Annotated in this window: 49 protein-coding genes and 1 tRNA gene (1 of these 50 running past the window's edge); 25 read left to right on the forward strand and 25 right to left on the reverse strand. The window is 69.8% G+C overall.

Annotated elements, in window-relative coordinates; translation table 11 throughout:
* Positions 1 to 290 precede the first annotated feature (290 nt).
* From EIZ45_RS40315 to dnaE, 4 genes are all read right to left on the reverse strand, one after another.
* The gene (locus EIZ45_RS40315) at positions 291 to 1,481 is read right to left on the reverse strand and encodes a low temperature requirement protein A (protein ID WP_037820765.1); all 1,191 of its coding nucleotides are present in this window, start codon (positions 1,479 to 1,481) and stop codon (positions 291 to 293) included.
* A 101-nt stretch (positions 1,482 to 1,582) separates the two neighbouring features.
* Positions 1,583 to 2,392, reverse strand: a complete 810-nt coding sequence (locus EIZ45_RS40320) for a MerR family transcriptional regulator (protein ID WP_205670324.1) — start codon at positions 2,390 to 2,392, stop codon at positions 1,583 to 1,585.
* 499 nt (positions 2,393 to 2,891) lie between these two features.
* Complete coding sequence (locus EIZ45_RS40325) at positions 2,892 to 4,361, reverse strand: MFS transporter (RefSeq protein WP_134670240.1); 1,470 nt, start codon at positions 4,359 to 4,361, stop codon at positions 2,892 to 2,894.
* Positions 4,361 to 7,951 (reverse strand): DNA polymerase III subunit alpha, encoded by a 3,591-nt coding sequence (gene dnaE, locus EIZ45_RS40330; RefSeq protein ID WP_134670238.1) that lies wholly within the window; start codon positions 7,949 to 7,951, stop codon positions 4,361 to 4,363. Before dnaE ends, EIZ45_RS40325 begins: the two co-directional genes overlap by 1 nt.
* A 391-nt stretch (positions 7,952 to 8,342) precedes the next feature.
* Here dnaE and EIZ45_RS40335 point away from each other — a divergent pair, with 391 nt between their 5' ends.
* The 4 genes from EIZ45_RS40335 to EIZ45_RS40350 all read left to right on the forward strand — a co-directional run bounded on the left by EIZ45_RS40335 (position 8,343) and on the right by EIZ45_RS40350 (position 13,272).
* Entirely contained in the window at positions 8,343 to 9,020 is a 678-nt protein-coding gene (locus EIZ45_RS40335) for a FadR/GntR family transcriptional regulator (RefSeq protein ID WP_043835998.1), read from the forward strand.
* Entirely contained in the window at positions 9,017 to 10,453 is a 1,437-nt protein-coding gene (locus EIZ45_RS40340) for an amino acid permease (RefSeq protein ID WP_037820504.1), read from the forward strand. Before EIZ45_RS40335 ends, EIZ45_RS40340 begins: the two co-directional genes overlap by 4 nt.
* On the forward strand, positions 10,450 to 11,394 hold the full coding sequence (locus EIZ45_RS40345) for an asparaginase (protein WP_134670236.1): 945 nt from the start codon (positions 10,450 to 10,452) through the stop codon (positions 11,392 to 11,394). Before EIZ45_RS40340 ends, EIZ45_RS40345 begins: the two co-directional genes overlap by 4 nt.
* 252 nt (positions 11,395 to 11,646) lie before the next feature.
* Positions 11,647 to 13,272, forward strand: coding sequence for a CocE/NonD family hydrolase (locus EIZ45_RS40350; protein ID WP_134670234.1), 1,626 nt, complete (start codon positions 11,647 to 11,649; stop codon positions 13,270 to 13,272).
* Here EIZ45_RS40350 and EIZ45_RS40355 read toward each other — a convergent pair.
* Complete coding sequence (locus tag EIZ45_RS40355; RefSeq protein WP_134670232.1) at positions 13,262 to 14,023, reverse strand: metallophosphoesterase; 762 nt, start codon at positions 14,021 to 14,023, stop codon at positions 13,262 to 13,264. The two genes, EIZ45_RS40350 and EIZ45_RS40355, sit on opposite strands and share 11 nt — an antisense overlap.
* Before the next feature lie 4 nt (positions 14,024 to 14,027).
* Positions 14,028 to 14,642 (reverse strand): GntR family transcriptional regulator, encoded by a 615-nt coding sequence (locus EIZ45_RS40360; protein WP_134670230.1) that lies wholly within the window; start codon positions 14,640 to 14,642, stop codon positions 14,028 to 14,030.
* Positions 14,643 to 14,687: 45 nt separating this feature from the next.
* Between EIZ45_RS40360 and EIZ45_RS40365 the strand changes: the two genes are divergently transcribed.
* Complete coding sequence (locus EIZ45_RS40365; RefSeq protein WP_134670228.1) at positions 14,688 to 15,872, forward strand: aminotransferase class V-fold PLP-dependent enzyme; 1,185 nt, start codon at positions 14,688 to 14,690, stop codon at positions 15,870 to 15,872.
* Between the two features lie 281 nt (positions 15,873 to 16,153).
* On the opposite strand, the gene EIZ45_RS40370 is transcribed toward EIZ45_RS40365, so the two are convergent.
* From EIZ45_RS40370 to EIZ45_RS40380, 3 genes are all read right to left on the reverse strand, one after another.
* A tRNA-Val gene (locus EIZ45_RS40370) sits at positions 16,154 to 16,225 on the reverse strand.
* 44 nt (positions 16,226 to 16,269) lie between these two features.
* Positions 16,270 to 16,734, reverse strand: coding sequence for a peroxiredoxin (locus EIZ45_RS40375; protein ID WP_020657595.1), 465 nt, complete (start codon positions 16,732 to 16,734; stop codon positions 16,270 to 16,272).
* Between the two features lie 55 nt (positions 16,735 to 16,789).
* Positions 16,790 to 17,224 carry a DUF3052 domain-containing protein gene (locus EIZ45_RS40380; RefSeq protein WP_009074710.1) on the reverse strand — a complete coding sequence of 145 codons (435 nt, stop codon included), beginning with the start codon at positions 17,222 to 17,224 and terminating at the stop codon, positions 16,790 to 16,792.
* A 398-nt stretch (positions 17,225 to 17,622) separates the two neighbouring features.
* Between EIZ45_RS40380 and aceE the strand changes: the two genes are divergently transcribed.
* From aceE to EIZ45_RS40395, 3 genes are all read left to right on the forward strand, one after another.
* Positions 17,623 to 20,418 (forward strand): pyruvate dehydrogenase (acetyl-transferring), homodimeric type, encoded by a 2,796-nt coding sequence (aceE, locus tag EIZ45_RS40385; protein WP_043835979.1) that lies wholly within the window; start codon positions 17,623 to 17,625, stop codon positions 20,416 to 20,418.
* 104 nt (positions 20,419 to 20,522) lie between these two features.
* Complete coding sequence (locus EIZ45_RS40390; protein WP_037820496.1) at positions 20,523 to 21,734, forward strand: alpha-hydroxy acid oxidase; 1,212 nt, start codon at positions 20,523 to 20,525, stop codon at positions 21,732 to 21,734.
* A 153-nt stretch (positions 21,735 to 21,887) separates the two neighbouring features.
* Positions 21,888 to 22,133 carry a hypothetical protein gene (locus EIZ45_RS40395; protein ID WP_037820494.1) on the forward strand — a complete coding sequence of 82 codons (246 nt, stop codon included), beginning with the start codon at positions 21,888 to 21,890 and terminating at the stop codon, positions 22,131 to 22,133.
* 2 nt (positions 22,134 to 22,135) lie between these two features.
* Here the strand turns inward: EIZ45_RS40395 and EIZ45_RS40400 are convergent, their stop codons facing one another.
* The 4 genes from EIZ45_RS40400 to EIZ45_RS40415 form a co-directional block, all read right to left on the reverse strand.
* Complete coding sequence (locus tag EIZ45_RS40400; RefSeq protein ID WP_043835982.1) at positions 22,136 to 22,774, reverse strand: nicotinamide mononucleotide transporter family protein; 639 nt, start codon at positions 22,772 to 22,774, stop codon at positions 22,136 to 22,138.
* 416 nt (positions 22,775 to 23,190) lie between these two features.
* Complete coding sequence (locus tag EIZ45_RS40405; RefSeq protein WP_134669558.1) at positions 23,191 to 24,054, reverse strand: hypothetical protein; 864 nt, start codon at positions 24,052 to 24,054, stop codon at positions 23,191 to 23,193.
* A gap of 727 nt (positions 24,055 to 24,781) precedes the next feature.
* The gene (locus EIZ45_RS40410) at positions 24,782 to 25,996 is read right to left on the reverse strand and encodes an ABC transporter permease (RefSeq protein WP_106961431.1); all 1,215 of its coding nucleotides are present in this window, start codon (positions 25,994 to 25,996) and stop codon (positions 24,782 to 24,784) included.
* Positions 25,993 to 26,910, reverse strand: coding sequence for an ABC transporter ATP-binding protein (locus tag EIZ45_RS40415; protein ID WP_043835984.1), 918 nt, complete (start codon positions 26,908 to 26,910; stop codon positions 25,993 to 25,995). The genes EIZ45_RS40410 and EIZ45_RS40415 overlap by 4 nt, the downstream gene beginning before the upstream one ends.
* Positions 26,911 to 27,065: 155 nt before the next feature.
* On the opposite strand from EIZ45_RS40415, the gene EIZ45_RS40420 reads away from it, so the two are divergent.
* The 5 genes from EIZ45_RS40420 (at position 27,066) to EIZ45_RS40440 (ending at position 32,258) form a co-directional block, all read left to right on the forward strand.
* Positions 27,066 to 28,277, forward strand: coding sequence for a CdaR family transcriptional regulator (locus EIZ45_RS40420; protein ID WP_134669560.1), 1,212 nt, complete (start codon positions 27,066 to 27,068; stop codon positions 28,275 to 28,277).
* 471 nt (positions 28,278 to 28,748) lie between these two features.
* Positions 28,749 to 29,660, forward strand: coding sequence for an ACP S-malonyltransferase (locus tag EIZ45_RS40425; protein WP_078870821.1), 912 nt, complete (start codon positions 28,749 to 28,751; stop codon positions 29,658 to 29,660).
* The gene (locus tag EIZ45_RS40430) at positions 29,657 to 30,640 is read left to right on the forward strand and encodes a beta-ketoacyl-ACP synthase III (protein ID WP_037820483.1); all 984 of its coding nucleotides are present in this window, start codon (positions 29,657 to 29,659) and stop codon (positions 30,638 to 30,640) included. Before EIZ45_RS40425 ends, EIZ45_RS40430 begins: the two co-directional genes overlap by 4 nt.
* A gap of 70 nt (positions 30,641 to 30,710) precedes the next feature.
* The gene (locus EIZ45_RS40435; RefSeq protein WP_037820481.1) at positions 30,711 to 30,956 is read left to right on the forward strand and encodes an acyl carrier protein; all 246 of its coding nucleotides are present in this window, start codon (positions 30,711 to 30,713) and stop codon (positions 30,954 to 30,956) included.
* Positions 30,957 to 31,007: 51 nt separating this feature from the next.
* Positions 31,008 to 32,258, forward strand: coding sequence for a beta-ketoacyl synthase (locus EIZ45_RS40440; RefSeq protein ID WP_037820479.1), 1,251 nt, complete (start codon positions 31,008 to 31,010; stop codon positions 32,256 to 32,258).
* Between the two features lie 66 nt (positions 32,259 to 32,324).
* Here the strand turns inward: EIZ45_RS40440 and EIZ45_RS40445 are convergent, their stop codons facing one another.
* Complete coding sequence (locus EIZ45_RS40445; RefSeq protein ID WP_037820478.1) at positions 32,325 to 32,924, reverse strand: hypothetical protein; 600 nt, start codon at positions 32,922 to 32,924, stop codon at positions 32,325 to 32,327.
* 23 nt (positions 32,925 to 32,947) lie between these two features.
* Positions 32,948 to 33,451, reverse strand: a complete 504-nt coding sequence (locus tag EIZ45_RS40450; RefSeq protein WP_093576929.1) for a DUF3145 domain-containing protein — start codon at positions 33,449 to 33,451, stop codon at positions 32,948 to 32,950.
* 2,281 nt (positions 33,452 to 35,732) lie between these two features.
* On the opposite strand from EIZ45_RS40450, the gene EIZ45_RS47750 reads away from it, so the two are divergent.
* Positions 35,733 to 36,332 (forward strand): hypothetical protein, encoded by a 600-nt coding sequence (locus EIZ45_RS47750; RefSeq protein ID WP_370318238.1) that lies wholly within the window; start codon positions 35,733 to 35,735, stop codon positions 36,330 to 36,332.
* Between the two features lie 324 nt (positions 36,333 to 36,656).
* Here EIZ45_RS47750 and EIZ45_RS40460 read toward each other — a convergent pair whose 3' ends face one another.
* Together EIZ45_RS40460 and EIZ45_RS40465 are read right to left on the reverse strand one after the other, a co-directional pair.
* Positions 36,657 to 37,226: a TetR/AcrR family transcriptional regulator gene (locus EIZ45_RS40460; protein WP_134669565.1), complete on the reverse strand. Its 570-nt coding sequence runs from the start codon at positions 37,224 to 37,226 to the stop codon at positions 36,657 to 36,659.
* Positions 37,227 to 37,255: 29 nt separating this feature from the next.
* Positions 37,256 to 38,650, reverse strand: coding sequence for an NAD(P)/FAD-dependent oxidoreductase (locus tag EIZ45_RS40465; protein ID WP_167756693.1), 1,395 nt, complete (start codon positions 38,648 to 38,650; stop codon positions 37,256 to 37,258).
* Positions 38,651 to 38,795: 145 nt separating this feature from the next.
* On the opposite strand from EIZ45_RS40465, the gene EIZ45_RS40470 reads away from it, so the two are divergent.
* On the forward strand, positions 38,796 to 39,500 hold the full coding sequence (locus EIZ45_RS40470) for a histone-like nucleoid-structuring protein Lsr2 (RefSeq protein WP_134669567.1): 705 nt from the start codon (positions 38,796 to 38,798) through the stop codon (positions 39,498 to 39,500).
* A 78-nt stretch (positions 39,501 to 39,578) separates the two neighbouring features.
* Here EIZ45_RS40470 and EIZ45_RS40475 read toward each other — a convergent pair whose 3' ends face one another.
* Genes EIZ45_RS40475 through EIZ45_RS40485 form a run of 3 tightly spaced genes read right to left on the reverse strand, consistent with a single transcriptional unit; the run spans position 39,579 to position 41,437 of the window.
* Positions 39,579 to 40,307, reverse strand: a complete 729-nt coding sequence (locus EIZ45_RS40475; RefSeq protein ID WP_037820464.1) for a lipoate--protein ligase family protein — start codon at positions 40,305 to 40,307, stop codon at positions 39,579 to 39,581.
* A gap of 45 nt (positions 40,308 to 40,352) precedes the next feature.
* Positions 40,353 to 40,754 carry a VOC family protein gene (locus tag EIZ45_RS40480; protein ID WP_134669569.1) on the reverse strand — a complete coding sequence of 134 codons (402 nt, stop codon included), beginning with the start codon at positions 40,752 to 40,754 and terminating at the stop codon, positions 40,353 to 40,355.
* Positions 40,755 to 40,759: 5 nt separating this feature from the next.
* Positions 40,760 to 41,437 carry a TetR family transcriptional regulator gene (locus EIZ45_RS40485; RefSeq protein ID WP_037820460.1) on the reverse strand — a complete coding sequence of 226 codons (678 nt, stop codon included), beginning with the start codon at positions 41,435 to 41,437 and terminating at the stop codon, positions 40,760 to 40,762.
* 92 nt (positions 41,438 to 41,529) lie between these two features.
* On the opposite strand from EIZ45_RS40485, the gene EIZ45_RS40490 reads away from it, so the two are divergent.
* From EIZ45_RS40490 to EIZ45_RS40525, 8 genes are all read left to right on the forward strand, one after another.
* Complete coding sequence (locus EIZ45_RS40490) at positions 41,530 to 42,618, forward strand: ferredoxin reductase (protein ID WP_134669571.1); 1,089 nt, start codon at positions 41,530 to 41,532, stop codon at positions 42,616 to 42,618.
* Positions 42,619 to 42,635: 17 nt separating this feature from the next.
* Positions 42,636 to 43,745: an acyl-CoA desaturase gene (locus tag EIZ45_RS40495; protein WP_037820458.1), complete on the forward strand. Its 1,110-nt coding sequence runs from the start codon at positions 42,636 to 42,638 to the stop codon at positions 43,743 to 43,745.
* Between the two features lie 8 nt (positions 43,746 to 43,753).
* The gene (locus EIZ45_RS40500; RefSeq protein WP_037820457.1) at positions 43,754 to 43,972 is read left to right on the forward strand and encodes a hypothetical protein; all 219 of its coding nucleotides are present in this window, start codon (positions 43,754 to 43,756) and stop codon (positions 43,970 to 43,972) included.
* Between the two features lie 511 nt (positions 43,973 to 44,483).
* On the forward strand, positions 44,484 to 45,875 hold the full coding sequence (locus EIZ45_RS47540) for a sensor histidine kinase (protein ID WP_134669573.1): 1,392 nt from the start codon (positions 44,484 to 44,486) through the stop codon (positions 45,873 to 45,875).
* Positions 45,876 to 45,899: 24 nt separating this feature from the next.
* Positions 45,900 to 46,544: a response regulator transcription factor gene (locus tag EIZ45_RS40510; RefSeq protein WP_043834330.1), complete on the forward strand. Its 645-nt coding sequence runs from the start codon at positions 45,900 to 45,902 to the stop codon at positions 46,542 to 46,544.
* A gap of 16 nt (positions 46,545 to 46,560) precedes the next feature.
* Positions 46,561 to 46,971, forward strand: coding sequence for a YjbQ family protein (locus tag EIZ45_RS40515; RefSeq protein ID WP_134669575.1), 411 nt, complete (start codon positions 46,561 to 46,563; stop codon positions 46,969 to 46,971).
* Between the two features lie 30 nt (positions 46,972 to 47,001).
* Entirely contained in the window at positions 47,002 to 47,703 is a 702-nt protein-coding gene (locus EIZ45_RS40520) for a haloacid dehalogenase-like hydrolase (RefSeq protein ID WP_167754388.1), read from the forward strand.
* A 234-nt stretch (positions 47,704 to 47,937) separates the two neighbouring features.
* A complete protein-coding gene (locus EIZ45_RS40525; protein ID WP_106961370.1) occupies positions 47,938 to 50,109 on the forward strand; it encodes a bifunctional lysylphosphatidylglycerol flippase/synthetase MprF in 2,172 nt (723 codons plus the stop codon).
* Here EIZ45_RS40525 and EIZ45_RS40530 read toward each other — a convergent pair.
* Together EIZ45_RS40530 and EIZ45_RS40535 are read right to left on the reverse strand one after the other, a co-directional pair.
* Entirely contained in the window at positions 50,049 to 51,026 is a 978-nt protein-coding gene (locus tag EIZ45_RS40530; RefSeq protein ID WP_134669579.1) for a hypothetical protein, read from the reverse strand. The genes EIZ45_RS40525 and EIZ45_RS40530 overlap by 61 nt on opposite strands.
* A 5-nt stretch (positions 51,027 to 51,031) precedes the next feature.
* Positions 51,032 to 52,780, reverse strand: coding sequence for a proline--tRNA ligase (locus tag EIZ45_RS40535; protein WP_134669581.1), 1,749 nt, complete (start codon positions 52,778 to 52,780; stop codon positions 51,032 to 51,034).
* Between the two features lie 124 nt (positions 52,781 to 52,904).
* Between EIZ45_RS40535 and EIZ45_RS40540 the strand changes: the two genes are divergently transcribed.
* Positions 52,905 to 53,261, forward strand: a complete 357-nt coding sequence (locus EIZ45_RS40540) for a VOC family protein (RefSeq protein WP_043834320.1) — start codon at positions 52,905 to 52,907, stop codon at positions 53,259 to 53,261.
* A 306-nt stretch (positions 53,262 to 53,567) separates the two neighbouring features.
* Here the strand turns inward: EIZ45_RS40540 and EIZ45_RS40545 are convergent, their stop codons facing one another.
* The gene (locus EIZ45_RS40545) at positions 53,568 to 54,533 is read right to left on the reverse strand and encodes a GNAT family N-acetyltransferase (protein WP_134669583.1); all 966 of its coding nucleotides are present in this window, start codon (positions 54,531 to 54,533) and stop codon (positions 53,568 to 53,570) included.
* A 65-nt stretch (positions 54,534 to 54,598) separates the two neighbouring features.
* On the opposite strand from EIZ45_RS40545, the gene yaaA reads away from it, so the two are divergent.
* Positions 54,599 to 55,342, forward strand: coding sequence for a peroxide stress protein YaaA (gene yaaA / locus EIZ45_RS40550; RefSeq protein ID WP_043830327.1), 744 nt, complete (start codon positions 54,599 to 54,601; stop codon positions 55,340 to 55,342).
* A 144-nt stretch (positions 55,343 to 55,486) separates the two neighbouring features.
* Here the strand turns inward: yaaA and EIZ45_RS40555 are convergent, their stop codons facing one another.
* Positions 55,487 to 56,575, reverse strand: coding sequence for an FAD-binding oxidoreductase (locus tag EIZ45_RS40555; protein WP_134669586.1), 1,089 nt, complete (start codon positions 56,573 to 56,575; stop codon positions 55,487 to 55,489).
* Positions 56,576 to 56,579: 4 nt separating this feature from the next.
* Positions 56,580 to 57,671, reverse strand: partial view of an NAD(P)/FAD-dependent oxidoreductase gene (locus EIZ45_RS40560; protein ID WP_043830332.1) — the 3' portion only. It continues 456 nt past the right edge of the window; 1,092 of the gene's 1,548 nt are visible here — the last part of the coding sequence; its start codon lies beyond the right edge, outside the window — the gene reads right to left on this strand; the stop codon is at positions 56,580 to 56,582.

Raw genomic sequence — 57,671 nt, forward strand, 5'->3', positions numbered from 1 at the left:
TCAACCAGGCCAAGCTCGATGCGTTATTTCAAGCTTTTGTTTTTCCGGAGTCCAACTCTACACCCTGGGAAGCTCAAGGCTTCGTCGGGGGCTGGTTCAGCTCCGGAGGTTTGGGACCACCCACTCTACCACTACTGTGGGAGCTTGGTTCGTGTTCCCGGCGGCCGCCCGGTCTCCCTGGCGACGAAGAGAACATTACACGCCCCGAAACAGCCCTCGAACAGGGGGGTCCCTTTTTTCGCGCCAAGCCGCTGACCTGCGTCGATCCGGCGGTCGCGGCCGGAAGCCGGTCAGCCGGGCTCGCGCTCGCCGTGCGTCGCGATCACCGTGACGCCGACGAGGATCGCCGCGAGGGCCGCCGTCACGTGGATCGGAGCCGGGCCGAACGACGCGGCGAGCACGAGCACTGCGGCCGCCGGGAAGCCGATCGCGATCGGGCGGCATTCGTTCGTCGGGCCGATGTGCAGCAGCCACACGCTCAGCAGGAAGACCGCGACGGGGATCGTCACGGCCAGCGCGGTCACGATGCCGCTGACGTGCACCTGCCCGCTGTCGAAGCCGACCGCCAGTTCCAGCCCGGCGCCGACCGCCGCGGCCGAACCGAAGATCAGGTAGTGGCCGTACCCCCAGCTCAACGCGGTCCACCGCGAGTTGCCGCGTTCGAGGCGGGCGTGCCCCGGCTGGTCGAAATACAGCCACCACATCGAGAACACCAGGACCAGGCCGGCGACGGCCAGCGACACCAGCTCGCCCGTGTGTTCCCCCTCCGCGATCCCCTCCTTCACCGCGTTGGTGGCGCTGAGCACGGTTTCGCCGAGCACGATCAGCGTGAAAAGCCCGTACCGCTCGGCGATGTGGTGCGAGTGCCACGGCGTGGTCGTCCGCGCCTCCGCCACCGCGGGCACCGCAAGTTCCAGGACCAGCACCACGAAGAAGCCGACGAACCCCGCAGTGCCGGGCAATGCCAGCCGGGCAATCCACAGGATCTGGCAGAACGTGATGCCTGCCGCGTAGAAGTACGCGGTCGTGCGGATTTCCGGTGACTGCCGTGCCGCGCGAAGCCACTGCGTGACCGCGGCCAACCGCATCAGGACGTACCCGATGACCACGATTGTGAAGTCGCCCTCGAAGGCTTTGTCCACGCCGGCCGCGACGGTGAGGCCGCCGCCGATCTGGACGAGAGTGGCCAGCCGATAGGGCACGTCGTCGGTGTCGAACGCCGACGCGAACCAGCTGAAGTTCAGCCAGCCCCACCAGATCGCGAAGAACACCATCCCGAAGCTGAGCACCCCGTGCCCGACGTGCCCCTCGGTAAGCGCGTGGTGCAGCTGCGCGGCAGCCTGGCCGACGGCGACCACGAAACACAGGTCGAACAGCAGCTCCAACGGCGTCGACGCGCGGTGCCCCTCGCTGGTGTCGCGTGGTCGCATCGGCCGGTACCACACCCGGATCCGGTTGCCCGGCACTGATTCGTGGGCCATGTGCGCTCCCCTTTCCGCAGAACGCGGCCATCCCAACATGATCGACGGCGCGGCGCGAGCGCGACATCCCGAGCAGCCGGAACCGGGTGAAACCGGACGCCTCAGCGCAGCCGGACCGCCAGTTCGAAGACCGGATCGTCGAGGGCGGCCTGTCCGGGATCGCGGAGGAAGATCTGCCGCGGCTTCCAGTCGGCCCGCACGTCCCGGTCGGTCAGCCAGCGGTGCAGCGATTCGGCCCCGAGCGCGGTATTCATGTTCGCCTTCGGCACGGTGACGTACGCCTCGCGGCCCGCGTCGTCGCTGCTGAGCGTCATGTCCGGGAAGGCGATGTCCCCGCCGTCGGGGTCGATCGGACAGCAGAATTCGACCAGGCCGTCGCTGTCATCGCTGATTTCCCCGTGGTAGCGCAGGAAAGGCCTTCCGGCATCACCGGACGGGCGCGGGACCGCCGGGCCGCCGAAGAACGCGAACAGCGGGGCGGCGAATGCGCCGATCCGGTCGGCGGTCAGGTGCTCGGAGGCGACGAGCAGCGTGCGGGCGGGCATTTCGCGAACGGACACGTCGTACATCGGGGTTTCCTTCCCGGCCAGTCGGTCGAGGAAGAATCCGGCGAGTTCCCGCTTGGCGCGCCACTCCCGCTCCTGCTCGTCCCAGTACGCGCGGACCTCGGCCGCCGCCGCTTCCGGCGGCAGGTCGAGGACGGTCCGGATCCGCGGCAGCGGCATCCCGATCCGGCGCAGCTGGACGACGCGGCGCGCCCGCTCGAGCTGGTCCGGGGAGTACCAGCGGTAGCCGGTGTCCGGGTCGACGCGGGCGGGCGGCAGCAGGTTCATCTCGTCGTACAGCCGCAGCGCTTTGGGCGAAAGGCGGGCCAGGCGTGCGAACGCGCCGATGGTCAGCAGGTCCGGCATGGGTGTTCTCCCTCGTTCGGAACACCCTGAGCGTGGGGCCGGCCCCGAGGGGAAGGTCAAGCGCGCGGCGGCCCCGGCGTTCCGGAGCCTCGCGGAACCGAGGGAAGGCCGGGGAGGAAGAAAGGCGGGCGGGCCCGGTTCCCCCTCGCCCGGGCCCGCCCCGTTGCCTTCGCACGCACTCGGCCTGCCACTCCGGGCAGTGTCCCGGCGATTCGCCGTACGGTCCCCCGCGGACGCCGACGAATTTCGTACCGGGATGCGACTCCGGGTGTCCATTCCCCGGAACTTCGGACTCCCGGGCCGTCCGGCCGATCGACCCATCCCCGGTCGATCGAGCGAATTGCCACTGTCGGTAGCCAAAGTGCCGTTCTGAAGGCTCCATAAGGTCTACTCGGTTGCTCTGAGTAGCACTAGGGGCGAAGGTCACCTGTCACCCGGATGGAGTATCACCTGGTGGCGGTAAGTAGCTCACCGAATAGGCAGGATCAGCGTTGCGTGGTCACGTTCGGTGAATATTCGCCGCGGACTGCGCCGCTTGCTGGTCCTCCGTCAGGATGGCACGCCGCCGGCGGGCGCGGAGTTCCAGGGTCGCGAAAGCCAGCGCGACCAGGGTGAGCCCGCCCGCGCAGCACATCGCCGCGGTGAGCGCGGTCTGGTGCCCGGCGGTCGCGACCACCGATTCGAACACCGACGCCAGCACGGCCGTGCCGATCGCGGTGCCGATCCGCTGACCGGTTTGCAGCGCTCCCCCGGCGACGCCGGCCAGCCGGTTCGGCACGCATTCGAGCGTGAGCGTCGTGTTCGGCGAGATCACCATCCCGCCGCCAATCCCGCCGATCAGCAACGGTCCGGCCACCGCGAATCCAGCGGCCGACGGCGGCACCAGCTGCACGACCAATCCCACCGAAAGCAGCGAGAGCGCGACGATGCTCAGGCCCATGACGGTCAGCTTCCGGCCGAACCGGGCCACGAGCCGTCCGGCAACGGCCGCCGTCACAGCCGAGCTCAGCGCGAACGGCGTGACAGCCAGCCCCGACTGCAGCGGCGTGTAGCCGAGGCCCTGCTGGAAGAAGAGCGCGAACACCAGCCAGATCCCGGCGAACCCGCAGAAGTACAGCGCCCCGACCGCCGCACCGCTCGCGTAGCCCGGGGTGCCGGTGAAGAGCCGGATGTCCAGCAACGGCGGCCGGTTCTTGCGCACGACGCGCCTTTCCCACCACACGAAGGCCACGCCGAAGACAATCGCCACCCCGAACAGCCACCAGAACCGGCCGAACCCGCCCCGTTCGGATTGCACGAGCGGCAGCAGCACGCCGAGTACCGCGACGGCCAGCAGCACGATCCCGGCGTAGTCGATTTCCGTGCGCAGCCGGAGTTTTCGCCGGTCTGTGCGCGGCAGCAGCTTCATCGCGAGCCCGAACGCGATCGCGCCGATCGGCACGTTCACGTAGAACACCCACCGCCAGCCGTCCGGGTCGCCGAACAGCGCGAGAATCACGCCGCCGAGCACCGGCCCGACCGCGGTGGAGATGCCGACGACCGCGCCGAACATGCCGAACGCCCGCCCGCGCTCGGCGCCGTGGAACAGATCCTGGATCAGGCCGCTGTTCTGCGGCGTCAGCATGCCCGCGGCGCAGCCCTGGGCCAGCCGGGCGGCGACGAGGGTCGCCGGGTCGGGGGCCGCGCCGGCGAGCGCGCTCGTCGCGACGAACGCGGCCAGCGCGATGAGGAACATCCGGCGGCGGCCCAGCGCGTCGCCGAGCCGGCCGCCAGTGACCAGGACCAGGCCGAAGGCGAGCGCGTAGCCCGAGACCACCCACTGGATGGTGCCCGCGCCAGTGTTCAGGTCGCGCTGGATCGAGGGCAGAGCCGTGTTGACGATGCTGACGTCCAGCAGCGTCATGAACCCGGCGGCGAGGGTGACCGCGAGCGCCCGCCAGCGGCGGGGATCCGGCTCCGCCCCGGTCATCAGGTGTTGGCGGTGATCCCAGGGATGCCCTTGAGCTCACCGATGAGCATCGAACTGACCTTCACCGGGTAATCGTAGAGCGCGAAGACCGTCTGGTTCTTGCCGACGAGCTTGAGGTGCACCGGCGTATCGCCCTTGTGCGCCAGCAGCGTCGACTTCAGCTCGCTGACCACGGCCTGGTCGATCTTCTCCGCGGCGGCCAGCAGCACCAGCGGCGGTTCCTCGTCGCCGTTGCCGATCTCGGACAGGTCCAGCGGCACGAGCCCGCCGCCGAACACCGACATCTTGTCCTCGCGCCAGTTGACCCGGCCCTTCACCAGCACCGCGTTGTCCTCGACCAGGTCGGCGGCGAACATCGAGTACGCCTTAGCGAAGAACAGCACCTCGAGCGCGGCGTCCATGTCCTCGACGGTGCAGATCGCCCAGGGCTCGCCCTTCTTGTTGACCCGGCGTTCGAGCGAGGTGAGCAGGCCGGAGATGACGACCTCGCCCTCCTTCGGCGGGTCGGCGAGCAGCGCGGCGATCGGCTTCGGCGCGTGTTTGCGCAGGATGCGCTCGGCCCCGTCGAGCGGGTGCGCCGACACGTACAGGCCCAGCATCTCGCGTTCATAGGCGAGGAGCTGCTTGCGCGGGTACTCCTCCTCGCCGAACTTGAGGTGCGCGAGCGGCGAGGACGACGGCGCTGCCTCGGCCGCGTCTCCGTCGTCGGCTCCGAACGAGCCGAAGAGGTCGAACTGGCCCATCGCTTCCTGGCGCTTGAGCGGGACGACGGCTTCCACCGCGTCCTCGTGCACCTGGATCATCGACAGCCGCGTGTGCCCCATCGAATCGAACGCGCCCGCCTTGATCAGCGATTCGATCACCCGCTTGTTGCAGGCCACCAGCTCCGACTTGTCCAGGAACTCGGTGAACGAGGAGTACTTTCCCTTCTCCTCGCGCGTCTTGATGATCGACTCCACCACGTTCGCGCCCACGTTGCGCACCGCGCCCAGACCGAACCGGATGTCGTTCCCGACGGCCGCGAACCGCAACGCCGACTCGTTCACGTCCGGCGGCAGCACCTTGATCCCCAGCCGACGGCACTCCGACAGATAGATCGCCGACTTGTCCTTGTTGTCGCCGACCGACGTGAGCAGCGCGGCCATGTACTCCGCGGTGTAGTTCGCCTTGAGGTAGGCGGTCCAGTACGCGATCAGGCCGTACGCGGCGGCGTGCGACTTGTTGAACGCGTACCCGGCGAACGGGAGAATCGTGTCCCACAGCGCCTTGACCGCTTCCGGCGAGAAGCCGCCCTCGACCAGCGGGCTGGACTTCATGCCCTCTTCGAAGCCCTCGTACTCCTTCTCGAGGACTTCCTTCTTCTTCTTGCCCATCGCGCGGCGGAGCGTGTCCGCTCGGCCCATCGTGTAGCCCGCGACCTTCTGGGCGATCTGCATGATCTGCTCTTGGTAGACGATCAGGCCGTAGGTCTCGGACAAGATCTCCCGCAGCGGTTCCTCCAGCTGCGGGTGGATCGGCTTGATCTGCTGCCGGTTGTTCTTGCGGTCGGCGTAGTCGTTGTGCGCGTTCATGCCCATCGGGCCGGGCCGGTACAGCGCGAGCACCGCGATGATGTCCTCGAACCCGGTCGGCTGCATGCGCCGCAGCAGGTCGCGCATCGCGCCGCCGTCGAGCTGGAAGACGCCGAGCGTGTCGCCCCGGCCGAGGAGCTTGTACGCCTCGGGGTCGTCGAAGCCGAGCCGGTCGAGGTCGATCTCCTCGCCGCGGTTGGCCTTGATGTTCTCCAGCGCGTCGCCGATGACGGTGAGGTTGCGCAGGCCGAGGAAGTCCATCTTCAGCAGGCCGATGGCCTCGCAGGAGGGATAGTCCCAGCCGGTGATGATCGACCCGTCGTCGCGCTGCCACACCGGGATCGCGTCGGTGAGCGGCTCGCTCGACATGATGACCGCGCAGGCATGCACGCCCGCGTTGCGGATCAGGCCTTCGAGGCCGCGGGCGGTGTCGAAGATCGTCTTGCACTCTTCGTCGGTCTCGACCAGCGTGCGGACCTCGGCGGCCTCGGCGTAGCGCTCGTGCTTCGAGTCGACGATGCCCGACAGCGGGATGTCCTTCGCCATGATCGGCGGCGGCAGCGCCTTCGAAATCCGGTCCGCGATCGAGTAGCCCGGCTGGCCGAAGTGCACGCGGGCGGAGTCCTTGATCGCCGCCTTGGTCTTAATCGTGCCGAAGGTGATGACCTGCGCGACCCGGTCCGAGCCGTACTTGTCGGTGGCGTACCGGATCATCTCGCCGCGGCGGCGGTCGTCGAAGTCGATGTCGATATCGGGCATCGACATGCGCTCCGGGTTCAGGAACCGCTCGAACAGCAGCTTCTGCGGGATCGGGTCGAGGTTCGTGATGCCGAGCGCGTACGCGACGAGCGCGCCGGCGGCGGACCCTCGGCCGGGGCCGACGAGGATGCCGACCTCCCGCGCGTGCTGGATGAGGTCGGCGGTGATGAGGAAGTAGGACGGGAAGCCCTTGCCCTCGATGACGCCGAGTTCGTAGTCGCAGCGTTCCTCGTACCCGTCCGGGATGCCTTCGGGGAACCGCCACTTGAGGCCCTCGGCCACCTGGTGGCGCAGCCAGGAGGCGTCGGTGTGTCCTTCGGGGACGTCGAAGACCGGCATCCGGTCCTTGTGCGTGTACACGTCCTCGTACGACTCGACCCGCTCCGCGATCAACAACGTGTTGTCCGCCGCCCCCGGAACCTCCCGGTCCCAGTACTCCCGCATCTCCTCCGCGGACTTCAGGAAATAACCGTCGCCGTCGAACTTGAACCGCGTCGGGTCGTTCAGCGTCTTCCCGGCCTGCACGCACAGCAGCGCCGAGTGCGTGTCCGCCTGGTCCTTCGTCACGTAGTGCGAGTCGTTGGTGGCCAGCGGGGGCAGGTCCAGCAGCTTCCCGATCTCCAGCAAACCCTCCCGCACCGACCGCTCGATCGGCAGCCCGTGGTCCATCAACTCCAGGAAAAAATTCCCCGCCCCGAAAATGTCCTTGTAGTCCGAGGCCGCCTGGATCGCCGCCTCCCGCTGCCCCAGCCGCAGCCGGGTCTGCACCTCGCCCGACGGGCAGCCCGTCGTCGCGATGATCCCGGACGCGTTCTCCGCGATCAGCTCCCGGTCCATCCGCGGCTTGCGGTAATACCCCTGGATCGACGCCAGCGACGACAGCTTGAACAGATTCCGCAACCCCGTCGCGTTCCCCGCCACCATCGTCATGTGCGTGTACGCACCGCCACCCGAGACGTCGCCGCCCTCGCCGAACTCGTCCGACCCCCGCTGCGACGCCTGCCCCCAGAACACCGGCTTCTTGTGAAACCGCGACTCCGGCGCGATGTACGCCTCGATCCCGATGATCGGCTTGATCCCGTGCTTCTTCGACGTCTGATAAAACTCGTCCCCGCCGTACATGTTCCCGTGGTCGGTCATCCCGACCGCCGGCATGTTCAGCCGGGCCGCCTCCGCGAAAAGGGGTCCGATCTTCGCCGCACCGTCCAGCATGGAGTACTCGGTGTGGACGTGCAGGTGGACGAAAGAATCGTTCGACACCAGCGAAAACCTCCCCTAGGCAGACGGCTTCCCGGCTCCGGTCGACGCGGCGGGCCCGGGCTGTCCACCCTAGTCCGCCGCGGTCTGAGCGCTCCGTCTGGATCCTCTCTCTTCCGTAGGCCGGGCGCGGCTCCGACGCGCCGGGCGCGTTCGGCGTGGTGATCGCCGGTGCGCCTCTCAGTACCCGGACACGGTCGCACCCGGCACCGACAAAACCGTCGCCTCGGACAGCCGGGCCGCCCAGAGTCACCCGGGAGCGTGAACCAGCCCACAACCGCCGAGCAAGGGGCCATGGCTCTGCTTGACAGCGGCCGGGCCGGAACCGACGATCCGTCGCGTGAACCTGTCTGACAGCCGGGCAGCCGGACCGCTCCCCCGGCGCGTCAGCGCGATGGAGGCCGTCCTCGGCCATCTGCGGCAGGCGATCGAGCACGGCGAGTACGCGATCGGCGACCAGCTGCCGTCGGAGGCCGCGCTGAGCAGGGAGTTCGAGGTCAGCCGCTCGGTCGTGCGCGAGGCGCTGCGCGGGCTGCAGGCGCTCGGGCTGACCGTGTCGCGCACCGGCCGAGGCACGTTCGTCACCGCGAGCGGCCCGCCGGAGAACCCTACGTTCGGCGACTACTCGGCCCGCGACCTGGTCGAAGTGCGCAGGCACGTCGAGGTCCCGGTGGCCGCGTACGCCGCGCGCCGCCGCGATGCCGACCAGCTCGCCCGGCTCGCCGATCTCGTCGACCGGATGGACGCCGAGACCGCGGACGCCGCCTGGGTGGCGCTCGACTCACAGTTTCACGTCACGATCGCACGGGCATCTGGCAATCCGGTGTTCGCGAAGGTGATCGAGGAGATCCGCGACGCACTGGCCCGCCAGTCGGCGTTCCTGAACCAGCTCGGCGGACGGCGCACCCAGTCGAACGTCGAGCACCGGCGCATCGTCACGGCGATCGCCGAAGGCGAGGAAGACGCGGCGGCGGCCGCGATGACCGAGCATCTCGATCACGTCGAGAAGACCCTGACCACGATCGTCCGACCGGCGCGCGCCGGCGAAGCAGAAACAGGTACCACCGCGTGAGTGAAGAAACCCTGCCCGCCACTGCCGAGGCGGGTCCCGCCGACGCGGGCGACGCCGGATACAACAAGGCGCTGAAATCCCGGCACATCAACATGATCGCCATCGGCGGCGCGATCGGCACCGGCCTGTTCCTCGGCGCGGGCGGACGGCTCGCGCAAGCCGGTCCGGCGCTCGCGATCGTGTACGCGGTGTGCGGGCTCTTCGCGTTCTTCGTGGTGCGCTCGCTCGGCGAACTGATCCTGCACCGCCCGTCGTCCGGCGCGTTCGTGTCCTACGCGCGCGAGTTCATGGGCGAGAAGGGCGCGTACGTCGCGGGCTGGATGCACTTCCTGAACTGGTCGACCACCGGCATCGCGGACATCACCGCCATCGCGCTGTACGCGCACTTCTGGTCGTTCTTCACGCCGATCCCGCAGTGGGTGCTCGCGCTGATCGCGCTGGCGGTCGTGCTGTCGCTGAACCTCGTGTCGGTGAAGCTGTTCGGCGAGATGGAATTCTGGTTCTCGATCGTCAAGGTCGCCGCGCTGGTGCTGTTCCTGATCGTCGGCATCGTCCTGCTGGTGACGCAGCATCCGATCGACGGCCACATCCCCGGCCCGCAGCTGATCTCCGACCACGGCGGCGTGTTCCCGGCGGGCATCGTGCCGATGATCCTGATCGTGCAGGGCGTCGTGTTCGCCTACGCCTCGTGCGAGCTGGTCGGCGTCGCGGCGGGCGAAACGGAGAACCCGAAGAAGATCGTGCCCAAGGCGATCAACTCGATCATGTGGCGGATCGCGCTGTTCTACGTCGGCTCGGTCGTGCTGCTGGCGATGCTGCTGCCGTGGGACGCCTACTCGGCCGACCAGAGCCCGTTCGTCACCGTGCTGGCGAAACTGGGCGTGCCCGGCGCGGACAGCATCATGAACCTGGTCGTGCTGACCGCCGCGCTGTCGAGCCTCAACTCCGGCCTGTACTCGACCGGGCGGATCCTGCGCTCGATGTCGCTGGCCGGGTCCGCGCCGAAGTTCACCGGCGTGATGAACCGCAACCAGGTGCCCTACGGCGGGATCCTGCTGACGTCGTCGGTGTGCGTGGTCGGCGTCGGGCTGAACTACGTGGTGCCGAAGGACGCGTTCGAGATCGTGCTGAACTTCGCCGCCGTCGGCATCCTCGGCACCTGGGCGATCATCGTGCTCAGCCACCTGCTGTTCGTGCGGAAGGCCAAGCGCGGCGAGGTGACCCGGCCGCACTTCCGGCTGCCGTTCTCGCCCTACACCGAAATCGCGACGCTCGCCTTCCTCGCCGCGGTCGTCGTGCTGATGGGCTTCGACAAGACCGGCCGGATCACCCTGATGGCGCTGCCGGTGATCGTCGTCGCGCTCGTCGCCGGCTGGTTCGTCGTGCGCAAGCGGATCGACATGAGCGCGTTCGACAAGGCAGAGGCGTCGTGATCCCGCAGGAACGCGAACCGCGGCACGTCCCGCTGGTCCACCTTCTGCGCGACGGCATGGTCGAGGGCGTCCACCACGGTTCCGTCGTCGTGCTCTCTCCCGACGGTTCGACGTTGTTCGAGGCGGGCGACCCGGACGTCGCGATGTACCCGCGCTCGACCGCGAAGCCGTTGCAGGCCGCCGCGATGGCCCGGCTCGGACTGCGCCTCGATCCGGCCGGTTTCGCGATCGCCGCGGCCAGCCACTCCGGCGAACCGCGGCATCTCGAGGCAGCCGCCGCCGTGCTGGAAAGCCGCGGCTTCACCGAAACCGATCTGGGCAACCCCGCTGACCTGCCCTACGACCCGGTCGAGCGGGACGCCTGGATCGCTGCTGGACGGCAGCCGTCGCGACTCGCGCACAACTGCTCCGGCAAGCACGCCGCGATGCTGGCCGTCTGCCAAGAGCAGCGGTGGGACGTCGACGGTTACCTCGATCCGGCACACCCGTTGCAGCGTGCGATCCGGGAAACCGTCGAGGAACTGACCGGGCAAACCGTGCCCCGCGTAGCCACGGACGGCTGCGGTGCGCCACTGTTCGCGCTCTCTCTGCGAGGTTTGGCGAAGGCTGCTTCGCGGATCGCGACCGCGCCGGAGGGTTCGCCGGAATCGTTGGTGGCCAACGGGATTCGGCAGCATCCGGATCTGGTGGCCGGGAGCCGACGCGACGTCACCCGGCTGATGCGGGCCGTGCCGGGACTGATCGCGAAGGACGGTTTCGAGGCCGTGCAGCTCGCCGCGTTGCCGGACGGAACCGCAGTGGCACTGAAGATCGCGGACGGCGGCGACCGAGCCCGTCCCGCGGTACTCGCCGCGGCGTTGGCACGAGCAGGCGTCGATCCGGAACTGCTCGCCCCCTTCAGCAACCCCGCCCTCCAGGTGACGGACGCACTCGCCGCCTAGGTACGTGAGGGGAACCCTCATTGACTCTGATTCCCTCAGGGTTCCCTTCACGACCAGCCACCGGTCCGGCCCCGCGCCCCGCCGGGATGCCGCCCCAACCGCAGCCAGCGCGCCCACCGCATCGAGGCACCCAGTCCCTCCCCCGCACCCCGATACGAAGCCTCCCGTCAGCACACTCGGGATTCGGGGTGCCCCACGTACCCCACTTCTCACCAAGAGCGGAACGGTAGCGACTCGCGTACGTTCGATTACGTGCTGAACCGAATCGTCGACCGACTGCTCGGTCTCCCCGCCGCCGAGGGTCCGGCCCCGACCGCAGCCAAGGGCCTCCGCGTCCCGATGCACGACGGCGTGCACCTCCTAGCCGACCGCTACACCCCGGCGGGCCTGACGACCGGCCCGGTAGTCCTGATCCGCACCCCCTACGGCCGCACCGGCCCCCTCGCCAAGCTCTTCGGCGAAACCTTCGCGCGCCACGGCCTGCAAACCGTCCTGCAAAGCACCCGCGGCACCTTCGGCTCCGAAGGAGAATTCCGCCCGTTCCACCTCGAACGCGAGGACGGGATCGCCACCGCCGAATGGCTGCGCGCCCAACCCTGGTGCGACGGGCGGATCGCGATGGCGGGCGCGAGCTACCTCGGCCACACGCAATGGGCAGTCGGCCCGTATCTCGACCCGCCGCTGGAAGCCATGTGCCTCGGGATCACCGCGTCGGAATTCGTCAGCACGTTCTATCCGGGCGGGGTGCTCGCGGCGGACAACATGGTGTCCTGGTCGGCGATGATCGGGAAGCAGGAGGAGCGGTTCGCCGCGCTGCCGAACCCGTTGCAGACGCGGCGCACGCGCAGTGCGATGGCGTACTTGCCGATCGCGGGCGCGGACGTGGCGGCGATCGGCAAGCCGGTGCAGTTCCTCCAGGACGTCACCGAGCACGCCGACCCGGACGACGATTTCTGGCAGATGTCCGACCACAGCGCCGAAGTCGCGAAACTCGACGTGCCGGTCAGCATGGTCACCGGCTGGTACGACCTGTTCATCCGCGCGCAGATGCGGGACTTCCGCACGCTGCAGGACGCCGGACGGTCGCCGCGGATCACCGTCGGCCCGTGGTCGCACGGCGAACCGGCCAGCTTCCGCGTGCTGATCCAGGACCAGCTCGGCTTCCTGCGCGCGCACCTCGCCGACGACCGCACCCAGTTGCAGCGCTCCCCCGTGCGGATCTTCCTGCAGAAGGCGTCGACCTGGCTCGATTTCGACCACTGGCCGCCGGCTTCCGAGCCCACGCACGCACACCTGCGCCCGGTCGGCGGTCTCGGCGAAACGGTGCCCGGCGAGGCCCTGCCCACGCCCTTCACCTACGACCCGGCGGACCCGACCCCGGCCGTCGGCGGGCCGTTGCTGATGGGAAAGTCCAAGCAGCGCGACAATTCCGAGATCGAGGCGCGCGACGACGTGCTGGTGTTCACCGGCGAACCGCTGGTGCACGACGTCGACGTGATCGGCGATGTGTCCGCCACCGTGTTCGTGCGGACCGAATTGGCCGACGCCGACGTGTACGTGCGGCTGTGCGACGTCGATCCCAGCGGCATCTCGCGCAACGTCACCGACGGGATCCTGCGGCTGCGTCCCGGCCTGCCGGAAGCCGACTCCGACGGAGTGGTGCGGGCCGAGGTGGAGCTCGACCCGACCGCATACCGCTTCCGTCGCGGGCACCGCTTGCGGGTTCAGGTCGCGGGCGGCGCGTTCCCCCGGTTCGCGCGCAATCACGGTACGGGAGAACAGGTTTCCTCCGCGGTGCGCGGCACGCCGAACCGGTTCGAGGTGTTCCACGACGAGACCCGGCCCTCGCGGGTCACGCTGCCGGTCTTTACTCGGTGACCGTGCGCTGATGCGTCGTCAGCCTGCCGTCGTCGTGCAGCACGTGCAGCAGCAGCGACGGCGGGCTGTCGAAGTCCAGCGGCCCGCCTTCGTCCCAGCCGCGGCCTGCGCCGGGTTCCACCGGCAGCAGTGAACCGGACACCACGCCCGGCGCGATCCGCACCGGCACGCCCGCGAACTCCGTTGCCGCGCCGGTGTGCACGTGCCCGCACAGCAGCGCCACGACGCCGGGATGCCGCTTCAGCACGGCAGCGAGACGGTCTTCGCCGGTCTGGCGGATCGCGTCCACCAGCGGCACCCCGACGTCGAGCGGCGGGTGGTGGAACGCGACGAACGACGGACCGTCGTGCCCGGCGAGCGTGTCGTCCAGCCAGACGAGCGTCTCGTCGGCGAGGTAGCCCGCGCCCTTGCCCGGGATCGTCGAATCGCACGACACGAGCAGGACGTCGGCCACCTTGGTCGCGGAGTTCACCGGCGCGTCGCCAGCCGGCTCTCCCAGCAGCGCCTCGCGAAACCGCGCGCGGACGTCGTGGTTGCCGGGGCAGACCACCACGGGCACCGGAAGGTCCAGCAGTTCGGCCGCGCGACGGTATTCCTCGGGCAGGCCGTGATCGGCGATGTCACCGGTGGCGAACACGGCATCGACCGGCGCTTCGAGGTTTCGCAGGTACTGCGTCACCGCGGCGGCCCGTGCGTCGGCGCGCTCGCTGCCGTCGAGGTGGATGTCGGAAAGATGCGCGAAAACCCGCACCGGATCAGCTCCCTTGCAAGTAGGTCAACGCTTTCACCCAGTTCCGGACCAGCAGCGCGGACGCGCCGGGCAAATCGTTCGCCCGCAAGGCCGCCGCGATCTCGCGGTGTTCGGCCACGCTCTCCGCCACTCGGTCCCGCCCGCCGAAGTATGCCGTCTCGTAGCGTTTGAGCAACGGCTTTGTCTGCTCGATCAAGCGCAGCAGATGGGGGTTGCCGCAGCGGGACGTGAGCAGGGCGTGCCAGCGGTCGTCGGCTGCCGGGAGATCGCAGGAATCGGCTATCTCGTCGGAAATCCGGTCGAGCGCGTCCGGCAGCGAGGCGAGTTCCAGCGGCGACGTCCAGCGCAGGGCGAGCGCTTCCAGTTCGGCGATCAGCGGGTACAGCCGGCGCGCTTCCTGCGGATCGAGTGGCGCGACGAGGAATCCGCGCCCCGGCGCGACGACGAGCAGCCCGCGGTCGGCCAGTCCGATCAGCGCCTCGCGCAACGGCGTGCGGGAGACGCCCAGCTCGTTCGCCAGGTGGACCTCGTTGATCCGGGTCTCGGCGGGAAACCGTCCGTCGAGGACGCGCGCGGTGATCTCCTCGATGAGTTCGCCGCGCAGGAGTCTCTTGCCCATGCGGCGAGTATTGCACACAGTTCACTCGTACTGTATTCAGTTCATATGGCCAGCTCTTTCGATGTCGCCCGCGCACGGTCCGAAACCCCAGGGTGCGTCGGAGTCACGCACTTCAACAACGCCGGCTCCGCCCTCCCGCCCGCACGCGTCACCGACACCGTGATCGACTACCTGCGCACCGAATCCCTGCTCGGCGGCTACGAAGCGGTCGAACAGGCCAAGGACCGCATCGACGGCGTGTACGCCTCGATCGCGCGGCTGCTCAACGCCGCCCCGGAAGACATCGCGCTCAGCGACAACGCCACCCGCTCGTGGCAGGCGATCTTCTACGCGCTGCCGTTCGGGCCGGGCGACCGGATCCTCACCGCGAGCGCCGAATACGCCAGCAACGCCATCGCCTACCTCCAGATCGCGCGCCGCACCGGAGCGACCGTCGAGGTCGTGGGCGACGACGAAACCGGCCAGCTCGACGTCGCCGACCTGCGCCGCCGCATCGACTCCGACGTCAAGCTCATCGCGGTGACCCACGTGCCCACCCAGGGCGGCCTGGTGAACCCCGCCGAGGAAATCGGCGCCGTCGCACGCGAGGCGGGCATCCCGTTCCTGCTCGACGCGTGCCAGTCGGCCGGACAACTGAACCTCGACGTCGAACGCATCGGCTGCGACGCCCTGACCACCACCGGCCGCAAGTACCTGCGCGGCCCGCGCGGCACCGGGTTCCTGTACGTGCACCCGCGACTGCGCGACCGTCTCGAGCCGGCGATGCTCGACCTGCACTCGGCCAAGTGGACCTCCCCCACCGAGTACGTCGTCGACCCGACCGCCAAGCGATTCGAGGTATGGGAACGCGATTACGCCGCGGTCCTCGGCCTCGGCGCGGCCGTGGACTACGCGCTGGAATGGGGCCTGCCCGCGATCGAAGAACGCGTCACCGCCCTGGCCGCGACCCTGCGCTCCCGCCTGGCCGAACTGGACCGCGTCACCGTGCACGACGCGGGCGCGCGCAAATGCGGGCTCGTGACCTTCAGCGTCGACGGACTGCCCGCGGACGAGATCAAGGACCGGCTGAACGCGGCGAAAATCAACACGAGCGTGGCGCGCCCGCCATCGGCGCAGTACGACTTCACCGCCCGCCAATTGCCGGATCTGGTGCGCGCGTCGGTGCACTACTACAACACCGACGAGGAGATCGACCGGCTGATCGGAGAGGTCTCCGCACTCGCGCGGTGAGATCACCCGGTTGGCGCAGTATCCAGCGCCGCCGAAGCCGCCTCTTGTCTCGCGTACACCCGCGGAGTGCGCTGCGGCCGGGCCTGTCGAGGGGGCAGGCCCGACGGGGCAAGGGGAGGAACGAGAAGGCCTCTTGGGCCGGGAACGATGGGGGATCCCGGTTCAAGGGGCCTTTTCTTGCGTCCGCGGACACCGCACCGGATGCACACCGGTCCAGGCGGCGAAAACAAGCCGACCCCATCCGGTGAAAACTCCACCGGATGGGGTCGGCTCGAGAACGGTGGGCGCAGCAGGGATCGAACCTGCGACCGCTCGGGTGTAAACCGAGTGCTCTCCCGCTGAGCTATGCGCCCGCGCGCCGGAACGGGGAATCCCCGCCCCGGCGAGCGAAAAGAATTCAGGCGGTCAGTTCCTCGACCGCCTTCTTCCACCCGGCCTGGTCGCGCGCCTCGCCCGGCGCGTTGACCTCGGCGAAGCGGACCACGCCTTCGGTGTCGATCAGGAAGGTGCCGCGGACGGCGAGCCCTGCCTGGTCGTTGAACACGCCGTACTTCTGCGCCACCTCGCCGTGCGGCCAGAAGTCCGACAGCAGGGGGAACTGGTAGCCCTCGACCTCGGCCCACGCCTTGAGCGAGAACGGCGTGTCGACCGAGACGCCCAGCACCTGGACGCCCTTGCCGTCGTAGTCGCCGAACTCGTCGCGCAGCTGGCACAGTTCGCCGGTGCAGATCCCGCTGAAAGCGAACGGGTAGAACACCAGCAGGACCGGCTTGTCGCCCTTGAACTGCGACAGCGTGACCGGCTGCTTGTTGTAGTCGTTGAGCGTGAAGTCAGGGGCCTGCGAACCGACCTCGACGGCCATACCGGCGATTCCTCTCCAGAGCGAACACGAGCGTGCCGCCCACCCTATCGCGGCCTCAGCGCTGCTTGGCCTTCGAGGACTTCGGCGACACCAGCCGGGTGCCCAGCCAGCCGGGGCCCACGCTGATGTTGGCCGTCTGGGCGAGCCCGACCTGGGGCACCGCCTCGGCGATGTCGCTGGGCTCGACGTGCCCGGGCTGCCCGGTCTTCGGGGTCAGCACCCAGATCACGCCGTTCTCGTCCAGCGGGCCTCGCGCGTCGACCAGCGCGTCCCCGAGGTCTCCGTCGTTGTCGCGCCACCACAGCAGCACAACGTCGATGACCTCCTGCGCGTCTTCGTCGAGGAGCTCACCGCCGATGGTTTCCTCGATCGCCGCGCGGACGTCGTCGTCGACGTCCTCGTCCCAGCCGATCTCCTGGACCACCATGTCCGGCTTGATGCCAAGGCTCTCGGCGACGCCGGCGTTGCCTGCGTCTCCCGCGGCGACCACTGCTTCCACTCCTCCAACTACGACGGAGCGCGGCGGTAGGTCCGCCGCACTCGGATACACGGTTGTCGAACAGCGAACACTGACGCGGCGCTGCGCGCAACCGTCCACACCGGATCTTTGGCAAGTCGTGTCTGCAGCGTAGGGGCTTGCCGCCTCCCCGCCCGACTCCGGGTGGCACTCAGTACCCACCGCTGCGAAGCCCTCCCCGGGAGCCTCCTTTAGGGTGGAGGAGAGAAAACGCGCGCGCGATACACCGTGCGCGGGGAGTGGCGACACTCGGGCGGCCGATGTTACCGGGCAGTACAGGTGACGGGAACCCCAACCGGGACGACCATGGACGTCGGCGAGCACTCCCGCCCACCAGCTACAACGGCTACAACCAGCTACAAGGAGACCCCTTGGCCCCGCAGAACGACGGCGCCTCCGGCAAGGAGACCCCGGCTCGCGTACGCGTCATCCGTGACGGACTCGCGGCGCACCTTCCCGACATCGACCCGGAAGAGACCAGCGAATGGCTGGACTCCTTCGACGAGGCGCTGGCGCGAGGGGGCCAGCAGCGGGCCAGGTACCTGATGCTGCGCATCCTCGAGCGCGCCCGGGAGCGCAACGTCGGCGTCCCGGCGCTCACGTCGACCGACTACGTGAACACGATCCCCACCGAGAACGAGCCGTGGTTCCCGGGCGACGAGGAGATCGAGCGCCGCTACCGCCGCTACATCCGCTGGAACGCGGCGATCATGGTGCACCGCGCGCAGCGGCCGGGCGTCGGCGTCGGCGGCCACATCTCCACCTACGCCTCGTCGGCGGCGCTGTACGAGGTCGGCTTCAACCACTTCTTCCGCGGCAAGGACCACTCCGGCGGCGGCGACCAGGTCTTCTTCCAGGGCCACGCCTCCCCCGGCATGTACGCCCGCGCGTTCCTCGAGGGCCGCCTTTCCGAGCAGCAGCTCGACGGGTTCCGCCAGGAGTACAGCCACGCGGGCGAGGGCGGCGGCCTCCCGTCGTACCCGCACCCGCGGCTGATGCCGGAGTTCTGGGAGAACCCGACGGTGTCGATGGGCCTCGGCCCGATGAACGCGATCTACCAGGCGCGGTTCAACCGCTACCTGCACGACCGCGGCATCAAGGACACCTCCGACCAGCACGTCTGGGCGTTCCTCGGCGACGGCGAGATGGACGAGGCCGAATCGCGCGGCCTGATCCACGTGGCCGCGGGCGAGGGCCTGGACAACCTGACCTTCGTGATCAACTGCAACCTGCAGCGGCTCGACGGCCCGGTGCGCGGCAACGGCAAGATCATCCAGGAGCTGGAGTCCTACTTCCGCGGCGCCGGCTGGAACGTGATCAAGGTCATCTGGGGCCGCGAGTGGGACGCGCTGCTCTCGGCCGACCGCGACGGCGCGCTGGTCAACCTGATGAACGTCACGCCGGACGGCGACTACCAGACGTACAAGGCCAACGACGGCGCCTTCGTCCGCGAGCACTTCTTCGGCCGCGACCCGCGGACGAAGGAACTGGTCAAGGACCTGTCCGACGCCGATGTCTGGAACCTCAAGCGCGGCGGGCACGACTACCGCAAGGTGTACGCGGCGTACAAGGCGGCCATGGAGCACCACGGCCAGCCGACGGTGATCCTGGCCCACACGATCAAGGGCTACGGCCTCGGCCCGTCGTTCGAGGGCCGCAACGCCACGCACCAGATGAAGAAGCTCACCCTCGACGACCTGAAGCTGTTCCGGGACGCGCAGCGGATCCCGATCAGCGACGAGGAGCTCGAGAAGAACCCGAAGCTGCCGCCGTACTTCCACCCCGGCCCGGATTCGCCGGAGATCGAGTACATGCGCGGCCGCCGCAAGGCGCTGGGCGGGTACCTGCCGGAGCGCCGCCCGAAGACCGCCAAGGCGCTCGTGCTGCCCGGCGACAAGGTCTACGAGGGCGTCCGCAAGGGCTCGGGCAAGCAGGAGGTCGCCACCACGATGGCGATCGTCCGGCTCATCCGCGAGCTGGCGAAGGACTCGGAGATCGGCAAGCGGATCGTCCCGATCATCCCGGACGAGGCGCGCACGTTCGGCCTCGACTCGATGTTCCCGACCGCCAAGATCTACAACCCGCACGGCCAGACCTACACCTCGGTCGACGCGAGCCTGATGCTGGCGTACAAGGAGTCCGAGAAGGGCCAGCTGCTGCACGAGGGCATCAACGAGGCGGGTTCCACCGCGTCGTTCACCGCCGTCGGCACGTCGTACGCGACGCACGGCGAGCCGATGATCCCGATCTACATCTTCTACTCGATGTTCGGGTTCCAGCGCACCGGCGACGGCCTGTACGCGGCGGCGGACCAGATGGCCCGCGGTTTCGTGCTGGGAGCCACCGCCGGCCGCACCACGCTGACCGGTGAGGGTCTGCAGCACGCGGACGGGCACTCGCTGCTGCTGGCGGCGACGAACCCGGCCGTGGTGGCGTACGACCCGGCGTACTCGTTCGAGATCGCCCACATCGTCAAGGACGGCCTGCGCCGGATGTACGGCGAGACCGGCCCGGACGGCAACGGCGAGAACGTCTTCTACTACATCACCATCTACAACGAGCCGTACCAGCAGCCGGCCGAGCCGGAGAACCTGGACGTCGACGGCGTCCTGAAGGGCCTCTACCGGTACGCCGACGCCCCTGAGGGCGACGGTCCGGAGGTCCAGGTGCTGGTCTCCGGCGTCACGATGCCGGACGCGCTCAAGGCGCAGAAGATGCTGGCCGAGGAGTGGGGCGTGCGGGCCGCGGTGTGGTCGGCGACGTCGTGGGGCGAACTGCGCCGCGAAGCGGTCGAGATCGACCACGAGAACCTGCTGCACCCGGACGCGACGCCGCGGGTTCCGTACGTCACGCAGAAGCTGGCCGAGGTCTCCGGCCCGGTCGTGGCGGTGTCGGACTGGATGCGCGCGGTGCCGGACATGATCCGCCCGTGGGTGCCCACCGACATGCTCACGCTCGGCACCGACGGGTTCGGCTTCTCCGACACCCGCCCGGCCGCGCGGCGCAAGTTCCTGGTGGACGCCGAGTCGATCACCGTCGGCGCGCTGTCCGCGCTCGCCAAGCGCGGCGAGTTCGACCAGGCGAAGGTCGCCGAGGCGGCGCGCCGCTACCGGCTCGACGACGTGGCGGCCGCCGGGCCGCAGACGTCCGACTCCGGCAACGCGTGACCGTTGTTTGACTCAGAGGCCCCTCCAGGACGGTGTCTTGGAGGGGCCTCTGCCTTAGGGTAGACATCGGATGTATCCGGATGTCTGACGAAAGGTGGTCGAGCGTGACCCAGCGTCGCCTGCCCCGGCCCAGCGAGCTCAAAGAGATCCTGCGGCCGAAGCCGATCGTGCTCAACCCGACCGACCGGCGCCTGGCCGGCGCGCACACGATCGCCGACCTGCGGATGATCGCGCGCAAACGGACCCCGCGCGCGGCGTTCGACTACACCGACGGCGCGGCCGAGCTCGAGGACAGCCTGCGCCGCGCCCGGCAGGCCTACCGCCGGGTGGAATTCCAGCCCAACGTGCTGCGCGGCGTGTCCGATGTGGACACCAGCAGGGAGATCCTCGGCAAGCGCTCGGCGCTGCCGTTCGCGTTCGCGCCCACCGGGTTCACGCGGATGATGCAGACCGAGGGCGAGCGCGCGGTGGCCAGGGTGGCGCAGCGCAACAACATGCCGATGGCGCTTTCGACGATGGGCACCACGTCGATCGAGGATCTCGCGGCCGCCGCGCCGGACGCGCGCAAGTGGTTCCAGCTGTACGTGTGGCGCGACCACGGCGCGGGCGAAGATCTGATGAATCGCGCGTGGGAGAGCGGATACGACACGCTCCTGCTGACCGTCGACACCCCGGTCGCGGGCCAGCGGCTGCGCGACGTCCGCAACGGGCTCACCATCCCGCCCGCGATCACGCTGAAGACGTTCGTGGACGGCGCGATGCACCCGGCCTGGTGGTTCAACATGCTGACCACCGAGCCGCTGAACTTCGCGTCGCTCAACCGGTTCGGCGGCACCGTCGCGGAACTGCTGGACAAGCTTTTCGACCCGACGCTGAACTTCGACGACCTCGACTGGGTGCGCCAGACCTGGCCGGGCAAGCTCGTGATCAAGGGCGTGCAGAACGTCGACGACGCCCGCGAGGTGGTGAAACACGGCGCGGACGCGGTCCTGCTGTCCAACCACGGCGGCCGTCAGCTCGACCGGGCCCCGACGCCGATCGAACTGCTGCCGGCGACGCTGGACGCGGTCCAGGACAGCGCCGAGGTCTGGGTCGACACCGGCATCCTGTCCGGCGGCGACATCGTGGCCGCGCTCGCCCGCGGCGCGAACGCGGTGCTGATCGGCCGCGCGTTCCTGTACGGCCTGATGGCGGGCGGCGAACGCGGCGTGCAGCGCTGCGTGGACATCCTGCGCACCGAGATGATCCGCACGATGCAGCTGCTCGGGGTCCGGCGGGTGGACGACCTGCGCCCCACCCACGCCACGCTCCGCTGAGCCCGATGTCCGTGAAGGACTCCTTGAGGGAATCTGATTCCCTCAAGGAGTCCTTCACGGACGTATAGCCCGGGTTGGTGCGGTCGGCGTAATCGCGTATCCAGTGACGGACATCACGTCTCCTGCCTTCGGAAGATCCGAGGGGGAAAGACCATGTCCGTCACGCTGAACCGCCGCGCGCTGGCGATGCTCCGCGCGATCGCCGCCGGCCGAGCCGAACTCACCCGCAGCTGCGAACCGGATCTGAGGGTCGACGGCCTGCCCTGCTGCGACCAGACGACCGCGCACGATCTCGTCCGGGAAGGCCTGGTCCGCCCGGTGTCCGCGCTGGGCGGACCGGTCGGGCAGTGGACGCGGGCCGAGCTGACCCCGGACGGGCAGCTCGCGCTCGGCGCCTGACCTCAGCGCGCCGCGGCGACGGCTTTCCCGCCGGACACCGCGCTGCGCGCCGAGCGGTTCCAGGTGACCCAGCCGTGGACGACCAGCGCGGCGAAGACAATGTAGATCGCGGCCGAGAAGTACAGGCCGGAGCTGATCTGCAGCGGCACGCCGATCGCGTCGACCACCAGCCACACGCCCCAGAACTCCACGAGCCCGACGCCTTGCGCGGCGAACGCGACGAGCGTCCCGACGAAGATCGCGGCGTCCGGCCAGGGCGCCCACGAGGCGTCGAGTGCCTGGAGCGTCAGCGCCATCGCGACCGTGCCCAGCCCGAACGCGCCGAGCATCACGGCCCGCTCGGTCCAGCGGCCCTTGCGCACGACGACGCCGTACACCGGGTCGGTCCTGCGGTTCCAGGCCCACCAGCCGTAGAGCGAGATGAGCAGGATCGCGACCTGCCGTCCGGCGAGACCGCCGAGATGCGCGGACGCGTAAACGGAGAAGAGCAGGACGGTCGCGCCGACCTGCACCGGCCAGGTCCACAGCGTCCGCCGCTGCGCGAGGAACACGACCGCGAGCGCGAACACCTGCCCGGCCAGCTCGGCGATCGAGATCCACTGGCCGAACACGGTCACGCCGTGATGCAACAGGAAGTCCACGTCGGCACCCCTTCCGATCTACGCCTCCCAACATGCAACACGGAGCCGCCATTCCCGTGCCGATGTGAGACTGCAGACAGTCCCGCTGAGTGGACGCCGGAGCCGGACATGGCGGAGGCCCGGCGCCGAGGTGGCGCCGGGCCTCCATCGCCCGGAACGGCGGGGCCGACTGTGGTGATCGAGCCCAGCCTCGCGTGCCGCCCTTGCCGACCGCCACGAGCGGAATGGCGCCGGGCAGACCGCAGGGCCGCGCTGCCGAAGCAACGCGGCCCCTTGTCCCCGATCCGCGGATCGGGGAAGGCCGTCAGCGAAGCCGCCGGCCGGACTCGAATCCGGTCAGCAGCACGGCCTTGAGCCGGTGAACCTCCGCGGATCAGCTCGCTGTCCGCGAAATCCCCGGCTCGACTGGCGCTGGATCAGCGATCCACGCGGCCGAACCCGGCGGGCGGGGTCGGCGGCTCCGGCGGGCGGCCGCCGTCGGCGGGCATCTGGCGGGTCTGCTCGCCCGGCTGCGGAAGGCTGCCCGACTGGGACTGCGGGTAGCTCTGCGTCCGGGCCTGCCCGGCGTGCGCGTGCTGCCCGCTCACCTGGCCCGGCTCCCGTGCACTGTTGCCGGAGCCGACCTGGCCCTGCAGGTTCGCCAGCCAGCCGCCCCAGCGTTCCTGGGCCGGCTTGATCAGGCCGCCGCCGAAGCCGACCACGATCACGCCGCCCGCGGTCGCCAGGACCGCGATCAGGATCGGGCCGGTCACCGCCGTCGCGATGTTCACCTGGCCCAGCGCCGCGATGATGCCGAACGCCATCACCAGCCAGTACGCGATCGTGCTGAGCAGCCGCCCGGCCGAACGGCCCGACAGCGCGCCCGCGACGACGTCCCGCACGACCTTCGCGATCGCCGCCGCGACGATGATCAGCACCACCGCGACCAGGATCCTCGGCAGGAACGCGATGATGTCGTTCAGCAGCTGGCTCACCGGGTTCGACTGCCCGAACACCCCGAACGCCAGCTGCAGCGCGATCAGCAGAATGAAGTAGTAGACGAGTTTCACGAGCACCGCGGTGGCGTCGAGATTCGCGCCCTTCACCATTCCGGTCAGCCCGGTCTTCTCCACCATCCGCGTGAAACCGAGCTTTCCGAGAACGAGCCCGACCGCTTTGGACACGGCTTTCGCGATCAGCCAGCCGATCAAGAGGATGATCAGAAAACCCACGAGTTTCGGGACGAACGTGGCCACCAGATTCCAGGCCTGTCCGAGTCCGTCCTTGAGTTGTTCACCCACGCTGGCTCCCTTCGCCGCGGTTCGACGTGGATTCCGGCACCGTCCTGTCGCACCGGGTCGCAGGACAGGTACCCACTGCGCCCGAGTGCTGTGCACCACGATCGAGTGAGACGACTGGCGCGGGAAGATCAATCGCCGCCATACTTGTCCTACCGGTGGGGACCGGGGAGACGAGGCCGCTCGGCGCAGCGAAAACCGCAAGCGCCGAGCGGCCTCGAACATTTTCCGCTCTTTATCGCCGCGCGCCGGCGCATCCGAGACGAATGCGGTTCGGGTTTTCTCCGCCGTTCATCTGGCCTTCATGTTCGGGCGATTGGCGAGTCGCCGACGGATTTGCGCGCCGACCAGCGGACGGCGGCGGAGATGTCCGGACGGGAATCCCGTGCGGGCGCGGTCTGTGCGGTGCGAATTCGCGGCGCGCGACAGCCCGCGGCGGCGAATTGCGCGGGTCTTCCGCACGCGCGCCGGATAACCGCGCGACGGCAATAGCGAGCGGCCGAGATGCCGCGCGAAGGTCAATAACCGACGCTCGGCCAGGGTGGCCGGAACGGCGGGTTCGCGAGGGCGGCGTTCACGCAACTCACCCGATGCCGCTAACCCACGTGGGTTAGGGCCTCCGCTGCCCAGGTCCCGCACCGGGCCGGCGCGTCCACCGAGAGTAGAGGCTTTCGGAAAGAAACGGCGGGCCGCGGCATTCCGCCGCGGCCCGCCGTCCGGAACTTCGCGGTCAGGCCGCGCGCAGGGCGTCCCGCAGCTTCACCTTCGCGCCGGTGCGCATCACCGCGTTGCGGTAGATCCGCGCGGCCAGCCAGATCAGCGCCGGGATCAGCACGATCACCAAACCCACCGACAGCACCGCCTCCCACACCGGCACGCCGCCCATCGCGAGCCGCATCGGCATCAGCGTCGGCGCGAACACCGGGATCAGCGACAGCACCTCGGCCAGCGGGCTGCCCGGATTCGACGGCAGGATCGAAATCCCCACCACGTACCCGGCGATCACGAACATCAGCGCGGGCATCGTCGCGCCGCCCACGTCCTCCTGCCGCGACACCAGCGCGCCGAGAGCGGCGAACACGATCGAATACATGAAGAACCCGAGCAGGTACCAGACGATCAGCCAGATCACGGTGCCGACCGCGGCGTTCACCGAGATCGTCAGCACCCCGAACCCGAGCCCGGCCGCGACGCCCGCCACGCCGATCGCCAGCATCTGGATCAGCCCGACGACGCCGATGCCGAGCACCTTCCCGGCCATCAGCTGCCACGGTTTGATCGTCGACAGCAGCAGTTCGACCACCCGGGACGTCTTCTCCTCGACGACGCCCTGGGCCACGCTCTGCCCGTTGAGCATCAGCGAGAGGTAGATCAGGATGCCCGCGATGATGCCGAGCACCAGCTGCTGCCCGTTGTAGTCGTACGGTTTCTCGAGCGGCGGCAGTTCGTCGATCGTCGCCTCGGCGGTCGCCTGGCGCACCTTCGCCGGATCGCCGCCGAGGGACTCGATCTGCTGGTTGAGCGCCAGCTGCCCCTCGAGCACGGTGAACGTATTCTTCAGCTTCGCGTCCAGGTCCTTTTTCACCTGGACGTGCACCCGCTTCGCGTCCTGCACCAGCAGCGCGTCGATCGAACCGTCCCGCAGCTTGTCCTGGCCGGTCTTCTCGTCGGGCACCTGCTGCGTCGCGACGGTCTGGCCGATCGACTTCGCCGTCGCGCTCAGCGGCTGCGCCAGCGGCGAGGCGGCAGGCACGTAGCCGACCGTCGCGTCGGCGCCCCCGCCGCCGTTGAAGAGCTTGAAAACCAGCGCCAGCCCGACGACGATGACCACCATCACCAGCGTCGTGATGCGGTAGGCCTTGGAATTGACCCGCGTGGAGATTTCCCGCCCGGCGACGAGGCCGACCGCCGACATCGGGCTCATCTGGACGTTCGACCCGGTCATGCCGCGGCCTCCTGCTGCTCGGACACGACAGAACGGAACAACTCGGTCAGGGACGGCAGTTTGCGGGCGAATTCCCGCACCGGGCCGGTCGCCAGCGCGGCGCGCAGCACCGCCTGGTCGTCGGCGCCGTCAGCCAGTTCCAGTTCGGTCACCGGGCCCTTGCGGCCGAGCACGGTCACGCCGGGCAGCGCGGCGGCCCAGTTTTCCGGAGCCTCCGGCGCGTCGACGAGCAGCCGCACGGTCCCGCCCGCGCGCAGTTCCGCCACCGTGCCGGAGGCTTCCATCCGTCCACTCCGGACAATCCCGATCCGGTCGCACAGCCGTTCCACCAAATCCAGCTGGTGACTGGAAAACACGACCGGAACGCCCTCGGCGGCCTTCTCCTTCAGCACGTCGCTCATCACGTCGACGGCCACCGGGTCCAATCCGGAAAACGGTTCGTCCAGCACGAGAATCCGCGGTTCGTGCACCAGCGCGGCGGCCAGCTGCACGCGCTGCTGGTTGCCGAGGCTGAGCTTCTGCACCTCGTCGTCGCGGCGCGCGGCCACGCCGAGGCGTTCGGTCCACCGTTCGCTCGACGCCTTCGCCGCGGCGGCGGGCATTCCGTGCAGCCGGGCCAGATACGTGAGCTGTTCGCCGACCTTCATCTTCGGGTACAGGCCGCGTTCCTCGGGCATGTAGCCGATCTGCCGGCGCGTTTCGTGCGTGATGGGCTCGCCCGCGTAGCGAACCTGGCCCGCGTCGGCGCTCAGCACGCCGAGCGCGATGCGCATGGTGGTCGTTTTGCCCGCCCCGTTGCTGCCGACGAATCCGAAAAGCTCCCCCGGCCGCACGTCGAACGTCATTTTCTCGAGCGCCACGACGGCGCCGTACCGTTTGGAGATCCCGTCGATCTCCAGTCCGGGCTCTGGCATGGCCCGTCCCCCTGTTCTTTTTTCGCGCGGAGTGATCCCCTACCACCCCACCCCGGATCCTAGGCACTTCGTCCAGGCGCCGCCCACCGCCTGAGGTCGCCGTCGCATCCGCCTAAAGTTGCGGGTCGCGCGCGGCACGTAGGATCGGATCCGACATGGCCGACACCACAGGACGCCCAGCGCGCAAGCACCACGGACTGTCCGCGAAAACCCTGCGCAGCCTGGAGCACGCCTCCGGGCGGCTGGCGAGCGCGAGCGTCGCGGAAATGGAACGCCGGCTGGTGTGGTTCGCGCGGCTTCCCGCCGACCAGCGCGCCAGCGTCCTGCTGATCACGCAGACCGGGGCCAGCGGATTCGTCGCGTGGCTGCGGGATTCGAAGGAAGCGCTGAAGCTCACCACCGAGGCCTTCCGCGACGCGCCGACCGAAGTGTCGCGCTGGATCAGCCTGCGCCAGGCCGTCGCGATGGTGCGGCTCGCGATCGAGGTGTTCGAGGAGCAGCTTCCCGAATTCGCCGCTTCGGAAGCCGAACGTGCCGCGCTGATCGAAGGAATTCTGCGCTACGGCAGGGAAATCGCTTTCGCCGCGGCCAATTCGTATGCCGCGGCGGCGGAAGCGCGCGGCGCGTGGGACGCCCGGCTCGAAGCACTCGTGGTCGACGGAATCGTCCGCGGCGACGCCGAAGAATCCGTCCTTTCGCGAGCCGCGGCGCTCGGATGGGATCCGGCCGCAGCGGCGACTGTGGTGGTGGGAAATCCACCGTCGGAAGACCCGCCGACGGTGGTTTTCGACGTCCGCGCCCGCGCCGCCCGCGTCGGCCGCGCGGTACTGCTGTCGGTGCAGGGCTCGCGGCTGGTGATCGTGATCGGCGGCCCCACCGAAGGCGGGCCGAAGGAACGCGAAATCCTCGCCCGGATGTCAACGGTCTTCGCCGACGGCCCGGTCGTCGCCGGTCCGACAGTGCCGACACTGGCCGAGGCGCACCACAGCGCGGCCGAGGCGCTGTCCGGCCTGCGCGCGGTGGTCGGCTGGCCCGCCGCCCCGCGCCCGGTGCGCTCCGACGACCTCCTCCCCGAACGAGCCCTCTCCGGCGACCCCGGCGCGGAACGGCTGCTGGTCGACCTCGTGGCCCGGCCGTTGGAAGAAGCCGGAGCCGCCCTGCAGCGGACGGTCGAGACCTATCTGGACACCGGCGGGGTGCTGGAACGCTGCGCGCAAACGCTGTTCGTGCACCCGAACACGGTCCGGTACCGGCTGCGCAAAGCCGCCGAACTCACCGGCCGCAACCCGACCGACGCCCGCGACGCACTGGTGCTGCGGGTCGCGCTCACGGTGGGCAGACTCGCCCGGGCCCGCGGGCTTTGGTGACCGCCACAGTGAGGTTTTCTCACTAACGCGGTGCGCGGTGAGTAAGAGGTGCTGCGGGCCCGGCCAGCAAGGCGCGCCGGGGCGGAGCCTCTCCCGTTTCGGCCCGGTCGACGCCGCCCGCGCATCGCCGCAACAACGCCGCACGCCGCGCTGCTGAAAAACCCCAATGTGGCATTGGGTGCATGTCACGCACCCAATGTGGCGTTCGGTGCGTCTGACGCACCCAATGCCACATTGGGAGCATCCCGCTCCGCCCCGCCGAGCCGAGGCGCGACCACGGCGTGACAGGGACACGGCGAGCGCGTGGCGGGTGACAGACTTCACGGCAAGCGCTGGTTGAATCCCACAAGGCGGATGGGTTAAGGGCCGGGTTCTCCGGCGGGTCTTTGGAGGTTTCCTCCAATAACGCCGCGCGGACTTGGTGACCGCCCGCAGCCGAAGCGCGACGGGTCCCGTGGTCTCATAGACAGCGTGACAGTTGCAGTCCTCTCCCCCGGCCAGGGTTCCCAAGCCCCCGGCATGCTCGCTCCGTGGCTCGAGCTCGACGGCGCCCGCGCGCGCGTCGAAGAGTGGTCCGCCCGCTGCGGGCTCGACCTCATCCGGCTCGGCACCGAGGCCGGCGCCGAGGAGATCCAGGACACCGCTGTCGCGCAGCCGCTGATCGTCGCGCTGTCCCTGCTGTCCTTCGAGCACCTCCCGGTCGCCGACGACGCTCCGGTCGCCGGCCACTCCGTCGGCGAACTGGCCGCGGCCGCGATCGCCGGGGTGCTCAGCCCGGCCGACGCCGTCGCGCTCGCCGCGGTCCGCGGCGCCGAGATGGCCAAGGCCTGCGCGCTCGAACCGACGTCGATGGCCGCGGTGATGCTCGGCGATCCCGAGGAAGTCGCCGCGTGGCTGGAAAGCCAGGGCCTCGCCGCCGCGAACCGCAACGGGGCCGGGCAGATCGTCGCTTCCGGGTCCGCCGCCGCGATCGAGAAGATCATCGCCGAGCCGATGGAGGGCACGAAGATCCGTGCGCTCAAGGTCGCCGGCGCCTTCCACACGCCCTACATGGCCCCCGCGGAAGACGCCCTGCGCGAGCACGCCGCCGGTCTCTCCCCGGCCGACCCGACGCGCCCGCTGCTGTCCAATGCCGACGGTCAGGTCGTCACGAGCGGCGCGGAGTACCTGCGCAGGCTCGTCGCCCAGGTGACCCGCCCGGTCCGCTGGGACCTCACCATGGACGGGCTCGTCTCGCTCGGCGTGGACCGCACCGTCGAACTGGCGCCCGCGGGCACCCTGACCGGACTGGTCAAGCGGCAGCTCAAGGGCGTCGTCACCACTACCACCGCGCTGAAGTCGCCCGCCGAGCTGGCGGCGCTGCGCGAGGAGGACGCCCAGTGACCGCCCGCCCCACCCTGCGCCTGGCCCAGGGCGCCCCCGCCGCCCGCATCCTCGGCTTCGGCAGCTACCAGCCGGACCGGATCGTCACGAACGACGACCTGTCGCAGGTCATGGACACCAGCGACCAGTGGATCCGCGACCGCGTCGGCATCATCGAGCGGCGGTTCGGCGAGAAGGACGACGTGCTGGTCGACTACGCCGTCGCCGCCGGGTCCGAAGCGCTCGCCGACGCGGGCCTCGACGCGTCCGAAGTGGACACGGTCATCGTGCCCAACTGCACCATGCCCTCCCAGATCCCGAACGCGGCCGGGCAGGTCGCCGCGCGGATCGGCGTCGCGGCCCCCGGCGCGTTCGACCTCAACGCCGCGTGCGCCGGGTTCTGCTACGGCCTCGGCGTCGCCTCCGACCTCGTGCGCGCGGGCTCGGCGAAGAAGGTCCTCGTGATCGGCGCGGAGAAGCTCACCGACGTCGTGGACCCGACCGACCGCGCGAACGCGATCATCTTCGCCGACGGCGCGGGAGCCGCGGTGGTCGGCGGGTCCGACGAACCGGGCATCGGCCCGGTCGTGTGGGGCAGCGCGGGCGACCTCGTCGATCTCATCTACATGCGCGACCACCAGTGGATCTACCAGGAGGGCCAGTCGGTCTTCCGCTGGGCGACCACGCAGATCGCGCCGATCGCGCTGCGCGCGCTGGAAGCCGCCGGGCTGCAACCGTCCGATGTGGACGTGCTGGCCCCGCACCAGGCGAACCTCCGGATCGTCGAGTCGATCGCCAAGAAGCTGCGCGCCAAGGGGGCGCGCGAGGACATGGTGGTGGCCGACGACATCAAGTACTCGGGCAACACCTCGTCCGCTTCGATCCCGATGGCGCTGGACCACATGCGCAAGGCGGGGACGGCGAAAAGCGGTGACGTGGTGCTGGCGGTCGGCTTCGGAGCCGGGCTTTCCTATGCCGCGCAGGCGTTCGTCCTGCCCTGAGCGATACTTCCCCCGCGGGCGCCGTGCCCGCGAGCGGACCTCCAGAAGAACCGAGAAGGGAACAACACCGATGGCTGACAACACTGAGATTCTCGCCGGCCTCGCCGAGATCGTCGAAGAGGTCGCCGGCGTGGCTCAGGACGACGTCACCGCCGAGAAGTCGTTCGTGGACGACCTGGACATCGACTCGCTGTCGATGGTCGAGATCGCCGTGCAGGCCGAGGACAAGTTCGGCGTCAAGATCCCGGACGACGAGCTGGCCAACCTGAAGACCGTCGGCGACGCGGTGAACTACGTGTCCGCCAACTCGAAGTAAGTCCTCTTCGTACCCGGGCCCCGGTCCGGAGCCGACCTTGGGGAGACACCCATGAGCAACATCGACGTCGTGATCACCGGAATGGGCGCGACCACGCCGCTCGGCGGGGACGTCGCGTCCACCTGGGACGGTCTGCTGGCCGGCCGCAGCGGGATCCGCACGATCGAGGCGGACTGGGCGGCGGAGCTGGACCTGCCGGTGCGGATCGCGGCGCAGCTCGCCGTCGAGCCGACCGACATCCTGCCCCGCGTGCAGGCCCGCCGGCTCGACCGGTGCGAGCAGGTGGCGATCATCGCCGCCCGTCAGGCCTGGGCCGACGCCGGGTTCGCCGAGCAGACCGACGAGCACGCCGACGTCGAACCGGAACGCCTCGGCGTCTCGATCGGCACCGGGGTCGGCGGGCCGGTGACCCTGCTGACCCAGAACGATCTGTTGCACCAGCAGGGTCTTCGCAAGGTGTCGCCGCTGACCGTGCCGATGCTGATGCCGAACGGGCCTGCCGCGCACGTGGGCATCGACCTGAAGGCGCGGGCCGGGGTGCACTCGCCCGCGTCGGCGTGCGCGTCCGGGGCCGAGGGCATCGCGAACGGTTTCGAGATGATCCGGTCCGGACGGGCCGACGTGGTGGTCGCGGGCGGTTCCGAGGCGTGCATCCACCCGATCACCGTCGCCGGGTTCGCCCAGGCGCGCACGGTGTCGACGCGCAACGACGACCCGGCCGCGGCGTCGCGTCCGTTCGACGTGAGCCGCGACGGCTTCGTGCTCGGCGAGGGCTCCGGCGTCGTCGTGCTCGAGCGGGCCGACCGCGCGAAGGCCCGCGGCGCTCGGATCTACGCGAAGCTGGCCGGCTACGGCCTGACGTCCGACGCCTACCACATCACGGGCAACCACCCGGAGGGCATCGGGCAGATCGCGGCGATGCGCGCGGCGATGACGATGGCCGGACTGTCCCCTTCGGACGTCGGCCACGTGAACGCGCACGCGACGTCCACTGTGGTCGGCGACATCGGCGAGGCGGCCGCGATCCGGTCGGCGATCGGCGAGCACCCGGTGGTCACCGCTCCGAAGGGCGCGCTCGGCCACCTCGTCGGCGGGGCGGGCGCGGTCGAGGGCATCGCGACGATTCTCGCGCTGTACGAGGGCGTCGTTCCCGCGACGCTGAACCTCACCGAACTGGACCCGAAGGTGCAGCTCGACGTCGTGGCCGGGGAGAACCGCAAGGTCGAACTCGCCGCGGCGCTGTCCAACTCGTTCGGTTTCGGCGGGCACAACACCGCGCTGCTGTTCACGCCGGCGAACTGAGTCCTTTTCACGCTGAAAGGCCCCGCGGAAATCTTCCGCGGGGCCCTTCAGCGTTTCACCGGGTTCTCAGCACTTGTCGTGTTCGGTGGCGGTGCCGTCGACGGTGTCGATCCGGTACGAGCCGTGCTCGAACTTCAGCGGCAGCACCAGCCGCCAGTGGATGCACTTCTCCTGGAAGTCGACCGGGGCCTCGTTGAGCGACTGGGTGCTGGTGAACCCGACCAGCGCCCGCAGCGTTCCCTGCGCGCCCGGTTCGATGCGGTACAGCATGACGTCGACGTCCTTAGTGGACTGGAAGCTCCGGTGGAAGTCGTACTCCGGCATCTTGCTGCGGCGAGCGTCGCTGACCGTCTCCGCCCAGGCTTCGTAGTCCTTCTGGTTCACCGCGGTGAAATAGGACTTCAGCACCGTGCGGACGGCGTCGTCCTGCGGGTGGTTCTCGGCGTCCGGGGTGGCCCCGACCTCGACCGCGCCGGACTTGTCGGCCGCACCGCCGCTGGTGGTGGCGGACGGAGCCATGGCTTCGCCGTCGGCCGCACGCGGGGAATCGGGGCGGCGGTACAGCTCGCGGGCGAGCAGACCCCCGGCGACGGTGATGGACAGCACCACCACGAGCACGGGGATCAACCACCGCTGGCGGGAAGGCGGGGCCGGGTGAACGCTCACCCGGGTGAGGGTACCGCCCCCGCTCACCCGACCTGGTGCAGCCAGGTGACCGGGGCGCCGTCGCCCGCGTGCCGGTACGGCTCGAGCGCCTCGTCCCAGGCCGCGGCGAGGAGTTCGTCGAGCTTGTGCGCGAGGGTTTCGCCGCCGCGGGTCATGCTGACGAGCGCGCGCAGCTGGTCCTCGCCCACGACGATGTCGCCGTTGGCGCTGGTGCGGCCGTGCCAGAGCCCGAGTCCGGGCGCGAAGCAGAACCGCTCGCCGTCGACGCCCGCGCTGGGTTCCTCGGTGATTTCGAAGCGCACCATCGGCCACGCCTTGAGCGCGCCGGCGAGTTTGCCCGCGGTTCCTGCGGGCGCGCTCCAGCTGCATTCGGCCCGGAGCTGTCCCGGACTGGCCGGCTGGGCCGTCCACTTCAGCTCGACACGGGCACCAAGGGTGCCCGAAATCGCCCACTCGACGTGCGGACATACCGCAGACGGCGACGAGTGGACGTACACCACGCCTCGGGTGCTGCCACGGGTGCTCACTGCTGACCTCCGCTTGTTCGACGAGGGACGTCTTCCCCTACGACCTCTCGAACCCTGCGCAGGTTGCGTAGCCTCCACGGCAGTTCCCGACCTGTGTAGCACATTCTGCACCCCAACCGTGCCGTTTGGCCACATGAACACCACAAGTCGCAGCGGACGACCCATTGTGGTGAGCCACGCCGACGCGAGGGCGCGAAGCACGGTTCCGGCGGCCCGGCACGCTAGCGTGGTGCACCGGAAACGCTGCGGATTCGACAGGAGAATTTCGGTGCGACTGGTCCGTCTCGGGCAGCAGCCCTCGCGCGTCGCGGAAGACGTGCGGGCCGCACTGGCCTCCCTCGGCCGGGGGAGCACGGTGATCGGCGGCGTAGCGCTCGTCGGCGCCCGCCCGACCGGAGACCGTCCGGTCGAGGCGGTCGTGGTGCTGCCCGCGGGCGTGCTCGTCGTGATCGGCGTCGACCTGCCCGACCCGGCCCTGCGCCTCGAAGCCCCGCTGAGCGGCCCGTGGAAAGCGGACGGCTGGCCCCTGGTCCACGGCGACGACGTCAACCCCGCCACCGAAGCTCTCGACCTGTCCCAGGAATGCGAGCGCCGCATCGCGGAACTAGGCGGAGGCCCGGTCGGCACGATCGTGGCGGTCGGCCCGTACGTCGAGACGGTCGACCAGCCCCCCGGCGACCTCGCGGGCCCGGTCCGCGTCCTGCACCCGACGCCGACGACCATGCTGGCAGCGACGGTCTCCCTCGCCACGGCACGGCATCCGCGATCAGTGGACCAGGCCCGCGCGTTGATCGCGGCGCTGGCGCCGGACGCGCCGGAGCTTTCGGACGAGGTCCTGCGCGGGGAAGGTTTCGTCCGGTTCGCGGACGACGTTCCGGTTCCTCCTGGGCCCCGGTCTCCTGCGGGTTCGGCTGGTTCTGGTGCTGCGGCTGCCGGGGTGGCTGGCGCTGGTTCGGCTGGTTCGGCTCCTGCCGCGAGCGCAGTCAACACTGGCCCGGCGAGCAATGGCACTGCCGCCGCGAACCCCGGTTCCGCAGTCGGAACGGGGGTATCCGCTGGGACTGCGGCCGCAGGGCTCGGAGCTGCTGCGGCCACCGCGGCGACATCCGGCCCTGCTGGAACCGCCGCCAAGCCCGATCCTGCTGGGGCCGTCGCCGGTTCCGGCTCGCCAGGCCCGGGAAACTCCGCTCCAGACTCGGCTCGGGCCGTTGCTGTCGGGTCCGGCGCAACCCCGTCCAGTGCCGCTGGATCGAACACCGTCGCTCCCGGCACAACACCTTCCGGTGCTGCCGGATCGAACGCTCTCGCTCCCGGTACCACACCTTCCGGTGCTGCCGGATCGAACGCTGTCGCTCCCGGTACCGCTCCATCCACCGCGGAGGCCGTCCCCGGCGGCACTGCGAGGCCGCAAACTCCAGCCGGTGCCGGTGATGTCCGAGGGCTTCCCGTCTTCCCCGGTGCCCCGACGTCGGGATCCGCAGGCACCGCGACGCCGAAGGCTGCTGCTTCCCCCAGCAACCCTTCCGCCGCACCGAAGTCCGTCACTCCGCCGGTGCCGAGGCCGAAGATCATCGCGGTACGGCCGCCTCGTCCGGAGATTCCGTCGATCGAACTGGAGTCGCTTTCCGAAGCGCCTACCGAGTCCGCGGACCCGCCTGAGGCGCCGACCGAGAAGATGCCGTCCCCGGCGAAGCCGCAGCCTGCCGGACGTCCGCGCGGTGCCGTTCCGCCAGTCGTGCCGAGCAGTCCGCCCCAACCCCCGCGACCGGCTCCCTCCGCAAGCTCGGCCGCCAGCCCCGGTACCGGATCGAAGGCAGTCAGTCCCGGAACCGGAACAACCGCTGCGGCAGGACCTGCGCCTGGGGCAGCCCGAGCTGGAGCAGGTGCACCCTCCGCTGCCGGAACACGCGCGACCGCCACGCCAGGAACCGGCACCGGGACAGCAGGGGCAGGACCTGAGGCAACCGTCATGGCCGGACCCGGTACTGGGGCAAGCTCAGCCGCAACCGCCACGCCAGGAACCGGCGCTGGGGCAACCGGGGCGGGCGCTGCGACAACTCCCGCGGGAAACCGTGCCGGGGCGGCCGGGGCAGGAGCAGCGACAACCCCCGCGGGAACCGTGGCCGGGGCGGGAGCTGCGGCAACCTCCGCGGGGACCGGCACCGGGGCAGGAGCAGCGACAACCGCCGCGGGAACCGGTGCCGGAGCCGGGCCGAACTCCCCGGCTGGGCCGAACTCCCCTGCCGGACCTGGGAAACCGGGCTCCCGGACCGTCAAGTGGGTGCCGATCGCGGCGATCGTCTTGCTGGTCGTCCTGGTGGTGTCGGCGATCGTCGTGGCGACCAGCGGCGGTGACGACACCGCCGCCGCGCCCGTCAGCAGTGCGCCGCCGAGCAGTGTTCCGAGTCCGGTGCCTAGCAGCGGCCAGTCGAGCGCCCCGCCGGCCCCGACTCTCACCTTCGAACCCCGTGCGAGCAGCGCCGACCAGAAGTGCGCCTCTCACGCGTTCGGGGACGTCCAGGCGAGCCTCCAGCAAACCAGCTGCTCCGCGGTCCGCCGGGCGAGCTACACGGCGCTCGTGGACGGGCGGCCGGCCGCGGTGACCGTCGCGGTAGTCGAGTTTTCCGATGCCGGGCAGGCCGATCATCTCAAGCAGATCGCCGACAACCCTGGCGGCGGCGGGATCCTGGACGTCGCCACGGAAACCGGCAAGTGGCCTTCGGGACCGCCGCAGTTCGACGGTGCCGCCTACGCCAGCAAGATCGACGGGAAGGGCGTCCGGATCGTGCAGGCGGTCTGGCAGCCCGGACCGTCCACTGCGGACGATCCCGGTCTCGCCCGCGCGGCGAAAGGCGCGCTCGACTTGCAGCTGCCGTCCTGAGGGAACGGCTCAGCGGCCGACCGGGTTCAGTTCACCACTTCTGGCCTGAGGGAACGCCCCAGCAATCGCCCGCCGCCGCGGCACCCGGTGAACGGCGCAGCAACCGGACGGCGCCGCCGCACCCGGCGAACGACTCAGCAATCGACCACCACGGCGGCACCGCGCGAACGACGCAACAACCGATCTCCGCTGCAGCACCGAGCTAACAGCTCACCAACCAACCGCCACCACACCACCGAGCCAACAGCTCACCAACCAACCGCCACCACAGCACCGCGCGAACAACTCACCAACCGCCCGCCACCGCAGCGCCGAGCGAACGGCTCACTGCCACCCGTTCTCCAGCAGGTCGAACGCCACGTCGACGACCCGCGGCGGGTCGTCCGAGCGGTCGGCCAGCGAGGCCGTCTCCAGTGCGAAATGAGCCAGCACCGCGCACCGCGGGTCGTCCTCCGACGCACCGGTTTCCGCGGCGATCACGCGGCTCAGCGTGTGCTCGTGCCCCATCCACATCTTGTGCCAGTACTCGGAAAGCGCGGGCGTCTCCCGCACCAGCCGCAGCAGTGGTTCGGCTTCCGCGCGGATGCCGGAGGTCGCCCGCACGTGGATGTGCGCGCGGAGCGCCTCCAGCACCGACGTGCCCTCCGGCCGGTCGCGGACAGCCGAGACCAGCGCCTCGTCCACCTCGGGCTCCCGGTCGAACACGAGCGCTTCCTTCGTCGGGAAGTGCTTCATCAGCGTGGTGGTGGACACGTCGGCGGCATCGGCGATCTCGCGCACGGTCACCTGGTCGTAGCCCCGCTCCAGGAACATCCGCAGGGCAGCGTCGGCCAGCGCCTGGCGGGTCGCCGCCTTTTTGCGTTCACGCCGGCCGGGAACGGGGGCACTGGTCATGCCCCGACGCTACCGGACCGCACCGACATTCAGAGCCCGTAAGCCTCCAGCAGCCGCAGCCACACCTCGCTGATCGTCGGGAACGCGGGGACCGCGTGCCACAACCGGTCCAGCGGCACCTCGCCGACGACCGCGATGGTCGCCGAGTGCAGCAGTTCCGCCACGTCCTGCCCGACGAACGTGACACCCAGCACGACACCGCGTTCGGTGTCGACGACCATGCGCGCTTTGCCCTGGTACCCGTCGGCGTGCAAGGACGAACCGGCGACCGCGATGTCGATGTCCACTACCCGGTCCGCGGATCCTTCGCGCGCCTCAGTCAGGCCGACTGACGTCACCTCCGGGTCGGTGAACACCACTTGCGGCACCGCGTGATGGTCGGCGGTCGCGCTGTAGCGGCTCCACGGTTCGGTCGAGATCTCCTCGCCGCGGGCGCGGGCGGCGACCGAGTCCCCGACGACGCGCGCGGCGTATTTTCCCTGGTGGGTCAGCAAAGCGCGGCCGGTGACGTCGCCCGCGCCGTACAGCCAGCCACCCTCCACAGCGGACACTCGGCCGCTTTCGTCCACCTGGAGCGGGCCGTCGGTGGGCAAACCGAGGACGTCCAGCCCGATTGTGCTGGTCGCGGGCGCGCGGCCGGTGGCGACCAGGAGTTCGTCCACGACGATCTCCCCGCCGTCGGAGAGCTTCAGCCGGGTTCCACCGTCCACACTGGACACTTCGCTCAGGCCCGAGTTCGCGTGCACGCGGACGCCCGCCTCGCGCAATCCGTCCAGGACCAGGTCTCCGGCGAACTCCGGCAGCCGGGGCAGCGGGCGCTCGCCGGTGATCACGAGGTCGACCTGCGCGCCGAGCCGGGCCCACGCCTGCGCCATCTCGACGCCGACCACGCCGCCGCCGAGCACGCCGAGCCGTCCGGGCACCTCGGTCGCCGACGTCGCTTCCCGCGAACCCCACGGCTTGATGGTGTCCAGACCCGGAATCCGCGGCGTGCGCGGGACGCTGCCGGTGCACACGATCACCGCGTGCCGGGCGGCGAAAACGCGGCCGTCGTCAAGCGTGACCTCGCGTTCGCCGCTGATCCGGCCGTACCCGCGCACGGGTTCGATGCCCGCGCCGCGCGCCCATTCGACCTGGCCGGAGTCGTCGCCCTTGCCGGTGAACCAGTCGCGGCGGGCGAGCACCTTGCCCGCGTCGAGCGCGTCGCCGATCGGCACCCCGGGCATCCGCTTGGCCGCGGCGAGCAGGTTTCCCGGGCGCAGCAACGCCTTGCTCGGGATGCACGCCCAGTACGAACACTCCCCGCCGAACCGTTCGTGTTCGACCAGGGCCACCTTCAGCCCGCCCTTGGCGGCCCGTTCGGCGGCCACTTCCCCGACCGGACCCGCCCCGATGACCACCACGTCGAAAGTCTCTGCTGCCATTGCCCCAGCGCACACCACCGCGCAGGTTCGCGCAAGCCTGCCGGTATTCTCGTACGAGAGCTGCAAGAAACCGGCGGCACCGCGAAATCCGGGTCGTCGCCGTGCCGGTTGCACGCACGACCACGATCGAGCACGGGAGGCTCCCATGGCGAGGAACACTGCTGTCCGCACTCAGGACGACCTGACCGGAGGACGCGCGGCCGAGACCGTCGCGTTCGCGCTGGACGGCATCGAGTACGACATCGACCTCGGCGCCCGCAACGCGGCCGCGCTCCGGCGGCTGCTGGAGCGGTACGCCAAGGCAGGCCGCCGGACGGGCGGGCGGAAGCTGCGGCCGCGGCTCGTCGCCGGGGCGAAGAAGGCCGAGGCGAAGCCGGTGGCGGAGAAGGCCGCCGCGGCGGGCAAGGGCGGGAAAGCCGTTGCTGGCAAGAAGACCGCTGCCGCCGCTACCGCGAAGACCGCGGCGAAGACTGCCCGAACGGGTGGCGCGACCGGGACCGCGCGCAAGACCGCCGCCAAGCCGACGAAGGCCGCCGCCAAGACCACCGCGAAGTCGACGAGCGCCGCGGCGACCAAGTCGGCGAAGACCGCCGCGGTCAAGGCTCCCGCCGCGACGACGGCGAAGACCGCGACGGCCAAGGCACCTGCCAAGACTTCGGCTGCCAAGGCCCCCGCAGCTGCAAAGACTGCGTCCGCCAAGGCACCGGCACCCGCGAAGACCGCCACCGCCAAGGTCTCCGCACCCGCGAAGACCGCCCCGGCGAAGACCGCCGCTCCGGCAACGGCCAAGCCGCGCCGCCGTGCGGCCAGCGCGGTGCCGCAGGTGCTGTTCTCCTCCTCCGCAACCTGATCCGTCCGTGAGGGGAACCCTCAGGGAATCAGATTCCCTGAGGGTTCCCCTCACGCACTTTCAGCCAGGGCAAGGCGATTACGAACGCTGGCGTCCCTCGGCGTGCCAGTCCGGGTATTCGTAGCGGCTCCACAGCAATGCCCGCTGCCGCTCCAACTCCCCCGCCGTCGGTTCGCGCGGCGGGAGCGGGCCGAGCAGTCCCGCCGCGGCCGCGCGGACGGTGTCTTCCACTTCCGCCAGCGGCAGCCGCACGCCGTGGTCAAGCAGGGACGCGACCTTGCTCCGGTGCGAATCCAGCGGCTTCGGGTCCGGCGGCGGACCGGTGAGGTAAGCGCCGACGCGCGCGGCGTCGGTGTCGACCAGCAGCGTCGAATGCGCCAGCAGCACGTCTTTGGTCCGGAACACCGCGAACCCGCACAGTTTCGCGTCGCCGACGAAGATCCCGCGGTCGCCGATCCTGGCCGGCAGACCGAGTTTCTCCACCGCGGCGGACATCACCAGGCCGAGCATCTCCAGCGGACGCGGCGCAGGGCCGGGCAACACGAGCGTCACGTTGAGATTGCCCGGGTCGTGGAACACCGTGCCGCCGCCGCTGGCCCGCCGCAGCACGGGAACGCCGTCCCGGGCACATTCGTCCACGCGGACTTCGCGGGCGATTCGCTGGCCGCGGCCGACGACGACGCACACCGGGTTGCGCCACAGCCACACCACCGGCGCGGTCGGCCCCTCGCGCAGCAGCGCCTCGTCGAACGCCAGGTTGAGCACTGGGTCGGTGAATTCGGCTCGGACTTCCGACCCGCTCGGCATAGCATTCCTCCACGATCTGCTGGACCCCGGGATCGTAGAACAGGCTCAGGAAGCGGCCGGTCCGAGCAGGTCCCAGCGGTTGCCCGCGACGTCGCGGAACACGACGACCTGGCCGTACGGCTCGGTCCGCGGTTCGCCGAGGAACTCGACCCCGGCGTCCCGCATCCGCGCGTAACTGGCCGAGAAGTCGTCTACCCGCAGGAAAAACCCGACGCGACCGGCGTGCTGGTCGCCGACCGCGCGGGACTGCCGGTCCCCGTCGGCCTGAGCGAGCATGATGCCGGTTTCGCCGCCGGGCGGGCGGACGACCACCCACCGCTTGGGGCGGCCGTCGTTGGTGAGCGACGGCGAGTCCTCGACCAGGTCGAAGCCGAGCGCGCGGGTGAAGAAGGCGATCGCCTCGTCGTAGTCGTCGACGATGATCGCGGTCAGGTGCAGGAAGGCCACGGGCGCTAAGGCTGCCAGTGCGGCACCCCGAGCAGGATCATCCGGAGCCGTTTTTCCGCCGCGGCCAACGTGCGCTCGTCGGCGGCGGTGTCGCCGGGACGGATTTCCAGCAGTTCGGCGACCGTGCCGAGCATCGCGGTGACGATGAGGTCGGCGAGCAGGTGCAGGTCCTCGGTGGGCCAGGTGCGCAGCGGATCGAAGCGCGCCAGGTCCAGAGCGAGGTCGCTGGAGAACATCCGCATCTCGACCGCGATCGCCCGGGACACCGCGCCGGCACCGGCGTAACGCTCGCGCGTGACGAACCGGAAGTGGTCCTCGTGCTCACGGACGTGCCGGTGCAGCGTGTGCACCGAAGCCCGGATCATTCCGCCATAGCCGCTCTGCTCGGTGCGCGCGCCGCGAAGCAGGCCGCGCAGCGTGCGCGTGGTCTCCTCGACCAGCGCGACGCCCAGCTCCTCCATCGACGAGAAATGCCGGTAGAACGCCGTCGGCACGATGCCCGCGCCCTTCGCGACCTCGCGCAGCGAAAGGCTGGCGAAACTCCGGTCGGCGAGCAGGTCGAGCGCCGCGTCGAGCAGCGCCTGACGGGTGCGCTGTTTGCGCTCCTGCCGGCTCACCGGGCCGGCCGGCTCCTCGGCTGCGGACACGTCGAGCAGCGTACTGGCGATCGCCGCATGGCCCACGTCACATCACCTCGCTTCCGCGTTGACAGGTCCCGGGGCCTTGCCCCCACACTAGTCAGTGTACGACTGTGCACTCAACTTCTGGAGGGGTGATGACCGCACTGCTCCCGCGCCGCGTGCGCGAACTCGTCTCGCTCGCCGAGGCGCTGCTCACCCCGCACGGCGCGGACCGGTACCTCGAACTGGTCGACCCGATGCTGGTGCGGCGCGAGATCCGCGGCCGCGTCACCGCCGTGCGGCATCAGACGCCGGACACCGTCACCTTCACGGTGCGCCCAAGCCGGGCGTGGCAGGGCTTCCGCGCCGGCCAGTACGTGCGGATGCAGGTGGAGATCGACGGCGTGCGCCGGACCCGCTGCTACTCGCCGTGCGGCGCGCAGGGCACGGGCGACCTGGAGTTCACCGTGAAAGCCGACCCGAAGGGCCTGGTTTCGCGGCATCTGCAGGACACCGCCGTCGGCGCGGTGGTCGGGCTTTCGCCGGCGGACGGCGAGTTCACCCTGCCGTCGCCGCGGCCGGACCGGATCGTGCTGATGAGCGGCGGCAGCGGGATCACGCCGGTGCTCGCGATGGCCCGGACGCTCGTCGCCGAGGACCATCCCGGCGAGATCGTGTTCCTGCACTACTCGAACACCCCCGCGGACGCGCTCTACCGGGCGGAACTGGCCGAACTCGCCGCCCGGCACCCGGCGTTCCGCGTGGTCCACGCGCACACCCACGCCCGCAGCGGCGGCGACCTGCACGGCCTGTTCTCCGTCAAGCACCTGGAGAAGGCCGCACCGTGGTTCCGCGAGGCCGAGACGTTCCTCTGCGGCCCGGCTCCGCTGATGGCCGCCGCGCGTGAACTCTTCGAAAACGAAGGGTTGAGTGCACAACTGCACACCGAAGAGTTCACGGCAGCGCCGCTGACCTTCGCCGCGGAGGCCGCCGAAGGACGAGTGCGCTTCGCCCGCAGCGGCCGGGAGTGCGACAACTCCGGCAAGCCGCTGCTCGAACAGGCCGAGGACGCGGGCCTGACGCCGGAACACGGGTGCCGGATGGGCATTTGCTTCTCCTGCACGCAGCTCAAAACCGCCGGCCGCGTCCGCAACGCCCGCACCGGCGAGGTCTCCGGCGAGGAGAACGAAGAAATCCAGCTCTGCGTCAGCGTCCCCGTCGGGGACGTCGAAATCGACGCCTGACCACCGGAGGAAGCATCATGACCGGTCTGCAGGACCGCCTGACCCCCGAACAGGTCGAGGAATTCGGCCGGGAACTCGACGCGCTGCGCCAGCGGATCGTCGACGACCTCGGCGAGGAAGACCTCGAATACATCCGCAAGATCATCAAAACCCAGCGCGCACTGGAGGTGACCGGCCGCGGCCTGCTGTTCGCCGGCTTCCTGCCGCCCGCGTGGCTGGCCGGCGTCGCGGCGCTGTCGGCGGCGAAAATCCTGGACAACATGGAGATCGGCCACAACGTGATGCACGGCCAGTACGACTGGACGCGCATCCCGGAGCTGAGCTCGCAGCGCTTCGAATGGGACACCGTCGCGCCGGCGGAGAACTGGCGGCATTCGCACAACTACATCCACCACACGTACACGAACATCGTCGACAAGGACCGCGACGTCGGCTACGGAATCCTCCGGATGGACCCGGCGCAGAAGTGGCATCCGTACTACCTGGGCAACCCGGTGTACGCGACGCTGCTCGCGCTGCTGTTCCAGTGGGGCGTGATGCTGCACGACCTGGAGGTCGAGCGGGTCGTGAAGGGCGAGCGAACCTGGGCGGAGAACGTGCCGGTGCTGCGCCGGATCGTCCGCAAGGCCTCGCGCCAGATCGGCAAGGATTACGTCCTGTTCCCGCTGCTCACCGGCCCGCTGGCGCCGCTGACGCTGCTGGGCAACGCGAGCGCCAACCTGGTCCGCAACCTGTGGGCGTTCTCGATCATCTTCTGCGGCCACTTCCCGGCGGACGTCGAGAGCTTCACCGAGGAGGAAACGGAGAACGAATCGCGCGGCCAGTGGTACCTGCGCCAGATCCTGGGCTCCGCGAACATCACCGGCGGCCCGCTGTTCCACATCCTGTCGGGAAACCTGTCGCACCAGATCGAACACCACCTGTTCCCGGACCTGCCCGCCCGCCGCTACCCGCAGATCGCGGGCGAGGTGCGGGAAATCTGCGAACGCTACGGCCTGCCCTACAACACCGGCCCCCTGCGCAAGCAGCTGTGGTCGGTAGCGAAGAAGATCGCGCGGCTGGCCCTCCCCGGAAAACCGGCGGCGCCCGCTACCGTGGACCCGGAACGGCAACTCCGAGCAGCCTGAGGAAGCCCATGGTCGGCCCATTCGAAAGTGGCAAGGACACCGTGCAGGAGCTGACGGAGTCCGCAGCCACCCACATCGGCAACATCGCCACGATCATCACGGGAGCAGTCCGCGACATAGCCCGCGAAACCGGCGACTGGTTCACGGACATGATCGAAATGCGCGAAGCAGCCCAACGCGCAAAAGAAGACGACCCCCGCCTGAACCAGCCCCCCAACACAGACTGACGCCAGAAGTACGTGAGGGGAACCCCGAGGAACTCTGATTCCCTCAGGGTTCCCCTCACGCCCCGCTCGCCCCGCGCTCGCCGAGATGCCGCCCCAATGTGGCATTGGGTGCATCCCACGCACCGAACGCCACATTGGGTGCGTCACATGCACCCAATGCCACATTGGGGCGCTACCCCCACCACCCAACCGCAGCCGATGCACCCAACGAGCGAGGCACCCAGCCCCTCCCCCGCACCCCGATACGAAGCTCCCCTGCGGTCGGTGGGTGCTTGTCAAGGCATCTTTCCCGCCTTGACAAGCACCCACCGACCGTCAGCACAATCNCCCCCACCACCCAACCGCAGCCGATGCACCCAACGAGCGAGGCACCCAGGCCCTCCCCCGCACCCCGCTACGAAGCTCCCCTGCGGGCGGTGGGGGCTTGTCAAGGCATCTTTCCCGCCTTGACAAGCACCCACCGACCGTCAGCACAATCAAGCTTCGGGGTGCCCCACGCACACCCGAACCAATGTCGCCCCCAGGCGACGAGGTAGGGCTATCCCCCGCCCCACCACACAGGCCACCCCGCTACCCGCCACTCATACAACCGGGCAAACTCACCAAGGTGACCACCACCAAGCAACCCCACCCAGGTCACCCAACCCCTGCCCAACTCCGCCACCTCTGGCCAGCCACCCCCCGCCAAACCCTGACCGAAGCAACCTGGATAGCCACCACCGGCCTACTCCCACTACTCTCCGTAATAATCTTCCTAGCAGGAACAACCCTCGGCCTAGCCCTAACCCCAGTCTTCCTAGGCCTCCTAATCCTCACCACAGTCCTGAAAACCGCCAATCTCCTAGGCAGCCTCCACCGCCGCCTAGCCGCCAAACTCCTGAACCTCCCCCTCCCACCCCCACCAAGAACCACCCTCAAACCAGGCCTCTGGAACTGGCTAACCGCCCGCCTCTCCGACCGAACAGCCTGGCGCTCCGTCGCCTACCTCCTGGTCCGCCTCCCCACCGCCCTCCTGGCCCTCCTGGGCACCGGCACCCTCGGCTTCTACGGCCTGGCCTCGTTCACCTACCCCTTCACCTGGCTCCTCGAGACCAGACCCGGCCACGGCCTCCCGGTCTTCAACATCCAGAGCGACAACTGGATCGGCTCCCTGGTCTGGTGCGTCTCCGGCATCCTGATCCTGGCCGTCTGGCCCGCCGTGGTGCACCTCGTCGCCGGAGTGGACCGCCTCCTCCTCCGCCTGCTGGTAGCCGACCCAGGCCTGCGCGAACGCGTCCGTTTCCTCGAAGAAACCCGCGCCACCGCGCTGGACGAAGCAGCGGAACAGCTCCGCCGCATCGAACGCGACCTCCACGACGGCGCCCAAGCCCAACTGGTCGCCATGGCCATGAAACTGGGCCTGGCAAAGGAAGAACTGGCCACCGACCAGGTCAACCTCGACCAGATCCGCACCCTGGTCGACGCCGCGCACAGCAACGCCAAACAAGCCCTCACCGAACTGCGCGACCTGGCCCGCGGCATCCACCCCGCGGCACTGGACAAAGGCCTGAGCCTCGCACTGTCCACATTGGCCAGTTCCGCCGATTTCTCCGCGAAAGTCACCGTAGAACTGAGCCGCCGTCCGCCACCGTCGCTGGAAACGATCGTCTACTTCGCCGCCGCCGAACTCATGACCAACGCGTCCAAACACGGTGCCGGACGCTGCACCGTCCTGGTCGAAGACCGCGAAGACGTCTTGCGCCTGACCGTAATCGACCACGGCTCCGGCGGCGCCGCGATCATCCCCGGCGGCGGACTGTCCGGCATCGCCGAACGCCTCCGGCCCGCCGACGGAGAACTGACCGTGTCGAGCCCGCCCGGCGGCCCGACCGTCGTCACCGCCACGCTCCCGCTGCCCCGCTAAACTCGGTGAAATGAGGGGGAAACCGTGCGGATCGTGATCGCGGAGGACTCGGCCATCCTGCGCCAGGGTCTCGTCGAATTACTGGGCCTGCGCGGCCACGAGGTAGCAGCGGCGGTGAAGAACGCCGACGACCTCCGCACCGCCGTCCGCGAGCATCGTCCCGATGTGTCCATTGTGGACATCCGAATGCCGCCGACCCACACCGACGAAGGCTTGCGCGCGGCGATCGATCTGCGCGCCGAACGGCCTGGCTGCGCGATTCTGGTGTTCTCGCAGTACGTCGAAACCAACTACGCCAAGCAACTCCTCGCCGGGGAAGCGGGTGCGGTCGGTTATCTGCTGAAGGACCGCGTCGCCGAGGTGTCGGACTTCCTCACCGCGCTGGAACGCGTCGCCGCCGGCGAGACGGTGCTCGATCCGGAAGTCGTCCGCCAGCTGTTCGCGACCACCGGCCAGGCCGGTCCGCTCGCCGAGCTGACGCCGCGCGAACGCGAGATCCTCGGCTTGATGGCGCAGGGCCGGTCGAACTCGGCGATCGCGGCGGAGGCGTTCCTGTCCGCGGGCTCGGTCGAAAAGTACGTGACGAGCATCTTCGGCAAGCTGGGCCTGCCGCCGTCGGACGGGCACAACCGGCGCGTCCTCGCCGTGCTCCGCTATCTCGATTCCTGACGCCTACGCTGACGGGATGTACTCCACCGAGATCGAGGTGCACACCGGCAACGCCGCGGTCGTGCACAACCTGACCCGGGAAGCGGAGAAGTTCCTGCGCGACGCCGACGCCACCGACGGCCTGCTGCACGTGTGGGTGCCGCACGCGACGGCCGGGCTCGCGGTGCTGGAAACCGGCGCGGGCAGCGACGACGACCTCCTCGCCGCGCTCGACGACCTGCTCCCCCGCGACAACCGCTGGCGCCACCAGCACGGCACCGGCGGACACGGCCGCGACCACGTGCTCCCGGCGTTCCTCCCGCCGTACGCGACCGTGCCGGTGCTCGGCGGCGTGCTGCTGCTCGGGACCTGGCAGTCGGTGTGCCTGGTGGACACGAACGTCGACAACCCCGTCCGCCGGGTCCGCTTCAGCTACCTCACCGGCTGAGCCCGCCGTAGCATCGCGGACGTGACAGCCATTCGCACGCACCGGCTGGTGCTCTGGGACATCGACCACACGCTCGTCGACTACACCGGGCTGGGCATCGGCTGGTACGGCACCGCGCTCGCCGCCGCGACCGGCGCGGAGTTCCGCACGCCCCCGGACTTCGGCGGCCGGACCGAACGCGCGATCACCGCCGACGTGTTGGCGATGCACGGGATCGAGCCGGACGAGGAAACCATCCAGCGGATGTGGCGGGAGCTGATCGCGGCCGTCGAACGCGCCAGGGAAACGCTGCCCGAGGAAGGCCGGGCGCTCGACGGCGCGGCGGCCGTGCTCGCCGACTTCGCCGGCCGCGAAGGCGTCGTGCAGAGCCTCATCACCGGGAACCTGCCGGAGATCTCGCTGCACAAACTCGCCGCGCTCGGTCTCGACGAACATCTCGATCTGGAGATCGGCGGCTACGGTTCGCTTTCGGCCCGCCGCGCAGATCTCGTCCCGCACGCCGTCAAAGCGGCGGAAACGAAGCATGGCACGGAATTTCCTGCCGAATCCGTAGTGATTCTCGGGGACACACCGCACGACATCGAGGCCGCGCTCGATTACGGCGCGGTGGCGATCGGCGTTGCTACTGGCCGGTTTTCCGCCGAACAACTGACCGGAGCCGGTGCGCACGCGGTTTTGCCGAATCTCGCCGACCTTTCCGCCGTCCGCGCGGCAGTGCTCGGAACGCCGTGAGGCAAGCGACCGGAATCACTCGTTCGGGCGGCTTTCGGCGTCAACCCCTACTCCGGGTCGGAGGCGCCGCTTACTAGCCGAACGCCAGCCCCTTTCCGCTGGTGAGAGCGTTGCCGCACACCGCGGGTCAGTCTTGGGACCAGGGTCGGGTCCCCCTGGGGTAGCAGTCCCTTAGGGGGAGAAGTAGGTCCGACGGCCGATGACCGCTTAAGATCGCCGCGCCAAACTTTCCCCATGACGATCGCACAGGGGGGAACCGGCCTCACGGCCGGAGAGGCACGCGGGCGGCTAGCAGTGCTGTGGCACCGGATTCCGTTCACGACGACCGTGGTGCTCGCCATCTTGATCACCGGCGTCGCGACCGGTTCGCTCTGGCACGCCGCCGAGCACCAGCACGCTTTCCACTATTACGCCTACGGCCTTCCCTCGCTCGAACACGGACGCTGGTGGACGCTGTTCACCGGCCCGTTCTACGCCCTGCGCCCGTGGTTCTACCTGCCGATGGCGGGCAGTTTCGCGCTGATGGCCGGATTCGCCGAATGGCACCTCGGCACCCGGCGCGCGATGGCGGTGACCATCGGCGGGCAATTGGTGTCGACGGTCGTGGCGGTGCAGTTCCTCGAGCTTTCCCGCAATTCCGGCTGGGCCTGGGCCGACCGGATCGCCGGCACGCTCGACGTCGGCTTCTCCGGCGGTGCGCTCGCCGCGATCGCCATCACCAGCGCGACCCTGCGGACGCCGTGGCGGCTGCGCCTGCGAGCCGGGCTGTGCGTGTACGCCGGGGTGGCGATCGTCTATGTCGGCACGCTCGCCGATCTCGTGCATTTCTTCGCACTCGTTCTCGCGCTGCCGCTGGGCCGACGCCTCGCCGGACCCGCCGCGCGCAACGCCAACAAGCCGTCGCTGCGCGAATGGCGGCTGCTCGCGTCGGCCGGGCTGGTGCTGCTGGTCGTCGCCGAAGTGGTGATGTGGCTGGTGCCCGGCGACGGACCGTTCGGCTCGTCCGACTCGATCTCGATGTCCGGCAACGAACTCATCCCGCTGTGCCTCATCGCGGTGCCGATCCTCAACGGGCTGCGCCGGGGTTCGCGGTTCGCCTGGCGGTGCGCGATCACGCTGTGCGTGCTCGCCGCGTCGCAGATGGCGGTGCTGGCCGGGGTCGTCGCGATCACGCAGGTCGTCCGACAGGAAGCCGAACTCAGCAACCCGCCGCTGTTCATTGTGGACAATCTCTTGTGGGGCGTGGAACTGGTGCTGCTGATCTCCGCGCGGCGCGCGTTCCGCGTGCCCTCGCGGCGCAGGCGGCGCAAGCTGTTCCGCGGCGGTCCGGACCCGGCCTTCGCCCGGCTTCTGCTGGGCCGCAACGGCGGCAGCACCATCTCGTGGATGACGACGTGGCCGCAGAACACCTACTTCGTCGCCTCCGACGGTGCTTCGTACCTGGCCTACCAGCGGCACGCCGGCGTCGCGGTGGCGCTCGGCGACCCGGTCGCGCCGGACGGGACGAGCGACCGCACGCTGCGGGAATTCGCCGCGATGTGCGAGAACACCGGGCTCGTGCCGTGCGTGTTCTCGGCGACCGCGGGAACCGCCGCGCAGACCGCGAAACTGGGCTGGCAGCACGTGCAGGTCGCCGAGGACACGTTGGTGGACTTGGAAAACCTCGAATTCCGCGGCAAGGCCTGGCAGGACGTGCGGACCGCGCTGAACCGCGCGAAGAAGGACGGGATCGAGTTCCGGCTGGTGCGGCTGGCCGAGCAGCCGTGGTCGATCCGCGACCAGGTGCGCGCGCTGTCCGAGGAGTGGATCTGCGACAAGGGCCTGCCGGAAATGGGCTTCACGCTCGGCGGCGTGGACCAGGCGATGGACCCGGCGACCCGGGTCGGTCTCGCGGTCGACGCCGACGGCACGGTGCACGGCGTGACGTCGTGGCTGCCGGTGCACACCGGCGACGGCGAGGTCGGCGGCTGGACGCTCGACGTGATGCGCCGCCGCACGGGCGGGTTCCGGCCGGTGATGGAGTTCCTGATCGCCTCGGCCTGCCTGGCGTTCCGCGAGGAGGGCGCGCAGTTCGTGTCGCTCTCGGGCGCGCCGCTGGTCCGCAGCAACGACAGCACGCCGCGGCAGATGGTCGACCGGATGCTGGACGCGCTGGGCTCGATGATGGAGCCGTACTACGGATTCCGTTCCCTGCACGCGTTCAAGGCGAAGTTCCAGCCGCGGCACGAGCCGCTGTACCTCGCTTACCGCGACGAAGCGGATCTGCCGCGGATCGGGATCGCGCTCGGCCGCGCGTATCTGCCGAACGCCGGGCTGATGGACTTCGCGAAGCTGGCGCTGCGCCGTCAGCGCGTGGTCGGCGGCGGCGTGGTCGTGGACCGGTCCGCGGCCGGGACGCCGCGGTAACTGTGCAGAATCCGGACGAGGTCGTCCCGGGACGCGGAGCCCGGGGGGCCTTGTTCGGAATACGCGACCAGCACGGCCGACTTTTCGCCGGCGGTGAGCGCGAGCGCCCCGACCAGCGCGCTCCTTGGCTGGCACGGCGCGTTGCTCGGAGCGACCTCGGCAACCACGAGCGTGCCCTCGCGGCTTTCGTTCTCGATCTTGACTTCGGTTTTCTCCGGCGCACCAGGCGTCACCTTCGCGGCCGGAGCGCCTTCGCCGGTGTACGCGCTGACGCCCAGATCGGTGACGGCCTTACGGGCGGCTTCAGCGGCGTCACTGGTCTTCTCGGTAGTGAAACCCGAGCCGCCGATCTGGCCGACCGGATCGTCCTTGCAGCTGCGCTTGCCGAGGAACGCGCTGGTGGACAGGTTGATGCCGGGCGATCCGGCGACCGGGTCCCAGCCGTGCAGCGTGGTCGGAGCCGGTTCCCAGGACGGCGGCACGTCGTACGCGTAACTGCCGTCCTTGCCCGCCACTGACTGCCAACCCGCGACCACCGGCGGCACGACGACCCGGGGGTCCGGCTGGTACGTGTACGGGGCGCGCGGAGTGTCGTCCGTGCTGGCGGAATGGCGGCTGTTGGCGGAGAAGACGTTGTAGCCGAACACCCCGATCAGGATGACGATCGGGACCGCCTTGACCAGGCGGAGATTGGTCTTGCGGGGCGTCCCTCGCCTGAGCTGTGCCGGGGTGAGGGACTGCCGCATCGGGTCGGCCCGCGGCTGCGGGGCTGGTTCGGACGGCGCCGGGTCCGGTTTCCCGTACCCGGCGCTCGGGAACTTCGGCGCGTCGGACGGCTCGTACCCGCCGAAGCCGCTCAGCGCGGCGTTGTCCCGGTACCCGCCGTCGTCGCGGCGTTTGCGCCCGAACCAGCCCACCGGCTTCAGCCGCGGACGAGCTTCGCGAGGTGGTCGACGACCGAGTCGACGGCGATTTCCTCGCGTTCGCCGGTGCGCCGGTCCTTGACCTCGACCAGCCCGTTCGCGAGGCCGCGGCCGACGACGAGGATCGTCGGGACGCCGACCAGCTCCGCGTCGGCGAACTTCACGCCCGGGGTGGCCTTGCGGTCGTCGAGGATGATTTCGAGACCGGCGGCGTCGAGTTCGGCGGCGATCTTCTCCGCGCCCTCGCGCACCGTCTCGTCCTTGCCCGCGATGACCACGTGCACGTCGAACGGCGACACCTCGCGCGGCCACACGAGACCCTGCTCGTCGTGGTTCTGCTCGGCGAGCACGGCGACCAGGCGGGAGACGCCGACGCCGTAGGAGCCCATGGTGATGCGGACCGGCTTGGAGTCCGGGCCGAGCGCGTCGACCTCGAAGGCGTCGGTGTACTTGCGGCCGAGCTGGAAGATGTGCCCGATCTCGATGCCGCGCGCGGCGACGAGCGTGCCGTGCCCGTCCGGAGACGCGTCGCCCTCGCGCACCTCGGCGGCCTCGATGGTGCCGTCCGGGGTGAAGTCGCGGCCGACGACCAGGTCGAGCACGTGGTGGTCGCGCTGGTCGGCGCCGGTCAGCCAGGCGGTGCCCTCGACCACGCGCGGGTCGACGAGGTAGCGGACCCCGTTCTCCTGCAACGCCTTCGGGCCGATGTAGCCCTTGACGAGGAACGGGTTCTTCGCGAAGTCGGCTTCTTCGAGCAGCTCCACCTCGGCCGGTTCGAGCGCGGCTTCGAGGCGCTTGAAGTCCACCTCGCGGTCGCCCGGGACGCCGATGCCGAGCAGCTCCCACTCCTTCGCGCCCGGCTGGCGCGTCTTGACCAGGACGTTCTTCAGCGTGTCCGCCGCGGTGAACTCGCGGCCGAGCCCCGCGGCGTTGAAGAACGCGACGAGGGTCTCGATGGTCGGGGTGTTCGGCGTGTGGTGGACCTGCGCCTCGGGCAGCCCCTCAAGCGAACGGGCGGGCGGCACGGGCGTGACGACCGCTTCGACGTTCGCCGCGTAGCCCGACTCGGTGCTGCGGACGAAGGTGTCCTCGCCGTTCTCGGCGACGGCCAGGAATTCCTCGGACGCCGAACCGCCCATCGCGCCGGACGTGGCGGCCACGATGACGTACTCGAGGCCGAGACGGTCGAACAGCTTGATGTAGGCGTCCCGGTGCTTCTGGTACGAGCTGGCGAGACCCTCGTCGTCGAGGTCGAAGGAGTAGGAGTCCTTCATGACGAACTCGCGGCCGCGCAGGATGCCCGCGCGGGGACGCGCCTCGTCGCGGTACTTGGTCTGGATTTGGTACAGCGTGACCGGGAAGTCCTTGTAGGAGCTGTACTCGCCCTTCACGGTGAGCGCGAACAACTCCTCGTGCGTCGGGCCGAGGAGGTAGTCGGCTCCCTTGCGGTCCTTGAGGCGGAAGAGGTTGTCGCCGTACTCGGTCCAGCGGTTGGTGGCCTCGTAGGGTTCGCGGGGCAGCAGCGCGGGGAACTGGATCTCCTGCGCGCCGATCGCGTTCATCTCCTGGCGCACGGTCTCCTCGACGCGCCGCAGCACGCGCAGCCCGAGCGGCAGCCACGAGTAACCACCCGGGGCGACCCGGCGGACGTAGCCGGCGCGTACCAGCAGCCGGTGGCTGGGTACCTCGGCGTCCGCCGGATCCTCGCGCAGCGTGCGGAGGAACAACGACGACATCCTGGTGATCACTGGGAACTCCCTGCGCTGAGCGGGCCTTAGACGTTTCGCACAGAGTAGTCAACCCCCTGGCCGCGACGCATGCGGGTTATCGGCGGACGCCGTTTTTGTCGGTGGTCGCGGTTAGCGTGCGGGCATGGGTTTGGAAATGGGCATGATCACCGTCGACTGCGCCGAGCCGCAGCGCCTGGCGGAGTTCTGGACGGCGGCGCTGGGCGTTTCGGTGGCCGCGGACTACGGCGAGTTCGTGATGCTGGAGGACCCGGCGTCGGGCGGCCCTCGGCTGGGGTTCCAGCGGGTGCCGGAGCCGCGGGCCGGGAAGAACCGCGTCCACGTGGACTTCGGCGCGGACGACCGGGAAGCCGAGGTCCGGCGGCTGGTGGGGCTGGGCGCGGTGGAGCGGGGAGGGCATTCGGTGCCCGGGCTGGAGTGGACGGTGCTGGAGGATCCGGAGGGGAACGTGTTCTGCGTGTCGGCGAAGGGGGCGCACTGAGGATGTGGTGAGGGGTCGCACTGGACGCGAACGGCGACGGCCCAGCTGGACCGAACGCGACCGGCGGCGAACTGCGACCGGCACCGAACGCGGCTGAACCCACGTCACACCCGGCTGGGCCAGGCGCGGGCGACGGAACGCCCAGCAGCGCGCGGCTAGGCGAGCACGTCCGGGCGGGCACGTCCGGGCCAGCGGGTCCGCGCGAGCACGTCTGGTCCTGGGCGGCCGCCGGTCCGCTCAGTCAGCGGGCAACTGCCGTCGGGCAGCTCCCCGCTCGCCGCCCCAGCCGCAGCCCCGCACCAGCGGTCAGTCGAGCGGCAAAACGTACCCGTAAACGCGCGCGTCCGTCCGGTACCCGCACCGCTCGTACACCGCGAGCGCGCGATGGGTGTTGTCCACGTCCACCGACAGCGACGACCTCTCGAAACCGGCCGCGCGACCGGCTTCGAGGGTGTGGGCCAGCAGGGCCGACGCCAGTCCTCGCCCGCGGGCCTCCGCCAGGGTCCCGACGTAGTTGACGTGCAGCTCCCGTATGCCGGTCGCCTGTGCGTCCGCCTCGAAGAACGACGACATCACGAACGCCACCACCCGGTCACGCTCCGGGGAAAGGAGGAGGAACGACAAGTCCGGCTGGAAGTCCTTGCTGTCGCGGAACCGGTGCTTCCACTCGTCGGCCGAAAGCCACGTGCTGCCCCAGTGACCGGCGAACGCGGCGTTGCGCGCGTCGAGAACCAAGGCGTCGTAGCGCTCTTCGCAGGCGACCAGCGGAAGGTCGTCCGGGAGCGGCGGTGCGGCGGGCAGCGAGGTGAGGTCCGCACGCATCTCCACGAAGGTGCGTTCCTGCTTGAACCCGCCGCGTTCGAGGAGCGAGAGATACCAACGCTCGTTCTCGTGCGCGCCAGCGTGGAGTTCGAGCTTCGCGTCCGGGAAGTGCTGCGCGTGGACGCTCCGGGCCGTGCGCACGAGCCACTCCGTCAGCACTGAAGCGACCTCGTCCGTCCGGTACTCCGGGTCGGTCAGCGACGCCACGCGCGGCTGGTGCACCGGGTCAGCGGCGTCGCGCGGGATGACCAGGGCGTAGCTCACGAGACGCGAACCGTCCCACGCTCCGATGCTCGCGCCGGGCAGGTCGACCGACGGGCCCGACATTTCCTGGCGCACGTCGCCCTCGTCCCAATGCTCACCGGTCCGGTCGGTTTCCTCCGCGACCGTGCAGAGCCGGGTGACGGCCTCGACGTCGGCGAGCGCGAGCGGGCGCCAGGTGAGTTCCATGCGGCCAGGGTAAGGAGCGGCACACGGCCGCCGCACCTGGATTACCGGGCGGTTACGCTCCGGGGGTGCTGGTGCTCCTCCCCCCTTCAGAAACCAAAGCCGACGGCGGCAAAGGCGCGCCGCTGGACCTGGACGCATTGTCGTTCCCAGAGCTGAACCCAGTGCGCGCCAAACTGGCCGACGCCCTGGTAGAACTCGCGGCGGACGTCCCCGCGAGCCTCGCCGCACTGGGCATCTCGGCGCGCCAAGCGGACGAGGTCACCCGCAACGCCCAGCTCTGGACCTCCCCGACGATGCCCGCCCTGCGCCGCTACACCGGCGTCCTTTACGACGCACTAGACGTCAAAAGCTTCACCCGCGCCGGACTGGCGAAAGCACAACAACGCCTGGCCGTCACGTCGTCCCTGTTCGGCGTCGTAGCGGCAACCGACCCCATCCCCGCCTACCGCCTCTCCGGCGGCAACACGGTCCCCGCACTAGGAACCGTACGAGGCCTGTGGAAGCCAGTCCTGGAACCAGTGCTCCACAACGTAGAAGGCCTGCTGGTAGACCTCCGCTCGGGCACGTACGCAGCCTTCGCAAAGCTGCCCTCGGACGCAGTAACCGTCCGCGTAGTAACCGAAGACGCCGACGGCAACCGCACCACAGTGAGCCACTTCAACAAGGCCTACAAGGGAAAGCTGGCAGCAGTACTAGCCACCTCCCGCACCGAACCGTCCACTGTGGACCAGCTAGTACGCGTAATCACCAAAGCAGGCCTGACAGTAGAACGCACCGGCGACCACGCCCTGGAACTGCTGACCGACTAGCCACCCGCACCGACGCACCCAACGAGCGAGGCACCCAGACCTCCCCCGCACCCCGATACGAAGCTCATGTGCACAATCAAGCTTCGGGGTGCCCCACGCACGCCAGGGCGCGATGTCGCCGCCAGGCGACGGGCCGAAAGCGACTCAAGAAAACCTCCCCACCCCGAACCCAGCCAGCAACTCCCCAGGAACATCCGCCCCCAAAACCAACTCCGCCACCAACTTCCCGGCAAACGGCCCCAACGTAAGCCCAGCCGGCCCAAACCCGGTAGCCAGATACAACCCAGGCGCCACCTGCCCCAGCAACGGCAACCCGTCGGGCGAAACCGGCCGAAACCCCACCCGAGTCTCCACCAACCCCGCACTCCCCAGCCCAGGCGCAACAGCCAACGCCTGCTCCAGCACTTCCCGCTGCCCAGCCGCGGTCACCCGATGGTCAAACCCGGCCCCGCTCTCCCGAGTAGCCCCAGCCACCACCCGACCACCGGGAAACGCCAGCAAATAATGGCTGCTCCGAGGCAACACCACCGGCCACCCGGCAGTCTCCACCCCAGGCAGATCAAAGTGACTGATCTGCCCCCGCTGCGGCACAACCGGCACCGGCACCCCCAGCGCCTCAGCCACCTCCCCGGACCAAGCCCCGGCCGCAAGCACCACCGCGTCGCCCGAGAGCTCCTCCGCCCCAGCCCGCACCCGCAGCCCAGGCTCCAACGCAGCCTCAGCGGTCACGAACTCGACGCCCCGGTCAATCGCCGCGGAGATCAGCGCACGCCGCAGCACCTGCCCGTCCACCCGCCCGGCGCCCGACAAATGCACCGCAGCCAGTTCCGGTGCCAGCGGTGGAAAAAGCTCCCGCGCCTGCTCGGCGTCAAGCCGCTCGACAACCCCAGCCTCCGGCGCATCCGCCGCCCGCCCGGCAAGCCGGTCGTAAGCCTCGGTCAGCTCCCCTTCAGAAGCCGACACGACCATCCCGCCGACCACTTCGTACGACGATTCGTGCCCAGCCTCGCTCAATTCGGCCGCCAAAGCCGGGTAATACCGCCCAGCGGCAGCCGCGAGCGGATAAACCGCTTCGTCCCAAGAAGACGTCCAAGGGCTGACGATCCCGGCGCCGGCATCGGTCGCCACCCCGGCCCGGTCCGCGTCCACCACGACGACGTCCGCTCCACGCAGCGCCAGGTGGTAAGCCGTCGAAGCCCCGCCGATTCCGCTGCCGATCACGATCACGCGCATGTCTTCACCCTGCCTGTCCGCCGCCGAAACGTCGACCGAGCACCGCCATCGCCGCGTTGTGCCCGGGAATCCCGCTGACCCCGCCGCCACGGACCGCGCCGGCCCCGCACAGCAACACCCGCTCGTGCCCGGTCTCGACGCCCCAGGTCCCCGCCGTCTCGTCATCCCCGTACGGCCACGACAGGTCGCGATGGAAGATGTGCCCGCGCGGCAACCCCAGCTCCGCCTCCACATCCAGCGGCGTTTTGGCTTCAATACACGGTTTTCCGTCGCCGTCCAGCAGGAGACAGTCCTCGATCGGCTCCGCGAGCACGCTGTCCAGCGACGCCATCGTGGCCCGCAACGCCTCCGCCCGCGCCCTGCCGTTGTCCGCCTCGAACAGCCGAGCAGGCATGTGCAGGCCGAACAACGTCAGTGTCTGCACGCCCGCCGCCCCCTCAGCCGGGCCGAGAATCGACGGATCAGTCAGCGAATGGCAGTAGATCTCGCACGGCGGCACCGTCGGGATCCGGCCCGCCGCAGCTTCCCGGTAAGCAGTTTCGAGCTGGGCAAACGATTCGTTGACGTGGAAAGTCCCGCCGAACGCGTCGCGCGGATCAACCGCCGCGTCCCGCAACCGCGGCAGCCGGCGCAGCACCATGTTCACCTTCAACTGCGCACCCTCCGGCGACTCCGCGGGCTCCTCGCCGAGCAACCGGGCGAGCGTGCGCGGCGCTACATTCGCCAGCACATGGCCGCCGACCACCACGCGTTCCGCATCGCCTGAGCGGTAACGAACTTCTCCGTCCGGCGTCACAGACAGCACCTCCGCGCCGGTGACCAGCGTCGCGCCGGCGCGGCGGGCGGCGTCGGCGAGCGCATCGGTGACCGCGCCCATTCCGCCGACCGGGACGTCCCAGTCGCCAGTCCCGTTGCCGATGAGGTGATAGAGCAGGCAACGGTTCTGCCGAAGCTGCTCGTCGTCCGCGGCGGCGAAAGTACCGATCAGCGCGTCCGTGAGCACGACGCCGCGCACGACGTCGTCCTCGAACAGCTCGCGCAGCGTTTCCCCTGCCGGACGCTCGAAAAACGTCGTCCACGCCTCGTCGTCGCCAAT

Origin of the sequence: Amycolatopsis sp. CFH S0740, from assembly GCF_004522315.1 — a bacterium.
In the GTDB taxonomy this organism is placed as follows: domain Bacteria; phylum Actinomycetota; class Actinomycetes; order Mycobacteriales; family Pseudonocardiaceae; genus Amycolatopsis; species Amycolatopsis nivea.

Coding starts and splice junctions, on each gene's coding strand:
- EIZ45_RS40420 (WP_134669560.1), top strand. CDS start 27,066: ATGGCCGACACCACAGGACGCCCAGCGCGCAAGCACCACGGACTGTCC.
- EIZ45_RS40490 (WP_134669571.1), top strand. CDS start 41,530: ATGACCGCACTGCTCCCGCGCCGCGTGCGCGAACTCGTCTCGCTCGCC.
- EIZ45_RS40475 (WP_037820464.1), bottom strand. CDS start 40,307: ATGCCGAGCGGGTCGGAAGTCCGAGCCGAATTCACCGACCCAGTGCTC.
- EIZ45_RS40325 (WP_134670240.1), bottom strand. CDS start 4,361: ATGACCGGGGCGGAGCCGGATCCCCGCCGCTGGCGGGCGCTCGCGGTC.
- EIZ45_RS40360 (WP_134670230.1), bottom strand. CDS start 14,642: ATGGGCAAGAGACTCCTGCGCGGCGAACTCATCGAGGAGATCACCGCG.
- EIZ45_RS40470 (WP_134669567.1), top strand. CDS start 38,796: ATGGCGAGGAACACTGCTGTCCGCACTCAGGACGACCTGACCGGAGGA.
- EIZ45_RS40515 (WP_134669575.1), top strand. CDS start 46,561: ATGTACTCCACCGAGATCGAGGTGCACACCGGCAACGCCGCGGTCGTG.
- EIZ45_RS40500 (WP_037820457.1), top strand. CDS start 43,754: ATGGTCGGCCCATTCGAAAGTGGCAAGGACACCGTGCAGGAGCTGACG.
- EIZ45_RS40555 (WP_134669586.1), bottom strand. CDS start 56,575: ATGCGCGTGATCGTGATCGGCAGCGGAATCGGCGGGGCTTCGACGGCT.
- EIZ45_RS40375 (WP_020657595.1), bottom strand. CDS start 16,734: ATGGCCGTCGAGGTCGGTTCGCAGGCCCCTGACTTCACGCTCAACGAC.
- EIZ45_RS40410 (WP_106961431.1), bottom strand. CDS start 25,996: ATGACCGGGTCGAACGTCCAGATGAGCCCGATGTCGGCGGTCGGCCTC.
- EIZ45_RS40540 (WP_043834320.1), top strand. CDS start 52,905: ATGGGTTTGGAAATGGGCATGATCACCGTCGACTGCGCCGAGCCGCAG.
- EIZ45_RS40525 (WP_106961370.1), top strand. CDS start 47,938: ATGACGATCGCACAGGGGGGAACCGGCCTCACGGCCGGAGAGGCACGC.
- EIZ45_RS40460 (WP_134669565.1), bottom strand. CDS start 37,226: ATGACCAGTGCCCCCGTTCCCGGCCGGCGTGAACGCAAAAAGGCGGCG.
- EIZ45_RS40335 (WP_043835998.1), top strand. CDS start 8,343: ATGGAGGCCGTCCTCGGCCATCTGCGGCAGGCGATCGAGCACGGCGAG.
- EIZ45_RS40315 (WP_037820765.1), bottom strand. CDS start 1,481: ATGGCCCACGAATCAGTGCCGGGCAACCGGATCCGGGTGTGGTACCGG.
- EIZ45_RS40495 (WP_037820458.1), top strand. CDS start 42,636: ATGACCGGTCTGCAGGACCGCCTGACCCCCGAACAGGTCGAGGAATTC.
- EIZ45_RS40465 (WP_167756693.1), bottom strand. CDS start 38,650: ATGGCAGCAGAGACTTTCGACGTGGTGGTCATCGGGGCGGGTCCGGTC.
- EIZ45_RS40320 (WP_205670324.1), bottom strand. CDS start 2,392: ATGCCGGACCTGCTGACCATCGGCGCGTTCGCACGCCTGGCCCGCCTT.
- EIZ45_RS40545 (WP_134669583.1), bottom strand. CDS start 54,533: ATGGAACTCACCTGGCGCCCGCTCGCGCTCGCCGACGTCGAGGCCGTC.
- EIZ45_RS47540 (WP_134669573.1), top strand. CDS start 44,484: ATGTCGCCCCCAGGCGACGAGGTAGGGCTATCCCCCGCCCCACCACAC.
- EIZ45_RS40435 (WP_037820481.1), top strand. CDS start 30,711: ATGGCTGACAACACTGAGATTCTCGCCGGCCTCGCCGAGATCGTCGAA.
- EIZ45_RS40415 (WP_043835984.1), bottom strand. CDS start 26,910: ATGCCAGAGCCCGGACTGGAGATCGACGGGATCTCCAAACGGTACGGC.
- EIZ45_RS40440 (WP_037820479.1), top strand. CDS start 31,008: ATGAGCAACATCGACGTCGTGATCACCGGAATGGGCGCGACCACGCCG.
- EIZ45_RS40395 (WP_037820494.1), top strand. CDS start 21,888: ATGTCCGTCACGCTGAACCGCCGCGCGCTGGCGATGCTCCGCGCGATC.
- EIZ45_RS40365 (WP_134670228.1), top strand. CDS start 14,688: ATGGCCAGCTCTTTCGATGTCGCCCGCGCACGGTCCGAAACCCCAGGG.